51 protein-coding genes and 2 pseudogenes (1 of these 53 running past the window's edge) are annotated in these 57,671 nt (G+C 57.6%); 34 read left to right on the top strand and 19 right to left on the bottom strand.

The features are described 5' to 3' along the window. Positions 1 to 147: 147 nt before the first annotated feature. Genes VD17_RS18665 through VD17_RS18675 form a run of 3 tightly spaced genes read right to left on the bottom strand, consistent with a single transcriptional unit; the run spans position 148 to position 3,455 of the window. The gene (locus VD17_RS18665) at positions 148 to 1,113 is read right to left on the bottom strand and encodes an HlyD family efflux transporter periplasmic adaptor subunit (RefSeq protein ID WP_046055082.1); all 966 of its coding nucleotides are present in this window, start codon (positions 1,111 to 1,113) and stop codon (positions 148 to 150) included. A gap of 4 nt (positions 1,114 to 1,117) precedes the next feature. Then, entirely contained in the window at positions 1,118 to 1,318 is a 201-nt protein-coding gene (locus VD17_RS18670) for a DUF1656 domain-containing protein (protein WP_046048365.1), read from the bottom strand. Beyond that, the gene (locus VD17_RS18675; protein ID WP_046055083.1) at positions 1,308 to 3,455 is read right to left on the bottom strand and encodes an FUSC family protein; all 2,148 of its coding nucleotides are present in this window, start codon (positions 3,453 to 3,455) and stop codon (positions 1,308 to 1,310) included. The genes VD17_RS18670 and VD17_RS18675 overlap by 11 nt, the downstream gene beginning before the upstream one ends. Positions 3,456 to 3,659: 204 nt before the next feature. On the opposite strand from VD17_RS18675, the gene VD17_RS18680 reads away from it, so the two are divergent. From VD17_RS18680 to VD17_RS18695, 4 genes are all read left to right on the top strand, one after another. Continuing rightward, entirely contained in the window at positions 3,660 to 4,715 is a 1,056-nt protein-coding gene (locus VD17_RS18680) for a tetratricopeptide repeat protein (protein ID WP_046055084.1), read from the top strand. Between the two features lie 115 nt (positions 4,716 to 4,830). Next, the gene (locus tag VD17_RS18685) at positions 4,831 to 6,333 is read left to right on the top strand and encodes an ATPase domain-containing protein (RefSeq protein WP_046055085.1); all 1,503 of its coding nucleotides are present in this window, start codon (positions 4,831 to 4,833) and stop codon (positions 6,331 to 6,333) included. A 14-nt stretch (positions 6,334 to 6,347) separates the two neighbouring features. Then, positions 6,348 to 8,000: an ATP-binding protein gene (locus tag VD17_RS18690; protein ID WP_046055129.1), complete on the top strand. Its 1,653-nt coding sequence runs from the start codon at positions 6,348 to 6,350 to the stop codon at positions 7,998 to 8,000. Positions 8,001 to 8,207: 207 nt separating this feature from the next. Beyond that, complete coding sequence (locus VD17_RS18695) at positions 8,208 to 9,140, top strand: hypothetical protein (RefSeq protein ID WP_052962717.1); 933 nt, start codon at positions 8,208 to 8,210, stop codon at positions 9,138 to 9,140. Positions 9,141 to 9,179: 39 nt separating this feature from the next. On the opposite strand, the gene VD17_RS18700 is transcribed toward VD17_RS18695, so the two are convergent. From VD17_RS18700 to VD17_RS18720, 5 genes are all read right to left on the bottom strand, one after another. Further along, positions 9,180 to 9,557, bottom strand: coding sequence for a response regulator (locus VD17_RS18700; RefSeq protein WP_008146959.1), 378 nt, complete (start codon positions 9,555 to 9,557; stop codon positions 9,180 to 9,182). A gap of 77 nt (positions 9,558 to 9,634) precedes the next feature. Further along, a complete protein-coding gene (locus tag VD17_RS18705; RefSeq protein WP_046055086.1) occupies positions 9,635 to 10,816 on the bottom strand; it encodes a hybrid sensor histidine kinase/response regulator in 1,182 nt (393 codons plus the stop codon). Next, positions 10,810 to 11,403: a chemotaxis protein CheB gene (locus tag VD17_RS18710; protein ID WP_046055087.1), complete on the bottom strand. Its 594-nt coding sequence runs from the start codon at positions 11,401 to 11,403 to the stop codon at positions 10,810 to 10,812. The genes VD17_RS18705 and VD17_RS18710 overlap by 7 nt, the downstream gene beginning before the upstream one ends. Then, a complete protein-coding gene (locus VD17_RS18715; RefSeq protein ID WP_046055088.1) occupies positions 11,400 to 12,233 on the bottom strand; it encodes a CheR family methyltransferase in 834 nt (277 codons plus the stop codon). Before VD17_RS18715 ends, VD17_RS18710 begins: the two co-directional genes overlap by 4 nt. After that, positions 12,233 to 15,724, bottom strand: a complete 3,492-nt coding sequence (locus VD17_RS18720) for a response regulator (RefSeq protein WP_046055089.1) — start codon at positions 15,722 to 15,724, stop codon at positions 12,233 to 12,235. The genes VD17_RS18715 and VD17_RS18720 overlap by 1 nt, the downstream gene beginning before the upstream one ends. A 261-nt stretch (positions 15,725 to 15,985) precedes the next feature. Between VD17_RS18720 and VD17_RS18725 the strand changes: the two genes are divergently transcribed. From VD17_RS18725 to VD17_RS18780, 12 genes and pseudogenes are all read left to right on the top strand, one after another. Further along, on the top strand, positions 15,986 to 16,345 hold the full coding sequence (locus VD17_RS18725) for a response regulator (RefSeq protein WP_046055090.1): 360 nt from the start codon (positions 15,986 to 15,988) through the stop codon (positions 16,343 to 16,345). Between the two features lie 208 nt (positions 16,346 to 16,553). Next, positions 16,554 to 17,849, top strand: coding sequence for a glycosyltransferase (locus VD17_RS18730; protein ID WP_046055091.1), 1,296 nt, complete (start codon positions 16,554 to 16,556; stop codon positions 17,847 to 17,849). Positions 17,850 to 17,987: 138 nt separating this feature from the next. Continuing rightward, positions 17,988 to 18,845: pseudogene (locus tag VD17_RS18735) on the top strand (phospholipase). A gap of 191 nt (positions 18,846 to 19,036) precedes the next feature. Continuing rightward, a complete protein-coding gene (locus VD17_RS18740; RefSeq protein WP_046055092.1) occupies positions 19,037 to 19,912 on the top strand; it encodes a phospholipase in 876 nt (291 codons plus the stop codon). Between the two features lie 79 nt (positions 19,913 to 19,991). Next, positions 19,992 to 20,897 (top strand): AraC family transcriptional regulator, encoded by a 906-nt coding sequence (locus VD17_RS18745; RefSeq protein ID WP_046055093.1) that lies wholly within the window; start codon positions 19,992 to 19,994, stop codon positions 20,895 to 20,897. Positions 20,898 to 21,215: 318 nt separating this feature from the next. Further along, on the top strand, positions 21,216 to 22,526 hold the full coding sequence (locus tag VD17_RS18750) for an ABC transporter substrate-binding protein (RefSeq protein ID WP_046055094.1): 1,311 nt from the start codon (positions 21,216 to 21,218) through the stop codon (positions 22,524 to 22,526). A 142-nt stretch (positions 22,527 to 22,668) separates the two neighbouring features. Beyond that, positions 22,669 to 23,595, top strand: coding sequence for a carbohydrate ABC transporter permease (locus VD17_RS18755; RefSeq protein WP_046055095.1), 927 nt, complete (start codon positions 22,669 to 22,671; stop codon positions 23,593 to 23,595). 10 nt (positions 23,596 to 23,605) lie between these two features. Continuing rightward, the gene (locus tag VD17_RS18760) at positions 23,606 to 24,436 is read left to right on the top strand and encodes a carbohydrate ABC transporter permease (protein ID WP_033055010.1); all 831 of its coding nucleotides are present in this window, start codon (positions 23,606 to 23,608) and stop codon (positions 24,434 to 24,436) included. A gap of 146 nt (positions 24,437 to 24,582) precedes the next feature. Then, positions 24,583 to 25,686 carry an ABC transporter ATP-binding protein gene (locus tag VD17_RS18765; protein ID WP_046055096.1) on the top strand — a complete coding sequence of 368 codons (1,104 nt, stop codon included), beginning with the start codon at positions 24,583 to 24,585 and terminating at the stop codon, positions 25,684 to 25,686. A 15-nt stretch (positions 25,687 to 25,701) separates the two neighbouring features. Beyond that, positions 25,702 to 27,174, top strand: a complete 1,473-nt coding sequence (locus VD17_RS18770) for a mannitol dehydrogenase family protein (protein ID WP_046055097.1) — start codon at positions 25,702 to 25,704, stop codon at positions 27,172 to 27,174. Positions 27,175 to 27,398: 224 nt separating this feature from the next. Continuing rightward, complete coding sequence (gene xylB, locus VD17_RS18775; protein WP_046055098.1) at positions 27,399 to 28,895, top strand: xylulokinase; 1,497 nt, start codon at positions 27,399 to 27,401, stop codon at positions 28,893 to 28,895. A 13-nt stretch (positions 28,896 to 28,908) separates the two neighbouring features. Then, positions 28,909 to 29,847, top strand: coding sequence for a carbohydrate kinase family protein (locus VD17_RS18780; RefSeq protein WP_046055099.1), 939 nt, complete (start codon positions 28,909 to 28,911; stop codon positions 29,845 to 29,847). 128 nt (positions 29,848 to 29,975) lie between these two features. Here VD17_RS18780 and VD17_RS18785 read toward each other — a convergent pair whose 3' ends face one another. Further along, complete coding sequence (locus VD17_RS18785; RefSeq protein ID WP_046055100.1) at positions 29,976 to 31,277, bottom strand: OprD family porin; 1,302 nt, start codon at positions 31,275 to 31,277, stop codon at positions 29,976 to 29,978. A 242-nt stretch (positions 31,278 to 31,519) separates the two neighbouring features. On the opposite strand from VD17_RS18785, the gene VD17_RS18790 reads away from it, so the two are divergent. The 6 genes from VD17_RS18790 to VD17_RS18800 are packed head-to-tail and all read left to right on the top strand — an operon-like array spanning position 31,520 to position 38,969. After that, the gene (locus tag VD17_RS18790; protein WP_046055101.1) at positions 31,520 to 33,592 is read left to right on the top strand and encodes a type VI secretion system Vgr family protein; all 2,073 of its coding nucleotides are present in this window, start codon (positions 31,520 to 31,522) and stop codon (positions 33,590 to 33,592) included. Next, positions 33,589 to 34,440, top strand: a complete 852-nt coding sequence (locus tag VD17_RS18795) for a DUF4123 domain-containing protein (protein WP_046055102.1) — start codon at positions 33,589 to 33,591, stop codon at positions 34,438 to 34,440. The genes VD17_RS18790 and VD17_RS18795 overlap by 4 nt, the downstream gene beginning before the upstream one ends. Then, positions 34,433 to 35,245 (top strand): hypothetical protein, encoded by an 813-nt coding sequence (locus tag VD17_RS31690; protein ID WP_259674576.1) that lies wholly within the window; start codon positions 34,433 to 34,435, stop codon positions 35,243 to 35,245. The genes VD17_RS18795 and VD17_RS31690 overlap by 8 nt, the downstream gene beginning before the upstream one ends. Then, positions 35,145 to 36,041, top strand: coding sequence for a hypothetical protein (locus tag VD17_RS31695; RefSeq protein ID WP_259674577.1), 897 nt, complete (start codon positions 35,145 to 35,147; stop codon positions 36,039 to 36,041). The genes VD17_RS31690 and VD17_RS31695 overlap by 101 nt, the downstream gene beginning before the upstream one ends. Before the next feature lie 10 nt (positions 36,042 to 36,051). Next, positions 36,052 to 36,828, top strand: a complete 777-nt coding sequence (locus VD17_RS31700; RefSeq protein ID WP_080932035.1) for a hypothetical protein — start codon at positions 36,052 to 36,054, stop codon at positions 36,826 to 36,828. 11 nt (positions 36,829 to 36,839) lie between these two features. Then, on the top strand, positions 36,840 to 38,969 hold the full coding sequence (locus VD17_RS18800) for a lipase family protein (RefSeq protein ID WP_046055103.1): 2,130 nt from the start codon (positions 36,840 to 36,842) through the stop codon (positions 38,967 to 38,969). 82 nt (positions 38,970 to 39,051) lie between these two features. Here VD17_RS18800 and VD17_RS18805 read toward each other — a convergent pair whose 3' ends face one another. Beyond that, positions 39,052 to 39,348: a hypothetical protein gene (locus tag VD17_RS18805; RefSeq protein ID WP_046055104.1), complete on the bottom strand. Its 297-nt coding sequence runs from the start codon at positions 39,346 to 39,348 to the stop codon at positions 39,052 to 39,054. 504 nt (positions 39,349 to 39,852) lie between these two features. Here VD17_RS18805 and VD17_RS18810 point away from each other — a divergent pair. After that, positions 39,853 to 40,122 carry a DUF2790 domain-containing protein gene (locus VD17_RS18810; RefSeq protein ID WP_046055105.1) on the top strand — a complete coding sequence of 90 codons (270 nt, stop codon included), beginning with the start codon at positions 39,853 to 39,855 and terminating at the stop codon, positions 40,120 to 40,122. Between the two features lie 93 nt (positions 40,123 to 40,215). Continuing rightward, the gene (locus VD17_RS18815; RefSeq protein ID WP_046055106.1) at positions 40,216 to 40,611 is read left to right on the top strand and encodes a hypothetical protein; all 396 of its coding nucleotides are present in this window, start codon (positions 40,216 to 40,218) and stop codon (positions 40,609 to 40,611) included. Here VD17_RS18815 and VD17_RS18820 read toward each other — a convergent pair. Beyond that, positions 40,608 to 40,877 (bottom strand): DUF1652 domain-containing protein, encoded by a 270-nt coding sequence (locus VD17_RS18820; RefSeq protein ID WP_046055107.1) that lies wholly within the window; start codon positions 40,875 to 40,877, stop codon positions 40,608 to 40,610. The genes VD17_RS18815 and VD17_RS18820 overlap by 4 nt on opposite strands. A 305-nt stretch (positions 40,878 to 41,182) precedes the next feature. Here VD17_RS18820 and eco point away from each other — a divergent pair, with 305 nt between their 5' ends. Next, positions 41,183 to 41,665, top strand: coding sequence for a serine protease inhibitor ecotin (gene eco / locus VD17_RS18825; protein WP_046055108.1), 483 nt, complete (start codon positions 41,183 to 41,185; stop codon positions 41,663 to 41,665). A 29-nt stretch (positions 41,666 to 41,694) separates the two neighbouring features. Further along, the gene (locus VD17_RS18830; RefSeq protein ID WP_033055038.1) at positions 41,695 to 42,000 is read left to right on the top strand and encodes an NIPSNAP family protein; all 306 of its coding nucleotides are present in this window, start codon (positions 41,695 to 41,697) and stop codon (positions 41,998 to 42,000) included. A gap of 24 nt (positions 42,001 to 42,024) precedes the next feature. On the opposite strand, the pseudogene ilvA reads toward VD17_RS18830, so the two are convergent. Further along, positions 42,025 to 43,020, bottom strand: a pseudogene (gene ilvA, locus VD17_RS18835) (threonine ammonia-lyase, biosynthetic); the annotation flags it as partial. 357 nt (positions 43,021 to 43,377) lie between these two features. Here ilvA and VD17_RS18840 point away from each other — a divergent pair. Continuing rightward, entirely contained in the window at positions 43,378 to 43,713 is a 336-nt protein-coding gene (locus tag VD17_RS18840) for a DUF2834 domain-containing protein (RefSeq protein WP_046055109.1), read from the top strand. A 142-nt stretch (positions 43,714 to 43,855) separates the two neighbouring features. On the opposite strand, the gene VD17_RS18845 is transcribed toward VD17_RS18840, so the two are convergent. After that, positions 43,856 to 45,007: a PQQ-dependent sugar dehydrogenase gene (locus tag VD17_RS18845; RefSeq protein WP_046055110.1), complete on the bottom strand. Its 1,152-nt coding sequence runs from the start codon at positions 45,005 to 45,007 to the stop codon at positions 43,856 to 43,858. Between the two features lie 51 nt (positions 45,008 to 45,058). Beyond that, positions 45,059 to 45,415 carry a hypothetical protein gene (locus VD17_RS18850; RefSeq protein ID WP_046055111.1) on the bottom strand — a complete coding sequence of 119 codons (357 nt, stop codon included), beginning with the start codon at positions 45,413 to 45,415 and terminating at the stop codon, positions 45,059 to 45,061. 203 nt (positions 45,416 to 45,618) lie between these two features. On the opposite strand from VD17_RS18850, the gene ku reads away from it, so the two are divergent. Further along, a complete protein-coding gene (gene ku / locus VD17_RS18855) occupies positions 45,619 to 46,467 on the top strand; it encodes a non-homologous end joining protein Ku (protein WP_046055112.1) in 849 nt (282 codons plus the stop codon). Positions 46,468 to 46,587: 120 nt separating this feature from the next. On the opposite strand, the gene lpxO is transcribed toward ku, so the two are convergent. Continuing rightward, the gene (gene lpxO / locus VD17_RS18860) at positions 46,588 to 47,487 is read right to left on the bottom strand and encodes a lipid A hydroxylase LpxO (RefSeq protein WP_046055113.1); all 900 of its coding nucleotides are present in this window, start codon (positions 47,485 to 47,487) and stop codon (positions 46,588 to 46,590) included. A 497-nt stretch (positions 47,488 to 47,984) separates the two neighbouring features. Between lpxO and VD17_RS18870 the strand changes: the two genes are divergently transcribed. Then, positions 47,985 to 49,574 carry an ABC-F family ATPase gene (locus VD17_RS18870; protein ID WP_080932037.1) on the top strand — a complete coding sequence of 530 codons (1,590 nt, stop codon included), beginning with the start codon at positions 47,985 to 47,987 and terminating at the stop codon, positions 49,572 to 49,574. Positions 49,575 to 49,802: 228 nt separating this feature from the next. After that, the gene (locus VD17_RS18875; protein WP_046055115.1) at positions 49,803 to 50,990 is read left to right on the top strand and encodes an MFS transporter; all 1,188 of its coding nucleotides are present in this window, start codon (positions 49,803 to 49,805) and stop codon (positions 50,988 to 50,990) included. A gap of 132 nt (positions 50,991 to 51,122) precedes the next feature. Here VD17_RS18875 and VD17_RS18880 read toward each other — a convergent pair whose 3' ends face one another. Next, entirely contained in the window at positions 51,123 to 52,160 is a 1,038-nt protein-coding gene (locus VD17_RS18880; protein WP_046055116.1) for an alpha/beta hydrolase family protein, read from the bottom strand. 178 nt (positions 52,161 to 52,338) lie between these two features. Beyond that, a complete protein-coding gene (locus VD17_RS18885; protein ID WP_046055117.1) occupies positions 52,339 to 52,950 on the bottom strand; it encodes an FMN-dependent NADH-azoreductase in 612 nt (203 codons plus the stop codon). Positions 52,951 to 53,079: 129 nt separating this feature from the next. Between VD17_RS18885 and VD17_RS18890 the strand changes: the two genes are divergently transcribed. Both VD17_RS18890 and VD17_RS18895 read left to right on the top strand, forming a co-directional pair. Continuing rightward, positions 53,080 to 53,988 (top strand): LysR substrate-binding domain-containing protein, encoded by a 909-nt coding sequence (locus VD17_RS18890; RefSeq protein WP_046055118.1) that lies wholly within the window; start codon positions 53,080 to 53,082, stop codon positions 53,986 to 53,988. Further along, positions 53,985 to 54,344, top strand: coding sequence for an MmcQ/YjbR family DNA-binding protein (locus VD17_RS18895; RefSeq protein ID WP_008149946.1), 360 nt, complete (start codon positions 53,985 to 53,987; stop codon positions 54,342 to 54,344). Before VD17_RS18890 ends, VD17_RS18895 begins: the two co-directional genes overlap by 4 nt. Here VD17_RS18895 and VD17_RS18900 read toward each other — a convergent pair. Both VD17_RS18900 and VD17_RS18905 read right to left on the bottom strand, forming a co-directional pair. Then, entirely contained in the window at positions 54,341 to 54,769 is a 429-nt protein-coding gene (locus VD17_RS18900; RefSeq protein WP_046055119.1) for a DUF1294 domain-containing protein, read from the bottom strand. The two genes, VD17_RS18895 and VD17_RS18900, sit on opposite strands and share 4 nt — an antisense overlap. Beyond that, on the bottom strand, positions 54,766 to 55,596 hold the full coding sequence (locus VD17_RS18905) for an undecaprenyl-diphosphate phosphatase (RefSeq protein ID WP_046055120.1): 831 nt from the start codon (positions 55,594 to 55,596) through the stop codon (positions 54,766 to 54,768). Before VD17_RS18905 ends, VD17_RS18900 begins: the two co-directional genes overlap by 4 nt. A gap of 294 nt (positions 55,597 to 55,890) precedes the next feature. Between VD17_RS18905 and VD17_RS18910 the strand changes: the two genes are divergently transcribed. Both VD17_RS18910 and pnuC read left to right on the top strand, forming a co-directional pair. Beyond that, positions 55,891 to 57,525 (top strand): methyl-accepting chemotaxis protein, encoded by a 1,635-nt coding sequence (locus VD17_RS18910; protein ID WP_046055121.1) that lies wholly within the window; start codon positions 55,891 to 55,893, stop codon positions 57,523 to 57,525. 138 nt (positions 57,526 to 57,663) lie between these two features. Continuing rightward, positions 57,664 to 57,671, top strand: the 5' end (the start) of a protein-coding gene (pnuC, locus tag VD17_RS18915) for a nicotinamide riboside transporter PnuC (RefSeq protein WP_046055122.1). The gene runs 556 nt beyond the window's last position; the window shows 8 of its 564 coding nt (coding positions 1–8); it begins with the start codon at positions 57,664 to 57,666; its stop codon lies off the right edge, out of view.

The following is a 57,671-nucleotide window of genomic DNA, read 5'->3' on the forward strand; positions in this document are numbered from 1 at the left end:
TCCGTGAAGAACCTTTTTTTTTGCCTGTTCCCCAATTCAACACAAATCCCCTTGTGGGAGCGAGCTTGCTCGCGATAGCGATCTGTCAGCCGACATCAATGTTGAATGTTAAGCCGCCATCGCGAGCAAGCTCGCTCCCACAGGGGGTTAGCGGTGTTCTTGAGTCTCGTGGCTTTCCAGGACTGTGACGGTGGCCGTGGTCCCGGCACGCAGTCGGTTTTTGGCCGCGTAATCGGGGTCGATCTGTATCCGCACCGGTACCCGTTGCGCCAGTTTGACCCAGGTGTAACTGGGGTTGATGTTGGCCAGCAGGCGACCGCCGGGCAGGTTCTCCCGGTCGGAAATGGCGAAGGCAATGCTTTGCACGGTACCGCCGAAGGTTTCGCCACTCATCAATTCGATCCTGACCCGGTCGCCCTCCTCGATTCGCGGCAGCTTGGTTTCTTCAAAGTAGCCACTGACATAGAACGAGTCGCTGTCCACCAGTGCCAATAGCGCGCCACCGGCCGCGGCATAGTCACCCTGACGGGTCAGCAGATTCGTGACGTAACCCGTCACGGGCGCTTCGACCCGCGTGCGCTGCAAGTCCAGTTCGGCCTGGGTCAATGCGGCGATGGCCAATTGCACGTTGGCCTGGGCCAAACCGAGGTTGGCCTGGTTGCGTAGCAACTCGGCCTGCGCCACCGCCACTTCCGTGCTGGATTTCTCCCATTCTTCGCCAGAAATCGCAAACCGCTGCTTGAGCGTGCGCCGTCGGCGCTCTTCACTCTGACGCTGGCGGAGCAGCGCTTCACTGGCGACAATCGTTGCCTCGGACTGGCCAAGGGTGGCTTTCGCCACTTCCACCGAGCGCTTGGCATGCTCCACCGCCAAGACATAGCGTGCCGGGTCGATCTCCAGCAACAACTGGCCTTTCTCCACATGCTGGTTGTCCTGCACGCCCAGGCCGACGATGCGCCCCGAGACATCGGCGGACAAGGTCACCACATCGGCACGCACCCGTGCATCGCGGGTCCAGGGGGCGCGGGTGTAATGTTCCCAGGCAAACCAGCCGAGAACAAAGGCCAGCAACACCACCGCCACCGTCGCAAGTCGGGCAAGGATCTTCTTCAAAGCATCAAGCTCCCATTACCAGAATCAGCGTTGCGCAAACGCAGGCGTACAACGCGCCTTCGAACAAGGCTTCATGCCAGACGAACCGCAGCACGCCAATGCGGCGCAAGATCCAGTCCAGCACCAGGTAAATCGGTAGCGCCAGCAATAACGCCTGGGCAATCGGCGGCAAGTAGACGCCACCCAATTCAAAATCAATGGGCAAGGGCCGGCACTCCTTCCGTTTCTGCGGGTTGAAAATATTTGCGATGTCGCTCCAGAAACGACACCACGATCAACAACGCCACGCGCATCCGGAATACCGACCACAGGTGTTGATGAACGTCTAAATGGAGGTCGTCCATTTCATCGCCCAAGACACGCAGGTTTCCGAGCAGTTGCTCAAGGTCAATCCCGGGCCGCCCGGCGATCAATCGTCCTGTCTCACGGACGGCAACCAGCAAACGATTTTGTTGCTCAGTACTGAGCAACGTGTTGCTTTGCCCCTGTTGCCTGAGCTGGTTCAGCGCCACACCTAGCGCCATGCATCCGAGGCTGACTTCGAACAGCTCGCTGGATGGCTTGTCGTTGGTGGCCGGCAGCAGCCCCAACATCATGGTCAGGCGATCGACCATGCGACTTTCAAACGCAAATTGCTGCTCATCGGTGGCCGGCGTCTTCAGCAAAGCGTAGACCTGCTCACAGTTCTCATTGAACAGTCGGCGCATCCGTAAAACGGGCCTGAACGGGAAGATCAAGGCATAGACACTGAGCGCCAGCGAGGCTGCGCAGATATAGGAACCGGCAAACTCGAACCACTGAATGGCACTGTTTTGGCCGATTTCCGTGTTTTGCGGGCCCAACAACAGCATTGTCGTTAGTCCAAGACCAATGCCTGTGCCCGTGGTTGGCGGACTGGACAACCCCACCGCGACGGCATACAGCAATGGGGTCAACAACAAGGCGAGTAACTCGAAGTCACTGATCATCGGTATCAGCAGGAACAGATACAGCGCCGATACCACCAAGGCCAGCCCCAGCCCCCTGGCAAAGCTTTGGCTGGCCAGCAACGGCCGCGGAAAAGTCGCCATCAGCGAACAGAGAATTCCCGCCACGATCATCCCGCCACGCGCCCCGTCCCAAGCGGTTTCGATCCAGATCAGACCGGCCACCACCAATGCGGTAAATGCGCGGATCGCGTTCATTGCCGCCAGAGTGAAGTCCAGATGCAAGGGGTTGTCCTGGCCGCGAAACATGCTACTGGCCGCACGCCCGTCCTGGATTGCGTCGCTCAGTTCGAGAATCTGGCCGAGCTGCTCCAGCATCCGCGCCTGCTCCCAGCGCAGTGCCCAGGCCAGTGAACGCAGGGTGGCTGGCATCGTCTCGGTGAGTTGTTCGGCCTTGTAGGCCTGGTCATCGAAACGCTGTTGCAGCGCCGAGAAACGCTGCCGGGCTTTGGTCGACAATGATCGCCCTTGCAGGGCCAATTCATCGAGAAAGACCAATTCTTCGGCGCGTAGTCGCTGTATCTCCTCCGGCAAGGCACCTTTCCAGCGCTCGGCAAGCAGCTCCCGTTGGTGACGCAAAGCCGTCAGCCGCGACGTCAACAACACCAGCTGATTGCCCAGCAACTGCACCAACTCATTGGAGCTGCGCAACCGTGGCGCATCGAAATACAAATGCCGACGTACCCCCTCCAGGGCACTGATCGCGCCGAGCAGCTGCATTTGCCGTCGATGGAAGTCGGCCTCGCTTTCTTCGGTTCGGATGACAGCTGCAGCGTGGGTCGCAAGCAGCTTGATGACCTGATCGATCTTGGCGAAGTAATCCCGGGCCACAGCTTCCGGTCGCGCGGTAAGCAGGCTGACCACGCACACGCAAGCCACCGCCAATAGCGTCTCGGTCACGCGGGTGACGGCGAGAAGGAACGTACCGTCCTGATCGGGCACCGCCAGCAATGCCACTACCACCGCCGTGTATCCGCTCAACACAAACGCCTGGGAACTGGTGTAGCGCAACAAGGTGCCGCCGGCGGTACACAGCGCCAGCCACAAGGCCAGGGTGAGGATGAAAGGCAGGGGCGCCTGGGGAAAGATCGCCATGATCAACACCGCTACGACCGCCCCGAGCGTGGTGCCAATGACCTGGCCGAAGCTTCGGGCCAGGGCCATGCCGCCCAATGGCTGGCTGACGATGACCACCGCCATGATCGACCACTTGGGTTGTTCAAGGTCGAACAGGAACGCCAGATACAACGTCAGCAGCCCGGCCACGATGGTCCGCAGGGCGAACAACGCCACTCCGGGGCCGGGGTTGAGTATCGCTTTGAAGTACTGAAGCAGCGGTTGCATGGGAACGCTCATCGAGTCATCTCCAGCAAGCGTAGTCACTGCCAAGGCGCCTCGACGGATTGCAATGTCGACGCAACCTGTAGGCAAAATCCTTGAAAAGCCAGACTGCCTTGAATCGACTGACTCACGTAATGAACTAAGTCTTGGTTTGACTCACAGCCTTGCCTGACCGAAGCTGGCAACTTTGCAACAGCTTGCCAGCTCCCGGATTCCTGCATGCCCCAGTCCCGTCGCTATCTGATCATCAGCCTCTGCGTCCTGTTTGCCATGGGCCTTGCCTGGTTTTTCCTGCGCAGCACAACCCCTGCCGTGCCGGAGGCGATCAAACGTGGCTACAGCGAGGCGCTGAACCAGGCGCGGGCGGGCCAACCGGGTGCAGCGCGGGTCCTCTACCAGCAATTGGGCCGCCCTGATATATCGCCAAAACGCCGCGTCTGGTTGCATGCCGAGCTGCCCAACTACCCCAGCTCCGTGGCCCTGAAACTGGCGGATGCGGACTTGCAGCACGAATCGCCGGACGTGCGTATCGCGGCGATCAAAAGCATCAGCGGTCTGGTGCCCAGCGGTCAGCGCAGCCTGCTGCTGGGCCCGTTACTCGATGACGGCGAGCAGCGCGTCCGCTATGCCGCCGTGAACGCCTTGCTGGGGCTGTCGCCGGACGATCTCGGTTTGTACTTCGGGCCGCTGGAGCAAGCCATCGATGCCTGGGAACAGGACCTGAAGAGTCAACCGGAAAGCGCCGACAACCAATATCAACTGGCTCGGCTGCATCTGCACAATGCCGAATTGAAAGAGGCGCAGCAGGCACTGGAGAACACCTTGCGTCTTGCGCCCGGCAACCTGCCCGCGCTGGTGATGCAAATCGACGTGCTGGATCGCCTGGGCCAAAACGATGCTGCCCGGCAACTGTTGGCCAAGCAGCTGAAGGCTCAGCCCGACTCGGCCTACCTGCAACATGCCTTGGGACTCTGGCTGCTGCATCACGGGCAAAGTGAGTTCGCCCTGCTCGGCCTTTCCAAAGCCGTGGAGCTGGAGCCGGACAACAAGGATTACCGCTACGACCTGGCAACCACGCTTCACGATGAACAGGAGCTGGAAGCGGCCCAGAAACAGTTGCAGGAGATCGTCCAGCGCCACCCGTCCGACCGTAGAGCCCGGGTATTGTTGATCAATTACTGGAAAGAAAGCGGCCAGCTGCAGAACGTACAGATTCTGCTGGCGCAACTTGAACAACTCAATCCCGACGACCCTGCCTTGCAGCAAGGGCTTTAACAACAGCAAAATTTCGTTGAACTCGTCGGCTCGGCCAAGGGTCAAGAGAACAGGCAGTCCATTCAGGCACTCACGGCCTGCTGCCTCGCTTCCCCTAGTCATGAGAGGGCATTTTTTGTCTACATCAAACGAGTTCATCAGTGCAAAAGCCGCCACCGGCATCGAAGGTCTGGATGACATCCTGGCTGGTGGTTTGTCCCGCGGGCATGTGTTTTTACTGGAGGGTGAACCCGGAACCGGCAAAACCACCGTCGCTTTGCATTTCCTGTTGGCCGGCGCTCGTGCCGGCGAGCGCTCGTTGTACATCACCCTGTCCGAAACCGAACGCGAATTGCGCCAAGGGGCCTTGTCCCACGGTTGGGAGCTGGATGAGAACATCCACATCTTTGAGCTGACGCCCCCGGAAAGCCTGCTCAATGCCGAGCATCAGCAGAGCTTGTTGTATTCCTCGGACCTTGAGCTGGGCGAAGCCACCAAGCAGATTTTCGAAGTGGTCGAACGGATCAAGCCGACCCGTGTAGTGCTCGACAGTCTTTCCGAGATCCGTCTGCTGGCCCAAAGCTCATTGCGCTACCGTCGCCAGATCCTCGCGATCAAACATTACTTCGTGCGCTATGACGCCACGGTGGTGTTGCTGGACGACCTGACCACCGAATCCCTCGATAAAACCGTGCACAGTGTCGCCCACGGCGTCATTCGCCTTGAGGAACTGACCCCCAACTATGGCGCCGAGCGGCGGCGGATCCGGGTGGTGAAATACCGTGGTCAGAAGTACCGTGGCGGGTTTCACGACTTCACCATCATGGGCGATGGCGTGCATGTTTTTCCGCGTCTGGTGGCCGCCGAGCATCGCGGTCGCTATGTCCGCCAGCAGCTGTCCAGCGGCATCAAGGCCATGGACGCCCTGCTCGGCGGCGGTATCGAGACCGGGTCCAGTACGCTGATCCTTGGCCCGGCCGGTACCGGCAAATCGCTGATCTCGATGATCTTCGCCGCCGCCGCCGTGGCCCGTGGCGAAAAAGCCGCACTGTTCATTTTCGATGAAGAGCTCGGGTTGCTGTTCGAGCGCATGAAGAACATCGGCATCGACCTCAAGGCGCTGCAAGACACTGGCAACCTGCTGATCGAGCAAGTGGACGCGGCTGAGTTGTCCCCCGGCGAGTTTTCCTACCGGGTTCGTCGCTGCGTCGACGAGGGCAATATCAAGACCGTGGTGATCGACAGCATCAATGGCTATCAGGCGGCGATGCCCGAAGAAAACGCCCTTGTACTGCACATGCACGAGTTGCTGCTGTACCTCAATCGCCAAGGTGCCGCGACCTTCATGACGGTCGCCCAGCATGGACTGGTCGGTGACATGCAAGCCCCTGTCGACATTACCTATCTGGCCGATACGGTCATCCTGCTGCGTTACTTCGAGGCATTGGGCAAGGTTCGCCGGGCGATCTCGATCATCAAGAAACGCACCGGCAGCCATGAATCGACCATTCGGGAATACCGCATCAGCGCTCGGGGCATGACCATTGGTGAACCGCTGGATGCCTTTCAGGGGGTATTGCGGGGTGTCCCGACCTATCTGGGTGCCAGCAATCCTTTGCTTGAGGAACAAAACCCGTGATTGCGCAGGAAGCGATGTCCGAGCGCGCGATCATTCTCGCGCCGCTGGGTCGCGACAGCCAGATTGCGCTGATGATGCTCAACGAAGCGGGTTATGACGGGGTGATTACTCGGGACCTGGTGGCGTTATGCAGCGAACTGAAGCAAGGGGCAGGCTTGCTGTTGATTTCCTCTGAGGCTTTGTTGGGCAGTGATCTTGAACCGCTGTTCGGGCTGATCGAGCAACAGCCTGCCTGGTCGGACCTGCCGATTGTATTGATGACCTACCATGGCGGCCCGGAACAAAACCCGGCGTCGCGCTACGGCCCACAACTGGGGAACGTGACCTTTCTTGAGCGTCCCTTTCACCCGGTCACATTGATCAGCCTGGTGACCACCGCATTGCGCGGACGTCGACGACAGTACGAAGCCAGGGACCGGCTGATGGATCTGAGTCAAAGCGAACTGCGGTTGCAAAACACCCTCGAAACCCTCGAACAGCAGGTCGAGGAACGCACCGCCCAGCTGCGCCACAATGAAGAAGCCCTGCGCCAATCGCAGAAGATGGAAGCGGTCGGCCAGCTCACTGGCGGTATTGCCCACGACTTCAACAACATGCTGACCGGCATCATCGGCAGCCTGGAGCTGCTGCGTCGACGTCTGGCCCGTGGGCGCACCGACGATCTGGACAGTCTTATCGACCTGGGCGTGACCTCAGCCAACCGCGCGGCAGGCCTGACCCACCGTCTGCTGGCGTTCTCCCGGCGTCAGTCACTGGACTCCAAACCCGTGCAAATGAACACCCTGGTGGTGTCCATGGGCGAGTTGCTTGAGCGCAGCATCAACGAAACCATTGAGTTGGACATGCAACTGAATGAGCAACTCTGGGTGGCCGAAGCCGATCCCAACCAATTGGAAAGCGCCCTGCTCAATCTGGTGATCAATGCTCGGGATGCGATGCCCGATGGTGGCAAACTGGTGGTGAAAACCAGCAATCAGCATCTGGACATTGGCTTCACCCAGGCCCAGAGCAACCTTCAACCGGGTGATTACGTGGTGCTGAGCGTCTCGGACACTGGGTGCGGCATGCCGCAAAGCACCATCAGCCGAGCCTTTGACCCGTTCTTTACCACCAAGCCAATCGGTCAGGGCACAGGCCTTGGATTGTCGATGATCTATGGCTTCAGCAAGCAATCGCGCGGCCACGTCGCCATTCACAGTGAAGTGGGCGAAGGCACCACGGTGAGCCTGTTTCTGCCGCGATTCGGCGGCGACGTGCCTCAGGACAGCCCGGCGGACGTCCAGCACGCTCCATTCGCACAGAATGGCGAAACGGTGCTGATCGTCGAGGACGATCCGGCGGTGCGGGTGTTGGTCAGTACGGTGTTGAGCGATCTGGGCTATGCCTTTGTCGAGGCTGGCAATGCCGACAGCGCGGTGCCGATTCTGGATTCCGGGCAGCGTATCGATCTGTTGATCAGTGACGTTGGATTGCCCGGCATGAATGGCCGGCAACTGGCGGAAATCGGCCGGCAATACCGGCCTGATCTGAAGGTGTTGTTCATTACCGGCTACGCCGAACATGCGGCGGTGCGCGGTGGCTTCCTTGATCCCGGCATGCAGATGATCACCAAGCCGTTCACCTTCGACCTGCTGACGGCGAAGGTGCGGGAGATGATCCGGCAGTAATCAGCACAACCCCCTGTTTCATTGAGCGTCATCACACGACAGCCAAGACTAGACCTCGTTTTGAAGCCTGTCACCTGTCAACTCTGACAGCTATTCGCGGTATGTTTTTCTGGGTTCAATCCCCCCTGAAGTACGCAGCGCGCCTGCTCGAAGGCGACTCTGCGCTCGCCTGCCACGGGCAGGTCATTACTCAAGGGATGAACCCTCATGAAGAAGATAATCGCACTTGTACTGACGGTTGCCCTCGCGGGCTGCCAGGTCCACGAACAACAAGAACCAGCACCGCCAGTCGAACCGCCCCCCATAGGAACCCTGGAATCGGGTTCAAGTGCAGAAACGTATTCATCCGCTGCAACGGCCAGTGGTGCAGCGGTCGCAGCCAACCTGACCAGTCGTTACAACGACACTCGCCAAAGTTGTGGCAAGGCTTCGATGCCCGCGTTTCTGTGCGCAGGCATAATGCTGCGCGCAACAGTGCCCTCGACCCAGTTTTCGAGCTGGAACCCTAGCCCACGCTCACAAACCAGCGGAGGTGTTTCTTTTTCATATTTGAGGAAGGACGCCAAGTTCGCCAGCATGGTGTACCTGTACAAAAATGGCTTCGTATTGGCCCCGGTACTGGCAAGACCCACCGGTACGCGGCAGATCGAAGTGTTATGTTCGTTTCCTATAGACGGTGCAACGGACCAACGAGAGGATCCAGGCTGCGGTCTTTACAAACCCAGGCCCGCTCGCAGCAATCGCTGCCAATCACAAGGCATAACTACCGGCGACCAATGGCTGGCCAACTTTAGAACAAACAATGCGCTGTGCAGTTTTGATGTGCGCGACTCGATGAACAATCTGGGGGCCGACTCGTTTTATCAAACCATTCGAGCCCATAACCTGGGTAATTTCATGGCAGGCCGGCATGAGTACATCGAATTGATCCTTGCCACCTGGCCGCAAAATATCCCACGCGAACTTCCCATCGAAGCGTTTTTCTACATCTCGGGTGGGCTGCCTGGCGCACAGCATGATCAGACAGACTACTTCGCCAAAACCGGTGGAGCGGTGGTTCCGATCATAAAACTTACGATGCCCACCGCAACGACGGATGCTGTATTTACCTACATTGCAGCGGATCAGGTAAAACGTTGAGCCACTGAAAGGGCACCGGTCGACGAACGGTGTCCTGCATCAGGAAAGCATTTCCTGCATAAGCTCTTGCAGTACATCCAGATCGAATGGCTTGGCCAGGATCGGCGCCTTACGGGTGATCGGGCTGTCCGTCTCGCGGATCTCCTGCGGATAACCGCTGATAAAGATCACCTTGAGTTCCGGTCGCAGCTTCACGGCAGGTTCGGCAATCTGGACGCCAGAGATTCCGCCCGGCAGGCGGAAATCGGTGATCATCATGTCCAGGTGCGGTTTGCTCGACAGAATTTCGAAGGCCTGCTCGCCGTTTTCGGCCTGCAATACCCGGTAGCCCTCACCCGACAGATAGGCCGACAGCACCATCAAAATCGAGGGGTCATCTTCGACGATCAATACGACGTCTTGTGCATCTTCACTCATGGGAAGCCTTTGTTCGATCAATAGCTGCTGATACGACCGTGGGGTCGATCAGAGGTTGCGTTTATCCGGCTATTTTCCTACAGCGGCAGACAAACGCGAAACAAGGCGCCTTCGCCAATCCGGCTTTCGACGGTAATGGAACCGCCATGGGCGGCCACAATCTGCTCAGAAATAAATAAGCCCAGGCCCAACCCCGCGACAGCGTGTTTGGCCGTGACGCGTTCGAACTGCTGGAAAATACGCTTCTGGTTCTCTTCGCCGATGCCGATCCCGAGATCGCGCACTTCCACCCGAGCCTGACCGCTCTCACTGTACACCTTAACGGTGATCGGACTCTTGGCGCCATAGCGCAAAGCATTGGTCAGCAGGTTGGAAATCACCTGTTCAATGCGGAATTCGTCCCAGCTGCCCACCACCGGTTGCCCGGCCTCCAGGGTGATCGAGGACTCGGCAGCATCGACCTGCGGGGCAAAGTTCTGCAATAAGCTGCGAACCAGCGCCGACAGATCGAAGCGCGTCGGTCGGATCGACAACTTGCCAGTACGAATGCGCGATACATCGAGCATGTCTTCGATCAGTCGGATCAGGCTTTTGATCTGCCGCTCGTCGCGATCGACCATCGCGTGCATCTTGTCCAGGGTGAACGCCGCGGCGTTATCCCGGGCCAGGTGCATCTTGCGCAACTGGGTTTCGAGGATCAGGCCATTGAGCGGCGTGCGGACTTCGTGGGCAACGATGGACATGAAGTCATCACGCATGCGCACCGCTTGCTCCAGTTCCAGCTGGGTACTCTGTAATTGTTTGAGCAGCGCTTCCTGCTCGCGGCGGCTTTGCTCCAGCTCTTCGACCTGCTGTTTCATCGCCTTGCTTTGGCGATACAGTTCGACGAACACGTTGACCTTGCTCTTGACCGCATGAATATCCAGCGGCTTGTAGAGGAAATCCACGGCGCCGCTCTCATAGCCCTTGAACGCGTAGTTCAGCTCACGACCGGCCGCACTGACGAACACGATCGGGATGTTCTTGGTCTTTTCCGTGCCGCGCATCAGCTCGGCCAGCTCGAAGCCGTTCATGCCGGGCATCTGCACGTCGAGAATGGCCATGGCAAATTCGTGTTGCAGCAACAGAGACAAGGCTTCGTCGGCGGACAACGCTTTATAGACGATACGGTCTTCGCGCCTGATCAGCGCTTCAAGCGCCAACAAGTTCTCCGGCAGATCATCGACGATCAGCAATTTGGCCTGGGTAGTACTTAGCATGCGATTCGTTCCAGCTCGACAAGCAGACGGCCGATGCCGCGTATAGGGAGGATGTGGTCTGGCTGGTGTAAATCAAGTGCAGCCTGGGGCATGGTTGCGACCTGGGCTTCATCCGGGTCCTGGACGATGGTCATGCCGCCACGGCGCTTGACCTGGGTCAGGCCGTGGGCGCCATCACGGTTGGCGCCAGTCAACAACACGGCGGCCAAGGCTGAACCGTAGGCATCGGCGGCCGACTCGAACAGGTAATCAATGGCCGGTCGCGAATAATGCACGCGGGCTTCCAGGCTCAAGGAAAAACTGCGGTCCTGCTCCACCGACAAGTGATAACCCGGTGTCGCGAAATACAGCGTTCCGGCTTCGACCAGCGTCTTGTCGCGGGCTTCCAGCACAGGCATGGATACTCGCCGTGCGAACACCTCGGCCAGATGGCTGCGACGTTCGTCCGGCAGGTGCAACACCACGATGATCGGCAGCTTGAAGCCTTCTCGCAATGGGCTGAGGATACTCAGCAACGCTTCCACGCCACCGGCCGAGGCGCCGATCACGATAGCCTCTATAGAAGGCAAATCCGCTGCACTGTTCATGATTTGCGGTAAATCCGTTCTTGTTTGACCAACGGTTCGAACTGGTTGCCGTAGGCCGAAAAATCCGGAGTTTCTTTGCTGCCCAGCACCAAAAATCCTCGATGGCAAAGGGACTCATGAAACAAACCGAACGCACGATCTTGAAGCTTTTTGTTGAAATAAATCAAAACATTACGGCACGAAATTAATTGAGTTTCTGAAAAGACACTGTCGGTTGCCAGGCTGTGATCGGCGAAGGTCACGTTCTCACACAGCGTCTTGTCGAAAATGGCGTAACCGTAAGCCGCCGTGTAGTAGTCGGCGAACGAACGCTGGCCACCTGCCTGCTGGTAGTTATGAGTGTAGGCGCGGACATTCTCCATGGAGAAAATCCCCTGCTTGGCTTTATCCAGTGAGCGCGGATTGATGTCGGTGGCGTAGATGATCGTGCGATCGAGCAAACCTTCTTCGCGCAGCAGAATGGCCATCGAATAGACCTCTTCACCCGTGCTGCAACCGGCGATCCAGATCTTGATCGAGGGGTAGGTCTTGAGCAGCGGCACCACTTCCTGACGGATCGCGAGGAAATGCGAAGGGTCGCGGAACATCTCGCTGACCGGGATCGTCAGCAGTTGCAGCAACTGCATGAACGCCGTCGGGTCGTGCAGCACCTTTTCCTGCAACGCTGAAATGGTCGTGCACTCGAACTGGATCAACGCGTGACTGACCCGGCGCTTGATCGAAGCACCAGAGTAGTCGCGAAAGTCATAGCTGTATTTGAGGTAGATCGCCTCGATCAACAAGCGAATTTCGATTTCGCTATTTGGCTCCACTGAAAAATTGCGTTCCACTAAATGCGTTCCATTTTTGGTAACCACACGCGAATCAGCGAGAACAGGCGATCCAGGTCGATGGGCTTGGCCAGGTAATCGTTGGAGCCCGCTTGCAAGCAGCGCTCCTGATCGTCCTTCATGGCCTTGGCCGTCACCGCAATGATCGGCAGCTTGCGCCAGCGCGGGTCCTTGCGGATCTCGATGGTGGCTTCGTAACCGTCCATCTCCGGCATCATCACGTCCATCAACACCAGATCGATGTCCTCGACCTCATTCAGTCTTTCAATCGCCTCACGGCCGTTTCGGCCGATGACCACGACTGCACCCTTTTGCTCCAGGGCACTGGTGAGGGCGAAGATATTGCGTACATCGTCGTCCACCAGCAGCACCTTGCGACCCTCGAAGACTTTGTCGCGACTGCGCGCGGTCTTGAGCATCCTCTGGCGTTCATGGGACAACCTGGATTCGACTTTGTGCAGAAAGAGTGTGACCTCATCCAGCAAACGCTCTGGCGAGCGGGCCCCTTTGATGATGATCGAGCGCGAATACTTGCGCAGCTCGGCCTCTTCGTCCCGGGTCAGGTTGCGCCCGGTGTAGACGATCACGGGCGGAAACGAGCAGATATCTTCGGTGGACATGCGCTTTAGCAGGTCGTTGCCGAGCATGTCCGGCAGCTTCAGGTCGATGATCATGCAATCGAAAATCGTCGTGCGCAGCAGGTTCAGCGCGTCCTGCGCCAGGCCAACGGCAGTGATCTCGATGTCATCGTCTCCGATCAGCCGGGCAATGCTGTCGCGCTGCAGATCATCGTCTTCGACCAGCAGGACGCGTTTGACCTTCTGGGTCAGCTTGGCCTCAAGGCGGGCAAACACGTCCTTGAGTTCTTCGCGGGTAGTCGGTTTGACCGCATAACCGATGGCGCCCATGTGCATCGCGGCTTCGGCCCGGTCTTCCGCCGAAATCACATGCACCGGAATGTGCCGGGTTTCAGCGTGCTCCTTCAGGCGTTGCAACACACTCAACCCGGAATGATCCGGCAGACGTATGTCCAGCAGAATGGCGTCCGGGATGAATTCCCTGGCCAGGTCGTACCCCTCGTCCCCGCCGTGCGCCACCAGGCACTGATAACCCAGCTCATGCGCCAGGTCGTAAAGGATATTGGCGAAGTTCGGCTCGTCCTCCACCACCAGAATGCAACGAGTGGCGAATGGCGCCTTGGTGCGATCGTCGTCGAAACGCGGGATATCGACTTCGGCGATCAGCGGTGCCGGCGCGGCGGGCGTCCCTCTCGGCGTAATGGCAACCGGCGTGGCTCTCATCGGCTCGACAGGCTCCTCGCCCGGTTCAACGTATTGCTGCGGCAAAACCAGCGTGAACACACTGCCCTGCCCCGGCTCGCTGGTGACACTGATGGATCCGCCGAGCAAGGCGGCCAGGTCACGGGAAATCGACAAGCCCAGGCCTGTGCCGCCGTAACGGCGATTGGTGGTGCCATCGGCCTGGCGGAAGGCTTCGAAAATGCTGTCCTGCTGATCCGCGGCAATGCCAATCCCCGAATCGCGAATGATAAAGGCGATACCATCGCCTGGCTGGCTGGCGACCGTCAGGCTGACCGTGCCTTTTTCGGTGAATTTCACCGCGTTGGACAGCAGGTTCTTGATGACCTGCTCCAGACGTTGGCGGTCGGTGAAGATCATCATCGGCGCACCGGCCTGCACCTCGACCTGGAAATCCAGTTTCTTGTCGGTCGCCAAGGGCTCAAACATCCCGCGCAAGCCATCCACCAGACGCGCGACGCTGGTGTTCTCCGGTCGCATCTCAAGCTTGCCGGCCTCGACCTTGGAAATGTCGAGAATGTCGTTGATCAAGTTGAGCAAATCATTGCCGGCGGAGTAAATCGACTCGGCAAACTTGACCTGCTCGGCGCTGAGATTTTCCTGGGGGTTTTCCGCCAGCAACTTGGCCAGGATCAACGAGCTGTTCAGTGGCGTGCGCAACTCGTGGGACATGTTGGCGAGGAATTCAGACTTGTACTTGCTCGAACGCTGCAACTCTTCGGCGCGTTCTTGGAGCTGAGTCTGGGCCTGATTGAGCTCGGTGTTCTTCAGATCCACTTCGTCGCGCTGGTCGGCGAGGATCTGCGCTTGTTCGGCGAGTTGCTCATTGGTTTGTTCAAGCTCGACCTGCTGGGTTTCCAGGTGTGCCTGAGATTCCTTGAGAATCCGCGACTGCTCTTCCAGCTCTTCGTTGGCGGTCTTGAGCTCTTCTTGCTGAACCTGCAGCTCTTCGTTGAGCTGTTGGGTTTCGGCCAGCACTTCCTGCAAGCGCTGGCGATAGCGAGCGGCCTCGATGGACGTGCCGATGTTGCCGGCAATCAGTTCAAGCAATTCGATATCGCGGTCCGCCAGCGGGCGCAGGAAGCCCAGCTCGATCACACCGTTGACCCGATCGTCGTCACTGGTCGGCACGACCAGCACGCTATGGGGCAGACCTTCGCCCAGGCCAGAGCTGACCTTGAAGTAATCGCTCGGTACGTCATCAAGACGAATCAAGCGAGCCTGGTTCGCTACCTGGCCGACAATGCCTTCATCGCTGTAAATCTGCTGCTCGCGCTCTGCCTGCTCGCGGGAGAAACCGTAAGAGGCAATGCGCTTGAGTCCACCGTGCTCTTCACGAACATAAATAGCCGCCACGGCCGTGCCCAGATACTGCGCGCAGAACTGCAGAATGTTGCGGCCCAGCAGATTAAGCGACAGTTGCCCCAGCACTTGTTCGGCCAGTTCGGTCTGGCCATTGCGCAGCCAGGCTTGCTGCTCCAGGCGATGAGCGCTGGTCTGTTGCGCGGCGAGGGTGGCGCTGTAGCGTTGCGAAAGATTGAGTAGATCCCGACGGCCAATGTAGGCCAGCAATGCGCTGATGCCGGCGATGAACAACAGATAAAGGCTGATGCTCCAGATCGTGGTGCGGCGCACGTCCTCGTTGCGCGTGGCGCGCAACTGCTGCTCCATGTCGATCACGTCTTCGAATTGTTTGCGGATCTCATCGGTCAGCCGCTTGCCGCGCCCGGCCTTGACCACGCTGCGGTAATCGCCGCTGGCGCGCTGCAATTCAATGAGTGTCTGCGCGTAAGTGCCCCACTCATTCTGCAAGGCCTGGAGACGGTGCAGACGGTCGGTTTGCACCGGGTTGTCCGCGGTCAGTTCGAGCAAGGTATTGAGGGCGACAGCGATTCGTGGCTTGGCCGTTTCGTAGGGTTCGAGGAAGTGCTCGTCGCCAGTGAGCAGGAAGCCGCGCATACCGGTTTCCAGATCGACGGTCAGCTTGATCGATTCATTGGCGTTATTGATCACCCGGTCGGTGTGTTCGACCCATTGGATCATCGACAACAGATAAGTAATCAGCGAAACAAAGAACACTGCGCTGAGCACACCGACACCCAACGGCAGGCTGACGTTGCGGCTCAGGAGTTTACGGAATCGTTGCTCATCAACCGAAGACGCGGATGTCATGGGGGGAAACCTTGTCGAACTGTTGAAAACCAAGGAGTTTGCCCCAAAAGCGTCGTATTGATCCAATTTTCTGACACCTTTCGCGCAAAATCCCACATTCCACTGCTCCAGCGCAAAGGAGCGGTTATCCTTGCCAGCACTTGTGCGGCTAATCTTTTTTCTACCGCGGGGGAACTTGTCGGGTTCCGTCACTTACTCAAGCAAGAGCCCGGCGATTTCGATCGACCGACAACTGCGAATTCAACCTCTGAGAACCCCACTATGTCCGCCACCGCGTCCATCATCCTTGTAGTCGAAGACGACGCTATCGTGCGCATGCTGATTGTCGATGTGCTGGAGGAACTCGAGTTCAAGGTGCTCGAGGCCGATGGCAGTGAAAAGGCGCTGGAATTCCTCAATGATGAAGACCAGTACATCGACTTGATGATGACCGATGTCGGTTTACCGGTGATGGATGGGCGTGAACTGGCCACCCAGGCCCGGATGCTGCGCCCCGAACTGCCCATCCTGTTTGCCAGCGGCTATGCCGAAAGCATTGATGTGCCCGCAGGCATGTCAGTGATCGGCAAGCCGTTTTCGATTGACCAGCTGCGCGACAAGGTCAAAGGCATGCTGGCCTGAGACAGTTGACTGGGCATCTGCATAAACCAACGTAAGGCTGCATTTTTCGGCGTTTTTGGGCTCTGACCTGTCAAGTTTGACAGTAGAAAAGACCACCCGCCTGGCGTTTGATTGGACCGGTGATCCCACTCATAAGGAACCGAGTCCATGCCACGCTTGCTGTGGTTTAATTGCGCCCCTGCTCGATTACCCGTCTCAAGGAATACCGATGACCCAGCCCCACGCAACCAAAGTCCTGGTCATTGGTTACGTCTGGCCCGAGCCCCGCTCTTCGGCGGCCAGCGGGCACATGATGCAAATTCTCGAGACCTTCTTGCAGCAAGGCTGGGACATTACTTTCAGTAGCCCGGCCGGCACCGGTGAACACCGGGCAGACTTGACGGTCTTGGGCATTCGCGAAGTCGCGATCGAATTGAACAACAGCAGTTTCGACACGTTCATCAGCGAACTGGCCCCGGATATCGTTCTGTTCGATCAGTTCATGATGGAAGAACAATTCGGCTGGCGAGTTGAAAAACACTGCCCCGATGCCTTGCGCGTGCTTGAGACCTCCGACCTGCGAAGCCTGCGGGATGCCCGCCATCAACGCCTCAAAGAGCGATTGAAGGCCAGTGACGACGCCAATGACTTCAATGAACTGTTCGCGCCGGCGTTACGTGAAGAGTTTGAGCTCATGGCCGAGACCGATCTGGCCAAACGGGAAATCGCAGCGATTTATCGTTGCGACTTGAATCTGATGATTTCCGAAGTAGAGATCGAGTTGCTGGTCGAGCAATTCAAGGTGCCACGAAACTTGCTGCACTGGTGTCCGCTGATGGTCGATCTACCGAGCGTGCCACCGGTTTCTTTTGAAGACCGTGCGCACTTTCTCAGCATCGGCAACTTCCGTCATGCGCCCAACTGGGATGCGGTGCTCTGGATGAAAACCACTATCTGGCCGCTGATCCGCGAACAACTGCCAAAGGCTCAATTGCACATTTACGGTGCTTACACACCGCCCAAAGCGACTGCGTTGCACAACCCGGGCCAGGGTTTTCATGTAATGAACTGGGCGGAAGATGCGTTGGAAGTCATGTCTGGCGCACGGATTTGTCTGGCCCCCCTACGCTTCGGTGCCGGTATTAAAGGCAAAATTGTCGACGCCATGTTGTGTGGCACGCCCACCATCACTACGCCAATCGGCGCAGAAGCGATGCATGGCGAACATCTCTGGCCGGGGGCTGTGACCCGAACAGCACAGGCGTTCGCCGATTGCGCGGTTCAGTTGTACAAGGACCAGGCTCTGTGGACGGACGCCCAATCCCAAGGAAAGACATTGTTGGCCGATCGTTATCGACAATCGGAACATGGTCCGGCGCTGATCGAAAAGTTGTTGTATTGCCAACAACATCTGGTACAACTTAGAAGCGATAACTTCACGGGTAGCATGCTACGTCATCACCACCATAAAAGTACGCAATACATGGCCCAATGGATTGAAGCGAAAAATCGAAATCCATTATAAATCTCTCACCAACAGCAAACAATTTGCATTATCACTATTATTGACCAGGCCTGGCTTCGCCTTTATAAACACTCAGCTTAACTTATTTAAGTTCAGCACTATCAACCCTTCTTATAAATTAATGCAAGGATGCATTAAATGAGCAACTACGCCAATAATAACTGGATGGCCGCCACGCCGACCATTGACACTTTATCGCTCTGCGAACTGACTCTGCCTGGCACTCATAATGCTGGCTGCGACTGGAAAGCGCCCTGGCCGTTTATCGGCCCTCCCGCCCACTGGGTGGCCTGTCAGCATGAATCGTTCTACCACCAACTGTGTCATGGGTCCCGAGCACTTGATGCCCGTTTGATTTATGACGCCACGGCCCCAGGGTTATGAAAATTCATATTTTTACATGACCGCCACCGTTCTAACCGCACGTTGGGAAACCTGGTGACCGATCTAAATAGATTCCTGATGGAAAACCCTGACGAGTTTGTCATTCTGGATTTTCACCAACTCAAGGACGGCGAGCATCCATTTGACTTCAGATACTTCAACGACATGATGTTGAGGTTTATCGGCCATCGGATGATTCCTGCCCAAAACCAGGGCCTGAGCCTTAATAGCCTCAAGCACATCAGCTCACTGCAAAGGGTACTGGTCGCGGCCCCATGGCACAGTGCACTTGATCGAAATGTATTTCACGAGCAGATCGGGCACAAATGGTCTGGCAGCGGTATCACCAATGCCGCGGATTTGGAAAAGCACATTATTAATGTGCTGAAAAACCCGCCTGGTCCATGGGCACCGTGGTCACTTTCCGCCACCAGTTACAGCGCTCTCGGTGGCCCCGTAGATATTCATGACAAGCTTAATTCCTGGTTCGATCCGAAGAAAAGCGACTGGGCGTCAAAGTGCAACATCATCAATGTCGATTTTATTGAAGAATCCAACATTGTCTCTTATTGCCGAACTGTAAACTTGACGAAAGCGAGCAAGCGAAATTAACCATTTTCGCGCTATCAAATAGCTATTCTTGTGTAAGTGTTTCCGACGCTGGCAATACTGCCACGCACTTCTATGCTGGGTCATGAAAGCCTTTTGTCTCAGGCGAACGATACGGATGTGGCACCCAGCCACATCCGACATATGAACTTCTTCTCCCCACGGATGGGGGGAATCAATGACAAGGAACTGTCATGACCCGCAATACAGCAACCACACTCGACAAACAGAAATGGATGAGCAACGTACTGGATATCGGCCAGTTGAAGCTGACTGAAATTGTCTGGCCCTGCACGCACAACGCTGGCATGGACAAAAAAGCGCCCAACTACGAGGTGGTGGTAGGCAACTGGACGACGTGCCAGAACGACTCATTTGCCTGGCAACTGGCCAACGGCGCACGGGCGTTCGATATCCGGCTTGGCTGTACCGCCGGCCCGGTAGTACCGGTGTTCTACTTCCATCACAACGGCTATCAGTCCCACCGCATTGTTGATGAACTGATCGACGCGGTGACGACATTCCTCGACCGAAACCCGAACGAATTCATCGTCCTCGACTTCCACCAGTTAGAGGATGCGGCGAAGCCTTTCGGCTACCAACAACTCAATGATCTTCTGATGCGCGGCCTGGGCTCGCGCTTGATCCGTCCTTCGGACGCGCGCAGTACCGTGGAACAGCTCAAGCGCGCCAGTTCGCAGCGCCGAATTGTCATGGCCGCACAGGCGAAACCCGGACTCGACAGTGAGTATTTCTGGCCGAAAATACCTCACAAATGGAGCGGCAAGGTATTCACCGACACCCTCGATCTGCAATCGCATATCCAGACCACCCTTGTGGGGGCGCCTTACGATACATTTCTATGGTCGTTGCCTGCGACCTGCTATTCGTTGCTGGGTGGCCCGCAGCACATCAAAAACCAAATCAACGATTGGTTCCACACCTCCCGCGATTGGGTCACCCGTTGCAGCATCATCAGCACCGATTTTTTTGACGAGGCAGACATTGTCCGCTACTGCTGGAGCGCCACCAGCATGAAAGCGGTTTACGGGGACAGGTTGCATGCATAGGCGAAAGCCAAAGCAGGCTGGCACAGCAGGCGCCAAAAGAGGCATGATCCGATAGCGATAATAAGAAAAGCGTCCTGACATGACCCGAACAGCCCGCGTGACAGACCCCTCCTACGAACTGATGGACGACCACAACGGGTTGTCCATCATCTACCGCCAGCACGGATTCCCCTGCCCGTTGGTGCGCTGGCATTTCCACAAGGAATACGAACTGCACCTGATCGTCGCCAGCTCCGGCAAAGTGTTCATCGGTGACTACATCGGCAACTTCTATCCGGAATCGCTGTTTCTCACCGGCCCCAACCTGCCCCACAACTGGATCAGCCAGGTGGCCGAAGACGAAGTGGTGGCCAAGCGCGACATGCTGGTCAATTTCACGGACGAGTTGTTCGACAGCGGCCACGTGGTGTTTGCCGAGCTCAAGGCGCTGGCGCCGCTATTGGAGCGCGCCCAGTACGGCATCGAGTTTCGCTGCAAGCGCATCATCCGCCAGGCCATGACGTTGATGCAGCGCATCGCCGACACCAAAGGCGTGACGCGCCTCGGGCACTTTTTCATTCTGCTGGAGTTGCTGGCGACCTCTGACGACTATCAGCTGCTGTCCGGGGCCACGACACCGCAATTGGCCGACGAGCACAATATCGATCGCACCAACCGGGCGGTGGATTACATCTTCGCGCATTACGCCCGTGAACTGCCGCTGGAGGAAGTCGCCGAGCACTTGGGCATGAAGCCGACTTATTTCAGTCGAGTGTTCAAGCAAGCCACTGGCCGCTGCTTCATCGAATTCGTCAATCGACTGCGCATCAGCAAGTCCTGTGAGCTGTTGGCCGACGGTGACAAACCGGTAACCGATGTGTGTTTCGAATCGGGCTTCAACAATATTTCCAATTTCAATCGGCGCTTTCAGCAACTCAAGGGCATGACGCCGTCGCATTACCGGCGGTTGGCGGTGCAGCGGTTGACTGAGCAAAATCTCGGGTAAAGAAAGATCAAAAGATCGCAGGCTTCGCCAGCTCCTACAGGGGATCGCATTCCAGCGTAGGCGCTGGCGAAGCCTGCGATCTTTGATCTTGGGGCCCAAAACCTGTACAGAATCCATAGGGTTTAACCGCTAAAAAGCCGCTCCCTGCACCTCTCCCTCAAAACCCCAGTGCAAAATAGTATCGATTCAAGTGCGATGGATGATTTGTCTCGCCATCAATAGAAGGCTGTAATCAGCGCACATTCTTCCCTCCGCAGGAAGACACAAAAACAATAACTGTCCTTCTGCAACCCGCCGGGTGCAGAAAAGGAGTGCACGATGCAACCTTCTGTAAAAGCTCTGCTTGCCCTCACCTGCATGACCCTCAGCAGCGTCAGCCTCGGCGCCCAGACCCTGACCATCGCCACCGTCAACAACAGCGACATGATCCGCATGCAAAAACTCTCGAAAGCCTTCGAGGCCGAGCATCCGGACATCAAGCTCAATTGGGTGGTGCTGGAAGAAAACGTCCTGCGCCAACGCCTGACCACCGACATCGCCACTCAGGGCGGACAGTTCGATGTACTGACCATTGGCATGTACGAAGCCGCACTCTGGGGCGCCAAAGGTTGGCTGGAGCCGATGAAGGACTTGCCGGCCAGTTACGCCCTCGACGACGTGTTCCCATCGGTGCGTGAAGGCCTGTCGGTCAAGGGTTCGCTGTATGCCTTGCCCTTTTACGCCGAAAGCTCCATCACCTATTACCGTACCGATCTGTTCAAGGAAGCCGGGCTGACCATGCCCGAGCACCCGACCTGGACCCAGATCAGCGAATTCGCCGGCAAGCTCACCAATAAGGATAAAGAACAGTACGGCATTTGCCTGCGCGGCAAGGCCGGTTGGGGCGAGAACATGGCGCTGATCACCACCGTCGCCAATGCCTATGGTGCGCGCTGGTTCGATGAGCAGTGGAAGCCGGAATTCACCGGCCCCGAGTGGAAAAACGCGCTGAATTTCTACGTCGACACCATGAAGAAATCCGGCCCGCCGGGTGCATCGAGCAACGGTTTCAACGAAAACCTGGCGCTGTTCAACAGCGGCAAATGCGCGATCTGGGTCGATGCCAGCGTCGCCGGTTCCTTCGTCACCGACAAGACCCAAAGCAAGGTCAGCGACCACGTCGGCTTCACCTACGCGCCGCACGAGACCACCGACAAGGGCTCGGCCTGGCTGTATTCCTGGGCGCTGGCCATTCCGACCAGCTCCAAGGCCAAGGACGCCGCGAAAACCTTCAGCGCCTGGGCCACTTCCAAGGAGTATGGCGCTTTGGTTGCCGAGAAAGACGGCATTGCCAATGTACCGCCAGGTACCCGCGCTTCCACGTACAGCGATGAGTACATGAAGGCGGCGCCGTTCGCCAAGGTGACCCTTGAATCGCTGAAAGCCGCGGACCCGAGCAAGCCGACCCTCAAGCCCGTGCCGTATATCGGCATCCAGTTGGTGACCATTCCTGAATTCCAGGCCGTGGGCACCCAGGTCGGCAAGCTGTTCTCGGCGGCACTGATCGGCCAGACCACGGTTGACCAGGCCCTGACCGCTGCCCAGTCAACCACCGAACGTGAAATGAAGCGCGCCGGTTACCCCAAGTAACCCGCGTACCCCTGTGGGAGCGAGCTTGCTCGCGATGAGGCTATGACATTCACCATCTATATCGGCTGAAAGATCGCCATCGCGAGCAAGCTCGCTCCCACAGTTGATCTTCATATGTCTGTTCCTTATCGGTTCTATCGCCATGAATATTTCAACTGCCAAAGCTCACATGGACATTCCCCAACCGGTGCGTAAAAGCCGGTTGGCCAACCCCGGCTGGTTCCTGGTCAGCCCCTCGGTGGCGCTGTTGCTGCTGTGGATGATCGTGCCGCTGGGCATGACTGTTTACTTCTCGCTGATCCGCTACAACCTGCTCTATCCCGGCGAGAACGAGTTCGTCGGGCTGGAGAACTTCAGCTACTTCCTCAGCGACTCGGGTTTCCTGCCCGGCGCCACCAACACCTTGTTGCTGGTCGGCAGCGTGCTGCTGATCAGCGTGGTGTTCGGCGTGTTGATCAGTGCGCTGTTGGAGGCCAGTGAGTTTCTCGGTCGCGGCATCGTGCGGGTGATGCTGATCTCGCCGTTTTTCATCATGCCAACCGTCGGTGCGCTGATCTGGAAGAACCTGATTTTCCACCCGGTCTCGGGGATCCTCGCCTACGTCTGGAAGTTGTTCGGCGCGCAGCCGGTGGACTGGCTGGCGCACTACCCGCTGCTGTCGATCATCATCATTGTGTCCTGGCAATGGCTGCCGTTCGCGATCCTGATCCTGATGACCGCCATGCAGTCCCTCGACCAGGAGCAGAAGGAAGCCGCGCGCCTCGACGGTGCCGGGCCGATCGCGATTTTCTGGCATCTGACCTTGCCGCACCTGGCACGGCCGATTGCCGTCGTGGTGATGATCGAAACCATCTTCCTGCTCTCGGTGTTCGCCGAAATATTCACCACCACCAACGGCGGCCCCGGCTACGCCTCGACCAACCTCGCCTACCTGATCTACAACCAGGCGCTGGTGCAGTTCGACGTCGGCATGGCGTCCGCGGGTGGCTTGATCGCGGTGGTGATCGCCAACATCGCGGCCATCGTGCTGGTGCGCATGATCGGCAAAAACCTGACAGACAAAGCCTGAGGCCTGCGCCATGACCCTTCAACAATCCCGCCGCCTGCAAAGCCTGCTGCTCGGCACCCTGGCCTGGGCCATCGCGATCCTGATCTTCTTCCCGATCTTCTGGATGGTGATGACCAGTTTCAAAACCGAAATCGATGCGTTCGCCACGCCGCCGCAGTTCATCTTCACGCCCACGCTGGAGAACTACCTGCACATCAACGAGCGCAGCGATTACTTCAGCTTCGCCTGGAACTCGGTGGTGATTTCCTTCAGCGCTACGGCTCTGTGCCTGCTGATCGCGGTGCCGGCGGCCTACTCGATGGCGTTCTACGAAACCAAACGCACCAAAGGCACGCTGCTGTGGATGCTCTCCACCAAGATGCTGCCACCGGTGGGCGTGCTGATGCCGATCTACCTGTTGGCCAAGAGTTTCGGCCTGCTGGATACGCGCATCGCCCTGATTGTGATCTACACACTGATCAACCTGCCGATCGTGGTCTGGATGATTTACACCTACTTCAAAGACATCCCCAAGGACATCCTCGAAGCCGCTCGCCTCGACGGTGCCACGCTGTGGCAGGAAATGGTCCGGGTGCTGCTGCCGATTGCCAAGGGTGGCCTGGCGTCCACGGTGTTGCTGTCGCTGATCCTGTGCTGGAACGAGGCGTTCTGGTCCTTGAACCTGACCTCGTCGAAAGCCGCACCGCTGACCGCGTTGATCGCCTCGTACTCAAGCCCCGAAGGTCTGTTCTGGGCCAAGTTGTCGGCGGTGTCGACGCTGGCCTGCGCGCCGATCCTGATCTTCGGCTGGATCAGCCAGAAACAATTGGTCCGCGGCCTGTCGTTCGGCGCCGTGAAATGAATATCCCTGTAGGAGTGAGCCTGCTCGCGATAGCGATGTGTCAGGCACCGATGATGTCGACTGACACGGCCCCATCGCGAGCAGGCTCACTCCTACAAAAAGCCTGTTCGGCTTAATCGAATAACAACATGCGGAGGCCCATCACCATGGCCAACCTGAAAATCAAGAATCTGCAAAAAGGCTTCGAAGGCTTTTCCATCATCAAAGGCATCGACCTGGAAGTGAACGACCGCGAGTTCGTGGTGTTCGTCGGCCCGTCGGGCTGCGGCAAATCCACCCTGCTGCGCCTGATCGCCGGCCTGGAAGAAGTCAGCGGCGGCACCATCGAACTCGATGGCCGCGACATCACCGAAGTCAGCCCGGCCAAGCGCGACCTGGCGATGGTGTTCCAGACCTACGCCCTGTACCCGCACATGAGCGTGCGCAAAAACATGTCGTTTGCCCTCGACCTGGCCGGCGTACCGAAAGCCGAAGTCGAGAAGAAGGTCGGCGAAGCGGCGCGCATCCTTGAGCTCGGGCCGATGCTCGAACGTAAACCGAAACAGTTGTCCGGCGGCCAGCGTCAACGCGTCGCCATCGGCCGGGCCATCGTGCGCAATCCGAAAATTTTCCTGTTCGACGAACCGCTGTCCAACCTCGACGCCGCGCTGCGGGTGCAGATGCGCCTGGAACTGTTGCGCCTGCACAAAGAACTCAAAGCCACGATGATCTACGTGACCCACGACCAGGTCGAAGCCATGACCATGGCCGACAAGGTTGTCGTACTCAATGGCGGTAAGGTTGAACAAGTCGGCTCGCCGCTGGATCTGTATCACCAGCCGGCCAACCTGTTTGTCGCCGGGTTCCTGGGCACGCCGAAAATGGGTTTCCTCAAGGGCAAAGTCACCCGCATTGAGCGCCAAAGCTGCGAAGTGCTGCTGGATGCCGGTACCCGCATCACGCTGCCTCTGAGCGGCGCCAACCTGAGTGTCGGTGGCGCGGTCACCCTGGGCATTCGCCCGGAGCATCTGAATCTCGCGCAAAGCGGCGACTGCACCTTGCAGGTCACCGCCGACGTCAGCGAACGCCTGGGTAGCGACACCTTCTGCCACGTGGTGACCTCGTCCGGTGAAGCCTTGACCATGCGCGTTCGCGGCGACCTGGCCAGCCGCTATGGCGAGTCGCTGAGCCTGCATCTGGACGCCGAGCACTGCCATTTATTCGATGCCGACGGTGTCGCGCTGACCCGCCCACTACGCGCTGCGGCCTGATTTCGAGACCTTGTGATGAAACTCAATAAACAGAACCTCAACCGCCTCGCCCCCGAAGTGGTCCTGCCCGCCTACGCCCTGAGCGACACCCGCCAAGGCATCGCGCACATCGGCGTCGGTGGTTTTCACCGGGCGCATCAGGCGTATTACACCGATGCGTTGATGAATACCGGCGAAGGCCTGGACTGGGCGATTTGCGGTGTCGGCCTGCGCGCCGAGGACCGCCGCGCCCGGGACGATCTCAAAGAGCAGGATTACCTCTTCACCCTGTTCGAGCTGGGCGATACCGACGACACCGAAGTCCGGGTGATCGGCGCGATTCGCGACATGCTGCTGGCCGAAGACGGCGCTGCAGCGCTGATCGACAAACTCGCCAGCCCCGAGATCCGTATCGTTTCGCTGACCATTACCGAAGGCGGCTACTGCATCGACGACAGCAACGGCGAGTTCATGGCCCAACTGCCGCAGATCCAGCACGACCTGGCACACCCGAACGCACCGAAAACCGTGTTCGGTTTTCTCTGCGCCGCACTGGCTAAACGCCGTGCAGCCAGCACGCCCGCGTTCACCTTGATGTCCTGCGATAACCTGCCGCACAACGGCGCGGTCACTCGCAAAGCGTTACTGGCTTTCGCCACCCTGCGCGATGTCGAGTTGCGGGACTGGATCGCCACCCACGTGAGTTTCCCCAACGCGATGGTCGACCGCATCACACCGATGACCAGCACCGAACACAAGCTGCAACTGCACGATAAACACGCTATCGACGACGCTTGGCCGGTGGTCTGCGAACCGTTTGTGCAGTGGGTGCTGGAAGACAAGTTCGTCAATGGCCGACCGGCCTGGGAAAAGGTCGGCGTGCAGTTCACCGACGACGTCACGCCCTATGAAGAGATGAAAATCAAACTGCTCAACGGCAGTCACCTGGCGCTCACTTATCTAGGGTTTTTGAAGGGTTACCGCTTCGTTCACGAAACCATGAACGACCCGCTGTTCGTGCGCTACATGCGTGCCTACATGGACCTGGACGTGACCCCGCAACTGTCACCCGTGCCGGGGATTGACCTGACCGAGTACAAGAACACCCTGGAGGCGCGCTTCTCCAACCAGGCGATTGCCGATCAGCTGGAGCGCGTGTGTTCGGACGGCTCGTCGAAGTTTCCGAAGTTCACTGTGCCGACGATCACTCGATTGATTGCTGATGGGCAGGAGACCAAACGAGCGGCATTAGTCGTGGCGGCTTGGGCGCTGTATTTGAAGGGCGTGGATGAGAATGGCGATACCTACAGCATTCCTGATCCGCGGGCGGCGTTCTGTCAGGCGTTGGTGGCGGATGATGCGTTGATCACGCAGCGGTTGCTGGCGGTCGAGGAGATTTTTGGTACGGCGATTGCGCATTCGCCGGAGTTTGTGGCGGCGTTTGAGTGGTGCTGTAACAGCTTGCGTGACGTCGGAGTGACGCGGACGCTGGAACGGGTGTTGGCCTAGATTAGTTGGGTGTCAGGTGGAACCGCCCCTCACCCTAGCCCTCTCCCCAAGGGGTAGAGGGGACTGACCGAGTTGCTCTTGGAGCTACATCGACCTGAATAATCGAGTCGAACTCAGGTTTGAAAAGCACAAAGATCGGGCCCCTTTCCCCCTCTCCCCTCTGGGGAGAGGGCTGGGGTGAGGGGTGGTTTTCAGATGAACGTTACAAACCAGCAGGATCGCCCATGGCAAACCAACAACTATTCCTCGGCATCGACTGTGGCACCCAAGGCACCAAAGCCATCATTCTCGACGCCGTCAGCGGTCAGGTGCTGGGCCAGGGTGCTGCCGCGCACAGACTGATCAGTGGCGCCAATGGCCGCCACGAGCAAGACACCTCGCAATGGCTCGAGGCCTTCGCGCTTGCCACCCGCCGCGCATTGCTCGCGGCGAAGGTCGACGGCCAGGACATCCTCGGCATCGGCGTTTCCGGCCAGCAACACGGGCTGGTGCTGCTCGACGATCAGGGCCAGGTGCTGCGTCCGGCCAAACTCTGGTGTGACACCGAATCCACCCCGGAAAACGACCGTCTGCTTGCCCATCTGGGTGGCGAAAAAGGCTCCCTGGAACGCCTCGGCGTTGTGATCGCGCCGGGCTACACCGTCTCCAAACTGCTCTGGACCCAAGAACAACACCCGCAGATTTTCGCGCGCATCGCGCGCATCCTGCTGCCCCATGACTACCTCAACTATTGGCTCACCGGCCGCAGTTGCAGCGAGTATGGCGACGCCTCGGGCACCGGCTATTTCAATGTGCGAACTCGTCAGTGGGATTTGCAGCTGCTGCGTGACATCGATCCCACCGGGCGACTACAAGCCGCGCTGCCGGAGCTGATCGACGCTCATCAAGCCGTCGGCACGATCCTGCCGAGCATCGCCGAACACCTGGGCATCAACCCACAGGCGCTGGTCTCCAGCGGCGGTGGCGACAACATGATGGGCGCCATCGGCACCGGTAATATCAAGCCCGGCGCTATCACCATGAGCCTCGGTTCTTCGGGGACGGTCTACGCCTATGCGGATCAACCGAAGGTCAGCCCGGACGCTTCAGTCGCAACGTTCTGCTCCTCCAGTGGTGGCTGGCTGCCGCTGATTTGCACCATGAACCTGACCAACGCGACCGGGGTAATTCGCGAGCTGTTCGAGCTGGATATCGAACAGTTCAACGAACTCGTCGCACAAGCCCCCATCGGTGCCGAAGGCGTGTGCATGCTGCCGTTCCTCAACGGCGAGCGCGTCCCCGCCCTGCCCCATGCCACCGGCAGCTTGCTGGGGTTGACGATGACTAACCTGACGCAGGCCAACCTGTGCCGAGCGGTGGTCGAAGGCACGACCTTCGGTTTGCGTTATGGGCTGGACCTGCTGCGCCAGAATGGCTTACAAAGCCGCAGCATCTGCCTGATTGGCGGCGGCTCGAAAAGCCCGGTGTGGCGGCAGATCGTCGCTGACATCATGAACACCCCGGTGATCTGCACCGAACAAAGCGAAGCCGCGGCCCTTGGCGCCGCGATTCAGGCGGCGTGGTGCAAGTCCAGGGAAAACGGGCATGAAGACAGCCTGGAGGATCTATGCGAGCGTTGTGTGAAGCTCGATCCGGCCAGCGAAACCTTGCCGATCGCAGACAATGTGACGGCCTGTCAGCAGGCCTACGAACGCTATCAACAGCATGTCGCAACCCTTTAAAGAGTGAACAACTATGTACCTGGTGTGTGGCGAAGCGCTGTTCGATTTCTTCAGTGAAGACGATGCCAGCGGCCTGGCTTCAAAAGTGAATTTCAAGGCGATTGCCGGCGGTTCGCCGTTCAACGTCGCGGTGGGTTTGCGTCGTTTGGGGGTGGATGCGGCGCTGTTTGCCGGCCTGTCCACCGACTACCTCGGTCGGCGCTTGCAGCAGGTCCTGCAGGATGAAGGCGTGCGCCCGGATTATCTGGTGGATTTCGCTGCGCCTACCACCCTGGCGATGGTGGCCGTCGGTGCCAATGGTTCGCCGCATTACAGCTTCCGGGGCGAAGGCTGCGCGGATCGTCAGCTGAAAGCCGAGCATCTGCCGGAACTGGGCCCTGAGGTACGCGGCCTGCACATCGGCTCTTTTTCGCTTGTAGTGCAACCGATTGCCGACACGCTGCTGGCATTGGTGCAGCGGGAAAGCGGCAAACGCTTGATCAGCCTTGATCCCAACGTGCGGCTCAATCCTGAGCCGAATATCGATTTGTGGCGTTCGCGGATTGCGACCTTGGTTGAGCTGGCCGACCTGATCAAAGTCAGCGATGAGGATTTGAGCCTGTTGTACCCCGAGCAGGATCCGCAACGGGTGATTGAAGGCTGGCTGCAGCATCGCTGTCAGTTGGTGTTTCTGACCCGTGGTGGCGAGGGGGCGACAGTGTTCAGCCGTCTGCATGGCGCCTGGTCGGTGCCGGCGAGTTCAGTGAAAATCGCCGACACCGTGGGCGCGGGCGATACATTCCAGGCGGCGGTGATTACCTGGCTGACGGAGCAGCAGCTGGATTCGGTTGAGGGCGTGCAATCGCTCGGCCGCGAGCAGATCGACGGGATGTTGAAGTTTGCGGTGCAAGCCGCGGCACTGACGTGCAGCAAGACCGGGCCGGACTTGCCGTATCGCCAGCAACTCACCTGACACACCTGGCACACCCGATACACCTCCTGTAGGAGCTGCCGCAGGCTGCGATCTTTTAATTTTGGCCATTAAAAGCAAGATCAACAGATCGTCCGAACGCGGCCCGAGCCTTCGGCAGCTCCTACCGGTCAGAGCACCGAAAAGTTGTAACTCACAATCAACCGGGTCTCATCGACATCCCGGGCAAACTTCTCGTAGTTGGTCCGGTACGTCGCATTACGCAATCGCAGGCTGACATCTTTGAACGTCCCGCTCTGCACCACGTACTTGAGCTCGCTGTCGCGCTCCCACTCCTTCCCTTCCTGATCACTGCCCAGCACCTTAATGTGATCACCGTTCACGTAGCGGGTCAGGAAGCTAAGGCCATTGATGCCAATCGCCTTGAAGTCATAGTCATACCGCAACTGCCACGAGCGCTCCTGCGCAGCGGCGAAGTCGTTGACCTGTACATAGTTGACCAGGTACGGATTGGTCCCATCCAGATACGGCATCGAATTGTCGCCGTTCATGCGCTGCCAACCGGCGCTGAAAGTGTGACCGCTGATAGTGTAAGCAAGCATGCCGCTCAGGGCACGGTTGTCGATGGAGCCTGCACGCGCAGCGCCGCTGTCGGCACTCTTGAGCAATCGAAGGTCAGCCTTGAGCACGCCGTCGCCCAACGGCTGGTTGGCCAGCAAACCGATGAAGTGCTGACGGTAAATGTCCTCCAGTTCGGCGTAGTGATATTGGCCGGTCAGGCGCTCGTTGACCTTGTAGTCAAAGCCGTACATGTCGAAATGATCGGCGGTGACGTTGCAGGCATAACGCTTGTTCTTGCAGTGCACGCGGATGTCCTGGGAATCGGTGGAATCCCGGGCGGTGTACTTGTCCAGCCGCGCCGCCATAAAGGTCAGGTCCTTGACCTCTTTGGAGGTGAGCATTGCGCCGTTGAACATCGTCGGCAGCAACCGACCATCGTTGTACTTGAGCAGCGGCACGTCGGGCAGCAGTGCGCCGTACTTCAATACACTTTGCGAGAATCGCACTTTGGCGGTCAGACCGAGTTTCGCGTATTCGTCTTTCGACCCGCGCGGATCCTGCCCCGTGGACGGCAGCAAACCACTGTTGCTGCTGTCGGCGCTGGAATCGAGCTTGAGCCCCAGCATGCCCAAGGCATCGATGCCGAAACCGACGGTGCCTTCGGTGTAACCCGATTGCAGATTGAGAATAAAACCTTGAGCCGACTCTTCACGCTTCGAAGCGCCCTGCTCGTTGGGCGTGTGCCCATCCCGGAAGTCGCGATTGAAATACACCGTGCGCGACTCGATTTTCGCCGTGGTGTCGTCGATAAAACCGCTCGCGAAAGCCGACCCGGTAAAACCGGCGCACAGGACTAAAGCGCCGAAGCCGAGTGACTGGCGCGCGGTGATGAGAGTAAAGGGGGGACGCATGAAAAAAAGCTCCAACAGTGCAGCGTTTGCGCAAGGCGCAATAAGCCAAAGAAATAGCCTTCGCCCCGGACAAGTAACTTGCCAGGATGAAGTGGATACACAGAAGTGAGCGGCGATGATGGCAGAAGGCTGTTACGGGCTACAGACGACTTTAGTCGGTAAATGACGGTTCGCTTCCTTGAACGAGGCGCTTTAATCCTGCACCATCCGCCCCAGCTTATTCAAAGGACGGAATTAAAGGCATGCTGGACGCGAACGCAACCCATATTTCCCTGACGCTGGAAGGCGTTTCCGTTGACCTTCAGGTACTTAGCTTCGTCGGTCGCGAAACCCTCAATCAGCCGTTCTGTTTCGACATCGAACTGGTCAGCGCACGCCCCGACCTGAAACTCGAAGAGTTGCTGCACAAGCCCGGCTGCCTGACCTTCGGCGCCACCGGCAAAGGCATCATCCACGGTCTGGTGTACCGCATCGAGCAAGGCGACTCCGGCAAAAGCCTGACCCGTTACAGCATCAGCCTGGTGCCGCAACTCGCCTACCTGCGCCACAACCATGACCAGCAGATTTTCCAGCATTTAAGCGTGCCGAAGATCATCGCTCAGGTCCTCGAAGCCCGCGGCATCCTGGCCGACGCCTACAGCTTCCAACTCGGCGCGATCTACCCGGAACGCGATTACTGCGTGCAGTACGACGAATCCGACCTGCATTTCATCCAGCGCCTGTGCGAAGAAGAAGGCATTCACTTCCACTTCCAGCACTCGTCCAGCGGTCACAAACTGGTGTTCGGCGATGACCAGACGGTGTTCCGCAAACTCGCGCCCGTGGCCTATCAGCAAGATTCCGGCATGGCCGCCGAGAAACCGGTGATCAAACGCTTCAACCTGCGCCTGGAAACCCGCACCACCCGCGTCAGCCGCCGCGACTACGACTTCGAGAAACCGCGCATCCTGCCCGAGGGCTCCGCCAAAAGCGCGTTCGCCCCGGACCTGGAAGACTACGACTACCCCGGCCGATTCACCGACCGCGAACGCGGCAAGCAACTGGCCACCCGCGCCCTGGAACGTCACCGTAGCGACTACAAGCTTGCCGAAGGCAAAAGCGACGAGCCAACCCTGGTCAGCGGCCACTTCCTGGCCCTGAGCGAACACCCGCGCGCCGAGTGGAACGACCTCTGGCTGCTGCTGGAAGTGGTGCACGAAGGCAAACAGCCGCAAGTGCTCGGCGCAAACGTCACCAGCGACGTCACCCAGAACAAAGACGATTTCCACCAGGGCTACCGCAACCGCTTCCTCGCCACCCCGTGGGACGCGCACTTCCGCCCTGCCCTCGAACACCCGAAACCCAAAGTCCTCGGCAGCCAGACCGCCATCGTCACCGGCCCCAAGGGCGAAGAAATCCACTGCGATGAATACGGCCGCGTCAAAGTCCAGTTCCACTGGGACCGCGAAGGCCAGGCCGACGACAACACCAGCTGCTGGCTGCGCGTCGCCACCGGCTGGGCCGGCAATGCCTACGGCGGCATCGCCATCCCGCGCATCGGCATGGAAGTGCTGGTGTCATTTATGGAAGGCGACCCCGACCAACCGCTGATCACCGGCTGCCTGTACCACAAGGAAAACGTCGTCCCGTACGACCTGCCGGCGAACAAGACCCGCAGCACCTTCAAGACCCTGAGCTCACCGGGCGGCAACGGTTACAACGAGTTTCGGATTGAAGACAAGAAAGGCGCAGAACAGATTTATCTGCACGCCCAGCGCGATTGGGATGAAAACATTGAGCACGACCAGAAGATTCGCATCGGCAACGAGCGGCACGACACGGTCGAGGCCAATGTTTTCAGCGAATTCAAGGTTGAAGAACATCGGATTACCCACCTCGATCGCAAGACTGAGACCCGGGCTAATGACCACTTGACGGTTGCCGTGACTCAGCATGTAAAGGTGGGGACGGCGCAGTTTGTCGAGGCGGGTCAGGAGATTCACTACAACGCCGGGGAAAAGGTTGTGGTTGAGGGTGGCATGGAGCTGACGGCCAAGGCTGGCGGGAGCTTTGTGAAGATAGATGCCGGGGGCGTGACGATCAGTGGTGCGCAGGTAAAAGTTAACTCCGGCGGTGGTCCCGGCGCGGGGACAGGGATTCAGATTCTCCCTCCTGTTATTCCATGGGCCGCCGCCCAGGACAAAGCAGGTGCCCTGCTCGTCCCGGCGGCCGTGCAAATGGCCATGGCCAAAGCCGCCCGTGCGGCTGGCGACATCCGCTGCCCGATCTGCGAAGCCTGCCGTGAAGGCAAGTGCGACCTGGGGACTGCGGCATGAGCGACGCACTGAACAACTGGCTCGGCGAACAAACCCGGCTCAATCGAGTCCTGATCCTCGCCCTCGACAGCCTCGCCGAACCCAACCCGGTCACCTCGCTGTACAGCGCCGGCCTGATGCAGCGCTCGGTGCAACTCTATCGAGGCACCCAGTACGCCGAGTTCGCCCCCATCAGCCCATGGCTGACCGAACTGACCAACCCAAGCGCCGACGCCTTCCGCAAACTGCTGGACGACCCACAGCGAAACTGGGGCTGGATCGGCAGCATGGACAAGGCCGACCTCGACAGCCTGACCCAACACTGGCGAGCACGGATGGTCATTGACGAAGACGGCGAGCGCTCGTTGTTCCGATTCCAGGACAACCGCGTGATTGCTCGTTGCCTCGCCAACCTGAGCGAGACCGAACGACCCGTGTTATTGGGCCCGATCAGCAGCGTGCTGTATTGGGACGAGGAACAATGGAAAAGCGCAGATAACGCCCGCCCCGGCATGTACCCCGTGCCAAACCCGGCGCCATGGCTGCGCATCCCCAACTCGCCGGACCGCAGCCGCAGCATCCTGCGCGAAAACATCAAGCGCTGGCTCTTGGTGCACCACGTCGAAGCCGCCGCCAAACTCTCCGAAACCCGCAACGTTCGCGAGTGGCTGGAAGAACAGATGGACTTGCTCGAAACCTGGCAATGGAACAAGCCGGAACAACGCGAGTTCATGCTCAGCCTCAGACTTGATCCCAAATGTGCAGACGACGTGGCTTGGCAGCCATTGCCGGGTGAGACGCCAGAGCAACATTTTGCAAGGTGTCAGCGGGTGTTTGATGCGAGCTTGGGTAAGTCAGAGCGTGAGTGAGGCAAAGGCGTTTCGCGCGCCTAGACATGTGCTTTGTTTTTTTGCTGTGGCGGGTGTGATGGCGGCTTCTGGTTGTTCGGTCATCAAGCCTACTGACAGTTTTACGTTACTGACGGAACTGCCACCGGGGTTCAGCATTAAAGGCGAAGCGTCTTATGTGCCTCGTATGGGGGAGACGTGTTCGGTGCCTGCGAAGAAAGGCAGGAACTATCCGGGTTTAAAATTCTTTGAGCAAAAGCTAAATAACGCAGCTCAGACAGCACATTTCGAAGTGCCACTGACCAGTAATGAAGGTGGCTGCCCGCTGGTAATTGATACCTTCTCATATGAGGTTGACGCCAAATATGGTGCTGACTTTCGAAATGTAGGTAGGGCCCACACAGGGGTTTCGTTTCGGGATGGAAGTGCAGAAAGTCCGAGACCTCCTCCAGTCCTAGTCTTGCAGAAACAGTGCGAATGGTTCTTTCGCACCGCAGGACCAAAACGCTACATCGTAAAACTTCTGAAATGTAGATCTGTAGAAACTCCGGATCAGGCAACCGACCCAGATGTTAAAGGTCCCATGCAACGTGCTCTGTTCGCAGGAAAGACAATAAAAGTAGTTTTCGCCATTTCAAGCGAGGAAAGTCCAGCCGTAGGCGATAACTGGGTAAAGTTCCCCGCTGGGTGGAAACGCTGCATGGGTAAGAGCCTGGAGGACCCTTATGCGTTTTGTAATGGGAACACCACCAGTTTCAAACCCTTCAAAATGCCGGATGGACGCGATTGCACCGTCTACCCAACTTGCACCGAACAAGGAAAATAAAATGCTTTCACCAGATTTTTTTACTGGACTTGTTCGAGTAGCGGCCATCGGATTAGGGACGCTTGGGGCTACAGGATGTTCTATCGCACAACAGGATAGCTTCACGCTGATCACTGAACTACCCCCCGGATTCAAATTTAAAGGAGAAGCCTCCTACGTACCTCGCACGGGGGAAAGCTGCACAGTCCCGATTCGCGAAGGAAGAAACTACCCAGGCAAAAAGTTTTTTAAACAAGAGCTTAGTAACGAAGCGCAAACAGCATACTTTGAAGTCCCGCTGACCAGTTACGAAGGTGGCTGCCCCTTGGTACTTGATAACTTCGGATATCAGGTTGACGCGAAGTACGGTGCTGCCCGGCTCGATTTAGGTAGGGCCTTCACGGGTGTTTCGTTCCGGGATGGAACCGCAGACGGTCCAATTCCTCCGCCAGTCTTGGTATTGCAAAAGCAATGTGAATGGTTGTTTCGAACTGATGGACCTGATCGTTACATCGTAAAGATTCTAAAATGTAAATCTGTGGCCACGCCCGAATTGGCAAGCGATCCAGTAGCAAAAGGTCCAATGCCTCGTGCTCAGTTTGCGGAAAAGACGATAAAAGTAGTATTCGACATTTCAAGCGAGGAAAGACCTGCAGTAGGTGATAACTGGGTGAAGTTCCCGGCTGGCTGGAAGCGTTGTATGGGAAAGAGCCTCACAGACCCTTATGCGTTTTGTCGCGGTAACACTACCGATTTCAAACCTTTCAAAATGCCGGATGGACGTGATTGCACCGTCTACCCCAACTGCACCGAATAAGGACAATAGAATGTTTTCTCGAGACTTTTTCACTAGACTTGTTCAAGCAGCAGCCGTCGGCCTAGGGACGCTTGGAGCTACAGGCTGCTCCGTCGCACAACAGGATAGCTTCACGCTAATCACTGAACTGCCACCAGGATTCAGCATTAAAGGCGAAGCATCATATGTGCCTCGTATGGGAGAGACTTGCACTGTCCCGCCTCGCGAAGGAAAAAACCACCCAGGCAAAAAGTTTTTCAAACAAGATCTTAACAACGAAGCGCAAACAGCGCACTTTGAAGTCCCACTTATTAGCGACGAAGGAGGCTGCCCTTTAGTGCTTAAAAGTTTTGGTTATGAAGTAGACGCAAAGTATGGCGCAGCCCGACTAAATATAGGGAGAGACTACACTGGGATTTCCTTTGAAGACAAAATAAGTAACGCCTCTCCAACAACGTTTCCAAAAACACTTCAAAAAGAATGCCAATGGCTGTTTCGAACCGTCGGCCCAAAAAACAATATAAGCAAGATACTTAGTTGCAAGGCAGTCGCCACCCCTACTACCCCCGAAGTATTACAACGTGATGAGCTTTCGGGAAAGTCTTTAACCGTCGTATTTTCACTGACACAAGAAGAGCTTCCTTACATGGGAGACACATGGATCAAATTCCCCGAAGGTTGGAAACGATGCCTGGGAAAAAGCATCGAGGATCCGTACGGATTCTGTAACGGAAATACGACTAATTTCAAACCATTTAAGATGCCGGATGGACGTGACTGCACTGTTTATCCGAACTGTACTGAATAAGGATATTTACTATGGAGCCGAAGGCATCATGCAAGCCTTTACTGGGTGAAAAATCACAAACCTGCCCACTTAGAGGCGATTGGATCAGTTTCCAAGTAGTAGACGAGACAGGCAGCGGCAAGCCCTATGCTGGTCTTGCCTATGTATTGCTGGACAGTGCGCGTCAAGAGTACCCAGGTGTATTGGATGGTAATGGATCGGCCAAGGTCTTCAATCATTATCAAGGGCCAGTGGTTCTGACTCTGAATACGCCCTATTCAGGAACAGACGAATATTACAAAGCTCTTTCACAACGAAAAAAATATCCATTACCCATCACTCAGTTCCAAGTCAACGCAGAACAAACCCGTTTTGTTCGAAAAGATGGTTTACGTGTTGAAAACAACCCTGCAAAGGTCGGCGCTGATCAGTTTTTTCACGTTGAAGTTCAGGACCTAGTAAAAAAATCTGCTCATCTTCCTCCCGGATCCAAAAGAAAGTATCCACCAAACTTCAACTTGCTAAAAACCTTGGGAGACATCGGTTTCGGCCCAGAGGAGTCTGGGCTATTTGGCGTTGCGTTATTACCTAATAAACACACAGTACTTGAGGTCCGCCCACTGCGTGCTTTCCGCCCAATGCTTTCGAAAGACAAAGAATTTAGTGCTTTGAACTTGTATCAACTTTCTTTGTTTGCCAGCTTGAGCTACGCTAATTTTGGTCAGGAGCCACCTGAACAGCCAACTGACACTATCAAGTTCCCTCTCGACCCTAGCGTTGGAAATCTTTTTGGAAGTGAACTAGCTAGTTTTCGAGAGGCTTGGAAAGTGAACGCCGCCCAAACCACCCCTTACTACCCGCTTTATGAGGATGTACCTTACTCAAAACGTTTCGAGATTCTGCCGTTCGATCCAACACTCTATGATCAAAACAAACCTGGATTGGGTTTGGCGCAGGAGCACCCCGCAAAATGGCATTTCTTCGATGATAGTGAAATAGAAGGTGGTACTAATACACAGGCGTTCATAACTCACCATGACGAAGTCATCCTAATCTCAGTCCGTGGAACTCTAGAACTCGTGGACTTTGTGCGAGACACCGATGCAGAGCAAGTTCCATTTGAAGAAGGTGTAGGTAAAACTCACCAAGGCTTCTACGAAGCCTATAAGGCAATGAGCAACTTTGTTCAAGTCTATCTCGAGCAGTTTTATACTGGACAAAAAGTCATTATTTGCGGACATAGCCTGGGCGGAGCAATCGCAACATTGCTCGCAGAGGCGTTACGACGCAATTCAAATGCGTACGACATATTGCTTTACACCTACGGCTCCCCACGAGCCGGCGACGCAGACTTCGTCAACGGCGCTGCAGGGCTGGCCCATCACCGCATGGCCAATAACAACGACCCGATCCCAAGTGTTCCCGCCCCCTGGATGAACACTCGCAAAAGTATCTGGGTGCCCGGCGTAATCATCAGTTTTATCACCGCCCCGTTAGGCGCACTGATTTTTGCTATAGGCCTGTCGCGAACTGGCGGCGCGCCATACGAGCACCACGGTAATTTGCACCATTTCATGCCCGTCCACTTCAAAGGGCGTGAGCAATCCGCTGTACTCTGGGATCCGGGTTGCGACTCCATCGAAGAAGCGGCTTGCACCAAAGCTATAAAAAAGTTCGGAGACATGCCTGACCGCGACGCTTTTGTGCTGCAACTGTTCCAGATGGGCGATCACTTCATGGTGCCCTCCTACATTCCTTACGCTTGGGCAACATTGCGCCGTTGTCAGCAAACCCAGGAAAGCGGAACGACGGTGGTGACCAAAACAGAGTACGACCAGATTTACTACCAACTGCAAGAGATGCAGGACCGTCTTAAGTCGAAAGAATCCGAACTGAGGTTCGCTTCCCAATCTGACCGTCGGCAATCCCAGCAAGAGGCGAATTTGTTGAGAGCGGAAATAGGACGACTGGATACGTCCCGACAACGGATTCATACCATGAGCTTCCTTAAACTGACGCCCGAGGACGTTTACGGCTCAGCCACTCAGGCACCGGAACATAAAATCAACGTAGATCGCTGGATGGCGAAAAAAGAAAACAAAGTCGAGGTCCAGCTCGCGATGATTCCTGATGTACGCAGCAGTGACCTGAGAACAGCGTAGTTCTCAGGAAACATTTACTCGGTGCGCCCCGCAAAACAAGCCAGTTCCACAGGAGACTGGCTTGTTTAGTACTGCGGTACCGTCAGACCGGAGCCTTCCACCCCATCATCTGCTGCTGCGCAACCAGCAGCAAATCGCTCCCATCCTGCGTCAGCAGATAAAGCGCGTGAGTAATGTGCGGAATATCTTGAACATCACCGTTCTTGAAACACTGGCAATGGAGCGTTTCAAGTAACTGGCTGGCGGCTCGGACACGCTGTAAAGCGGCTTCGAGGATGTCTTGGGGATTGGCCTGTGTATCGATGACCATTGGGTTTGAGTCGGTAACGCTGCTTTTGATTGAGCGATAGCGATCGGGAAATGGATTTAGCGTTGGCATAGTAATTACTCGAGCATTAATTAGTAATCGCCAGCACCGTGACCAAACGATGGAGGCGGCTGTGTACAGGCTTGGTCAACCGCTAACACTCAAAACGGCTCGCCCGAAAGCGTCCTGCACACAGCCACCATTGCAACGCACTACGAGACGTAGAAGTCCGCAGCGCGAATGATGGCACATATGTGCAGTGTTAATCAGGTGACCAAACCTGTTCGCTGATTTTGCAGCGACGCCAAACAGTAAGCGTTAGTGACCGGCAGGCGAAAGACGACAAAGAGTCCGAGCGTGTAGGAACTCGCCGAAGCTCCCTCAGTTTTTTTACCTACATGAAACCTCTGACAGAAACCTCCTTACGACAGGCGGCATTCAGTCGGGTTAACCATCGCTTAACCCCGCGGTCCAAAACTTTACTGGACCGCACGCCCTCAGAGTTCTCTGACGCCCAGTGCGGCAGGTTCGACGCCTAAATGTCGAGCTGACTTTAGCCTGCATCGGAGATCGTTCATGAACATGCGCACCTTGCTGATCACCACCGCCCTCGCCTGCACCGCGTTTGCCGGACTGGCTCAGGCCAATGACACTTCCAGCTCCCAGGCGGTGCCGTACCACTACGGTATGCCGCTTCACGTGGGCAAGGTCATTACCTTGACCGAACCGCAGACGCTGGACTGCAAAGTGGTCACAGCCGACATGAAGTACATCGATAGCACCTCGGGCAAGCCTGCGGAAATCTCCTACCGTAAACTTTCCGACGCCTGCAGTTATCAGAACTGACTGAAAGGTCTGATTCAACACGTTGCGGTATTCCTGTGAGGGGTTCTGGCGCTATGCTCTAGCGCCTCCCCTCCACTGCCGCAAGGATTCGCCATGCAGTTATCGTTTCGTGCCTTGTCGACTTTTACCGCCGCGCTGTGTTTTCTGTTGGCCCTGGTCTGGGGTTTGATGCCCGACTGGTTGCTGTCGATCTGGAGCATCGAATATTCGTTGGCGGTGGGCGTTGTTGCGCGGCGCAGTGCAATGCTGTTCGCGGCATTGGGCGTGATGTTTTATCTGGTTCGAAACGAGGCACCTTCGATCACCCGCCATGCGCTGACCAATGGTTTCATGGTCGGCTGCTGGGGGCTGGCAGCACTGGGCTTCGGCGAATGGCTCAATGGCCATGCCGGCCCGGGCATATTGCTTGCAGTGGTGGTCGAACTGGCGCTCGGCCTGGCGTTTCTCCAGACCAAGCGCGTGTCGATGGAACTCGAAACCGTGGGTTAAAGCGCTTTTCTGTCTGGATGCAGGGTCTGGGCAATGGTTTGGTGCTGCATGTCAGAACGCAGCCCAGCGATCAGGTCATTGATTTCCCGGCAACCATTTAGCTGTTTGGCATTTATTCCTGTCTTCACCAGATCGAGATGATCGGTTTCACGATCGGAATACACCTTAACGGTCATCGACAGGTCCGGCGACAGCGTGCATTGACAACGTTTCGGCAAAAAACTGCTTTCAATGATATTGCGAAGTTCCAAGGCAGAAAGAAACATGTCGACCCTCTCCTTTATGTGAGACTTCCAAGCAACGATCGATACTGACGCAATGAAATCCCCGGTCAGCTTAAGACCAGCTACAGCATAAAACATGCCTAGGATTTCGCACTGCAGCTCATCGGCAAATCAACGATTTAGCGAAACTGCGCGTAAATAGCCCATGCAATACGCAAGAAAGGCGTTGTGGTGCCCCTGCAATTTGCATACATCCAGCGTCAAGTTTGCATTGGCCGACGACGCCAGTAAGAATGCGGCCAATCAAATCAGTATCCGCTGACCCCACTCGCACGCAAGGAGGCACCATGGGTTCTTTGACCTGTATCACTACCGTCGGGCTGATTTTTGCCGGGCTGTCGACCATCGCTCACGCCTCGAAACTCGAAGAAGTTGCGCCGTTTCCGAAGCCCGAGAGCGGTTTCACCCGCCAGGTCATTCACGTTGCCCAACAGACTCAGGAAGACAGCTTCCAGGTCGAAGTGCTCGCTGGCAAAACCCTGACCGTCGACTGCAATCGCCAACGCCTGGGAGGCATTCTCGAGGAGAAAAACCTCGAAGGCTGGGGCTACCCGTTCTACCGACTGGAAAAAGTCATCGGCCCGATGAGTACGCAAATGGCCTGCCCGGACGGTAAAAGTAAAAAGGACTTTGTGCCGGTGGTTGGTGACGGTTTCATGCTGCGCTACAACAGCAAACTGCCTATCGTGCTCTACGTGCCCAAAGACATCGAAGTCCGCTACCGGATCTGGTCAGCGTCGAGCAAGGTCGAGAAAGCCGTTCAGGAATAACCGTTCTATCCCGTTACAGGAGCGCCATTTTGATTACCTGCCACGTCAAATATGTGATCGATCCGTATCAACTCAGCGAATTCGAAGCCTACGCCAAGGCGTGGCTCGGCATCGTCGAGCGTTTGGGCGGTACGCACCACGGGTACTTCCTGCCTTCCGAGGGCGCGAGCAATATCGCCTACTGCCTGTTCAGCTTTCCTTCGCTGGCGGACTACGAAAGCTACCGGCATATCGCGATGACTGACGCCGAAAGCACCGCGCTTGTAGCTTCGCTGGTCGAGAAGAAGTTTATCGTCAGTTACGAGCGGACCTTCTTGCGCCCGCTGCTGGCCTGACACCGCTCACGCCGGGGCGCCGCTCAATGCGGCGCGCTCGGCCACATGGCGCAAACTGTCGAAATTGATATTGGCGCCCGAGTCGATGGCTACCAGTGTCTGGCCACGGGCACCGGTCTGCGCCACGTACTTCTTGATTCCGGCCACCGCCAAGGCACCGGAAGGTTCGGTGATCGAGCGGGTATCGTCGTAGATATTCTTGATGGCGGCGCAGAGTTCGTCGTTGCTGACGGTCAACACCTCATCGACGCAAAACCGGCAGACGTCGAAACCATAAGCACCGATCTGTGCGACGGCCACACCGTCGGCGAAAGTGCCTACAGTCGGCAGGACAACTCGCTCGCCGGCCTGTAATGCCGCATATAAACAGGCGGAATGCTCCGACTCGACGCCAATGATGCGGACTTCAGGTCGCAAGTATTTGACGTACGCCGCGATGCCGGCGATCAGGCCGCCACCCCCCACCGGGACGAAGATCGCGTCCAGTGGACCTTGATGCTGACGCAGGATTTCCATGGCCACCGTGCCCTGCCCCGCGATCACGTCCGGGTCGTCGAAGGGCGAAACAAAAGTGCGACCGGTTTGCCGCGCCAGGTTCAAGGCATAGTCCAGCGCAAACGGAAAACTCTCACCGTGCAGCACTGCATCGGCGCCCCGGCTGCGCACACCCAGCACCTTCAGTTCCGGCGTCGTACACGGCATGACGATGGTCGCCGCAACGCCCAGTTCACGGGCCGCTAATGCCACGCCTTGAGCATGATTACCGGCGGAAGCGGTGATGACCCCGCGAGCCTTTTGCTCATCGCTCAACTGCACCAGTTTGTTGTAAGCGCCGCGGATCTTGAAGGAAAAGGTCGGTTGCAGGTCTTCGCGTTTGAGCAGGATTTGATTACCGAGCGCCTCGGACAACGCGGGTGCCGGTTGCAGCGGCGTACGCACGGCGAGTTCGTACACGGGCGCGGCGAGGATCTTTTTCACGTAGTGCTCTAGCAAGGTCTGCTGGGCGGTGGTGCTGCTCATGGTTGTCTCCTGTCATGCACCGACTGTGTGTAGGAGCTGCCGAAGGCTGCGATCTTTTGATCTTGGCGTCCGCAAGAAAGATCAAAAGATCGCAGACTTCGGCAGCTCCTACGCCGGTCGGCGTTGGTTCAAGACCCAGGAGGTAGAAAGTAAAAACCCGCCTCTAGGGCGGGTTGGGTGCTGCAGTCGTGAGCTAGCCCGCCAAATAAGGAATGGCGGTAATAATGCTTGGCTGGCAGCGCAATACAGTGGAAGTCATGCCCGAAAATTAACCGGACGCTGATGGCAAGTCAATGGCCAATTTTCCTCGGCCTCTGTAGGCTGACGACTCTGCTCATTGTCCCAAGGAAGGAAACCATGAAGTCTGTCGCCCTGCCCCTCATTGCCCTGCTCGCGTTCGCCGGCTACACCGTTTCGGTGATGCTTCAGGCCGAACAGTCATTGATCGACTTCGGCCTCAGCCTGATGTCGCGCCCCGACACGGCGCAGGTGGTGATTGATTTGTACCTGCTGGCGACGCTAGCAGGCATCTGGATGTATACGGACGCGCGCAAGCGGGGGCAGTCGGGATGGTCGGTGGCTCCCTACCTTTTGATCACCGCTATTTTCGTCTCCATCGGGCCGCTGTTGTACCTCGTGGTCCGTGGCCTGCAGGATCGGAGAAAGTCTGGTCAGGCACCTCAAGAGGTCTGATCCAGGAGTTGTTGTACCGTTGAGATTGCCTGCTCGCGAAGGCAATCCGACAGCCGCCAAAGCTACTTCGCCAACCGCCTGAGCCCGAGCACCATCACTCCAGCTCCCATTAGCAGGCTTCGCCAGTTGCTACAGGTGTCGGCTACTTCAGTCCGATCTTGTACAACGCCCCGTCATCCTCATCGGTCAGCACATATAAATACCCGTCCGGGCCTTGCCGCACATCGCGAATGCGCTTGTTGAGTTCGCCCAGCAATCGCTCTTCGTGAACGACCTTGTCGCCGTCGAACTGCAAGCGGATCAACTCCTGGCTCACTAACGCGCCGATAAACACGTTGTGCTGCCAGGCCTTGAAGCGGTCAGCATCGTAGAACGCCATGCCGCTGAGGCCGGGGGACTTTTCCCAGACATGGTGCGGGGCGACGGTGCCTTCGGCGGTCTTGCCCTTGGCTTCCGGAATCGGCTGGCCGGAATAGTTGATGCCATGGGTTGCCATCGGCCAGCCGTAGTTCTTGCCACGCTCGATGATGTTGATTTCATCGCCACCCTGAGGGCCGTGTTCGTTTTCCCATAGAGTGCCGGTCCAGGGATTGAGCGCCGCGCCTTGCGGATTGCGCTGGCCGTAGGACCAGATTTCCGGGCGTACGCCGGCCTGACCGACAAAGGGGTTGTCATCCGGCACCTTGCCGTCCGGGTAGATCCGCACGACCTTGCCTTGCAGCTTGTCGAGGTCTTGGGCGGTCGGCCGGTCATTGTTCTCGCCAAGGGTGATGAACAGATAGCCGTCGCGATCGAATACCAGGCGCGAGCCAAAGTGGTTACCGAGCGAAAGCTTGGGCTCCTGGCGAAAGATCACTTTGAAATCCTTGATGGCTGTCAGGTCGTCAGACAGACGTCCGCGACCAACCGCCGTCCCGGCCTTGTCGCCCTCACCGCCACCTTCGGCATAAGACAAGTAGACCGTGCGGTCCTGCTTGAAGTCGGGCGACAACGCTACATCCAGCAAGCCGCCCTGCCCCTTGGCCCAAACCTTTGGCACACCACTGAGCGGAGCGGAAAGTTTACCGTCGGCGCTGACGACCCGCAGGTTGCCGGGCCGTTCGGTCACCAGCATCCCTTGGCGATCGGGAAGAAACGCCAAGGCCCAGGGATGTTCGAGCCCCTGGGTCATTGTCGTCACCTCAAGGGTGCCCTGTTCGCTTTTAAAATTCTGGGTTGGCGCTGCGAAAACGGGCGCCGTGACGGTGATCAGTGCGCTGGCACACAGTGTGGCCTGAAGGGTTTTACGCAACATGGACGATTCCTTTTGTCGTTCGAATGGCTGGCAAGAACGCTGTCGTGCCGTTCAACGGTTGCTGGTGTCTGCGTCTCGATGAGGCGGATTGGGAATGAATTTCGGTGGAGTGACGGAAGGCGAGCGATCCTGGGGATAGCGGTTGCCGATGCCACCGTTATCAAGCGTCGGTGGCCGCGGCACGGGCACTGTGTTTGGGCCACGGATGGCCGGCGCGCTGGGTTGCGTGCCTTGCATGCTGTTGGGGTTGGCCCGGCGAATCGGGCTGTTGTAAGGATTGCTGGTGTGGCCCGTCGGGCTCTGGGCCAACAGCAATGAAGAAGGTAGCGACGCAGTATCAGCCTGGGCCAGATGGCTCAGCACGCCACTCAACGCCAACGCGGTGCAGCCGAGCACAAATCTGTTCATGGGGAGCCTCGCGACATCAGCGTGGATAGGAACTTCGATATCACGCTACGCCCGGGGTTCGGATTTGTTAACTAAAACCTCCTTCACAAGATGTAACACGAGTTGACGCGACCGCCGATACGCCCGCAGGACCGGGCCGCAGCCCGCTGAAACTTTTGCACAGCGTCACAGGTCACCTGAACATCACTCGCGAGAAGACGACCATGGCACGGGCAATCTGGAAAGGCGCGATCAGTTTCGGTCTGGTGCATATCCCTGTGGCGCTGGTCTCGGCGACGTCCTCGCAAGGAGTGGATTTCGACTGGCTCGACAGCCGCAGCATGGACCCGGTGGGCTACAAGCGCGTCAATAAGGTCACCGGCAAGGAAGTGACCAAGGAACACATCGTTAAAGGTGTGCAGTATGAAAAGGGTCGGTATGTGGTCCTCAGTGAAGAGGAAATCAAGTCGGCGCACCCGCTGTCCACTCAGACCATCGACATCTTTTCCTTTGTCGACAGCGACCAGATTCCCCTGCAAAACATCGATACGCCCTACTACCTCGCGCCGGATAAACGCGGTGGCAAGGTCTATGCGCTGTTACGCGAAACGCTAAGCAAGACCAATAAAGTCGCCCTCGCTCATGTTGTGCTGCACACGCGTCAGCACCTCGCCGCGCTGATGCCGCTGGAATCGGCAATGGTATTGGTGATGCTGCGCTGGCCCGCCGAAGTGCGAAGTCTGGATACGCTGGAGTTGGGCAGTGAAGTGACCAAACCGGAACTGGCCAAGGGCGAACTCGAGATGGCCAAGCGTCTGGTTCAGGACATGAGCGCCGACTGGAAACCAGACGACTATCGCGACAGTTTTGAAGACAAGATCATGGCGCTGGTCGAGAAGAAGGCTAATGAAGGCAAGATTGAGGATGTCGAGACGGCGACGGGTGAAGAGGAACGGAAAACCGCGGATGTTATTGATTTGACCGAACTGCTTAAACGCAGTCTTGGGGGCAAGAGTGCGGGTAAAACGAAACCCGCCGCAAACAAAAAAGCCACGAAGACTTCTCGTGGCTGATTGATAAATTTGCGGTGAATGTTATGGCCCCATCGCGAGCAAGCTCGCTCCCACAGGGGATCGCGGTTAACTGTGGGAGCGAGCTTGCTCGCGATGGCTTTATCTGCCGCGACACTACATTCAGATCAGCACGAGAATCGCCAGCAAACCACCAAAAATCGCCCACTTCTCCAGGTAATAGAGCTTGCGATTACGCTTCTTCAGCGCTTTGCCGCGAAGGCGGATCTTGTAGATTTTGGCGAACAAGCGGTTGATAGCACCGGTCTTGTCACTCGCATCGTTCGGTGCGCCCGCCGCCGACATCACGTTACGGCTGAACCAGCCATTGAACGCCGCCGCCCAGCGGTACTTCATCGGCCGCTCAACGTCGCAGAACAGAATGATGCGGTTCTGTTGGGTGGTGTTTTCGGCGTAATGAATGAAGGTCTCGTCGAACATGACCGCTTCACCGTCGCGCCAATGGTAGTTCTCACCATCGACGTTGATGTAGCAACCAGCATCGTTCGGCGTTTCCAGGCCCAGGTGATAGCGGTAGGAACCGGCATACGGATCGCGGTGACGGACCAGTTTGGAACCCGCTGGCAACTCGGCGAACATCGCAGCCTTGATCGAGCCGATGCTTTGCACCAGTTCGGTGGTGCGCGGGCAGAGTTTCATGGCCGAAGGATGGCTGTCGCCGTACCACTTCAGGTAAAAACGTTTCCAGCCAGTCTTGAAAAACGAGTTGAAGCCGACGTCGTCGTATTGATTCGAGCGCTTGATCTCCCCGGCCCTGAGCAGGTTCTGGCCCTCGGCGCGAATTTCTTCCCAGTGGTCTTGCAGCGGACTCAGATCAGGGAAATCGGCTGGATTGAGATAAGGCTTGTTGGGGATTTTCGAGAACAGATAAAGGAAGCAGTTAATCGGCGCCAGAAATGTCGAATGGTCGCTCAGTTGGCGGCCGAGCTTGTGACGCACACGTCCGCGCAAGTGAACATACGCAATGGAAACAACGTAAATAGCGGCAATGATCAATTTCACAAAAAATCGTCACACGTCAGAAGTGAACATACTGCGCCCCTTGCCGGCCAATCGGCCCAAGGGTCTTGTGCAGCGTCTGAATATGAAACAACGGTCCCGAAGGACGCGTCCTTGAGCCTATGCCGCCTGTCGGCATCAGGTGATAGATGGCATTTTAGCCGCAGTTTGTAACCAATAGTTAACCTTCAGATGTGAAAATCTGTCCACTGATGCTGCCAAAGTGGCCGTGCGGCCTTAACGCCCTATCGTTTAAAGAGCCAGACCAGTACAATCGCCGCCAAACATTACGCGCCCCCCTTGGTTGATGACGGGAATGAACCCCGTCTCAGCGCACTTCGACTCGGGCCAAGCGCTCCATATGCTGCTGTCCACTTATTGCCAGATGGACCTTCCGCTTCTGACCGGGATGCATTTCCTGTGGTTCGAAAACCGGAAACGGGTACTGAATCGGTACTGCCGCAACCCTAGCTACTCTGAATGCTTCGCAGGAAAAACCTTTGATCTCTACAGCTAACATCACGATGCAGTTCGGCGCCAAGCCGCTATTCGAAAACGTTTCGGTCAAATTCGCCGCGGGCAACCGCTACGGCCTGATCGGCGCCAACGGTTGCGGCAAGTCGACTTTCATGAAAATCCTCGGCGGCGACCTCGAGCCGTCCGGCGGCCAGGTCATGCTCGAGCCGAACGTGCGTCTGGGTAAATTGCGCCAGGACCAGTTCGCGTACGAAGAATTCACCGTGATCGATACCGTGATCATGGGTCACGAAGAGCTGTGGAAGGTCAAGGCCGAGCGCGACCGTATCTACTCGCTGCCGGAAATGACTGAAGAAGACGGCATGGCCGTGGCCGAGCTGGAAACCGAGTTCGCCGAAATGGACGGCTACACTGCCGAATCCCGCGCCGGCGAACTGCTGCTGGGCCTGGGTATCGGCATCGAGCAGCATTTCGGCCCGATGAGCGAAGTGTCCCCGGGCTGGAAACTGCGCGTATTGCTGGCTCAGGCGCTGTTCTCCGATCCTGAAGTGCTGTTGCTCGACGAACCGACCAACCACCTGGACATCAACACCATCCGCTGGCTGGAAAACATCCTGACCCAGCGCTCCAGCCTGATGATCATCATCTCTCACGACCGTCACTTCCTGAACAGCGTGTGCACCCACATGGCTGACCTGGATTACGGCGAGCTGCGCCTGTTCCCGGGCAACTACGACGAGTACATGACCGTGGCGACCCAGTCCCGCGAGCAACTGCTGTCGGACAACGCCAAGAAGAAAGCGCAGATTTCCGAGCTGCAATCGTTCGTCAGCCGCTTCTCGGCCAACGCCTCGAAAGCCAAGCAGGCCACTTCCCGCGCGAAGGCGATCGACAAGATCCAACTGGCTGAAGTCAAGCCTTCGAGCCGTGTGAGCCCGTTCATCCGTTTCGAACAAACCAAGAAGTTGCACCGTCAGGCGGTCATCGTCGAGCGCATGGCCAAAGGCTTCGACGGCAAGACATTGTTCAAAGACTTCAGCTTCCAGGTTGAAGCCGGGGAGCGCGTGGCAATCATCGGCCCGAACGGTATCGGTAAAACCACCCTGCTGCGCACCCTGGTCAACGAACTGACCCCGGATGCCGGTACCGTGAAGTGGACCGACGCCGCGGAACTGGGCTACTACGCCCAGGACCACGCGCACGACTTCGAAGACGACTGCAACCTGTTCGACTGGATGGGCCAATGGACCCAGGGCGGCGAGCAAATCGTTCGCGGCACCCTCGGCCGGATGTTGTTCTCCAACGATGAGATCCTCAAGTCGGTCAAGGTCATCTCCGGTGGTGAGCAAGGTCGCATGCTGTTCGGCAAACTGATCCTGCAAAAGCCGAACGTGCTGATCATGGACGAACCAACCAACCACTTGGACATGGAATCCATCGAGGCGCTGAACCTGGCGCTGGAGAACTATCCGGGCACGCTGATCTTCGTCAGCCACGACCGTGAGTTCGTATCGTCCCTGGCCACCCGCATCATCGAGTTGAGCCCAAGCGGCGTGATCGACTTCAGCGGCACGTATGACGACTACCTGCGTAGCCAGGGTGTTGTGTTCTAAGCGTTCGCTATAAATGAAAAGCCCTGTCCTGGTGACGGGGCTTTTTTTTTAAGATCACAAGATCGCAGCCTCGTTTCACTCGACAGCTCCTACAGAGAGCGCATTCCAATGTAGGAGCTGTCGAGTGAAACGAGGCTGCGATCTTGTGATTTTCGTTAGCCTGCTTCCTTTTATTTCATGACCGCGCCATGATGCAGTTCTCCTACCGCCGCCCGCGAACGAGTCCTCATGTCTGCGCAGCAACTGCCCCCACAAAGCTCCGTGGCGATCACTCTGCAGATCGTCTCCATCGTCTTTTATACCTTTATTGCCTTCCTCTGCATCGGCCTGCCCATTGCGGTGTTGCCGGGGTATGTCCACGAACAGCTGGGTTTCAGCGCGATCATCGCGGGGCTGACCATCGGCTCGCAATACCTGGCCACCTTGCTCAGCCGCCCGATGGCCGGGCGCATGTCGGACAACATCGGTACCAAACGAGCGATTGTTTACGGCTTATCGGGGATTGTGTTGAGCGGCGTGCTGACGCTGATCTCAACGCTGCTGCAAAGCTTTCCGTTGCTGAGCCTGGTGATCCTGATCGCTGGCCGCTTGTTGCTGGGCGTTGCCCAAGGCTTGATCGGGGTCGGCACCATCAGTTGGTGCATGGGTCAGGTGGGCGCTGAACATACCGCGCGCTCGATCTCCTGGAACGGCATCGCCTCCTACGGCGCCATCGCCATTGGTGCGCCGCTGGGCGTGGTGATGGTCGGCGAGCTGGGGTTCACCAGTCTTGGGATCGCGCTGTCGGTGCTGGCGCTGGCGGCGCTGTTGCTAATCCGAAACAAACCCTCGGTGCCGGTGATTCGCGGCGAGCGCCTGCCGTTCTGGGCGGTGTTCGGGCGTATTGCGCCGTTCGGCGCGAGCCTGAGCCTCGCCTCCATTGGCTACGGCACCTTGACCACCTTTATTACCCTGTATTACGTCAGCCGTGGCTGGACCGGCGCAGCTTATTGCCTGACGGTGTTCGGTGTGTGTTTCATTCTGGCTCGACTGTTGTTCATCTCCAGCATCAGCCGTTTCGGTGGATTCACTTCGGCCATTGCCTGTATGTGCATTGAAACGGTGGGCCTGGTGTTGCTGTGGCTCGCGCCTTCGACTGGTTATGCACTGATCGGCGCAGGCCTGACCGGATTCGGTCTGTCACTGGTGTATCCGGCGCTGGGGGTCGAAGCGATCAAGCAAGTGCCCAACTCCAGTCGCGGGGCGGGACTGAGTGCTTACGCGGTGTTTTTCGATCTGGCGCTGGCGATTGCCGGGCCGTTGATGGGCGCGGTGGCGTTGAACCTGGGGTACACGTGGATTTTCTTCAGCGCGGCGCTGTTGTCGGTGACCGGACTCGGTTTGACCCTGTTACTGAAGCGCCGCGCAATGGCCTGATCGGCCGCGATCCTTGTAGGAGCTGTCGAGTGAAACGAGGCTGCGATCTTTTGATCTTGTTTTTTAAAAAATCAAAGTCAAAAGATCGCAGCCTCGTTTCACTCGACAGCTCCTACAGGAATGGTGTGAATTTCACTGGTCGGCGGTCTGCATTCCGGCCCGGGTCGGTTTGCCAAGCGCATGAGAGAAGAAACGCCCGGCTTCGGACACCATGTTGCGATGGATGTCTTTGCGATCGACGCCATCGGCATCGGTGCACAGTGCCGGCATGGCGAGGATTTGCTCTTCATTGCACGGCGCCAGGAATACAAAGTGCCCTGCCCCGGCCAGCAACTTGAAGTCCGGTGCAATCGGCAGTTTGCGCGCCAGGGCGGCGGCATTCTTGTCGAACGCCACCAGTTTGTCGCCGTCGCCACTGTATAGCAGCACCGGCACATGCACGTCGGCCAGGGTATGGCGGCCAAACTTCAGGCTCAGCGGTGCCATGAGCAGCAAGGCGCGAACCCGGGGATCAGCCACCGGCTGCAAGTCATCACGGTCGACAATCAATTCACCTTGGGTGTTGCAAGCATCGCGGTCGTCCGGGCGCTCCTGACAATAACGGCGCAGACGGTCCAGGTCTGGCGTGGCGCCGGACAGAATCAGCGCTGTCTCCCCACCCGCCGAATAACCGATCACACCGACCTGATCGGCATTGACGAAGGGCGCGAGCATACGATCGCCCAGCGTCGCGGTAATGGCTTCGGAAATCTGGATGGGCCGACCGTAAAGGTTACTTAAAGTACCGAGGCGGCTGTGGTCTTTGGAGTTGTCACCGGGATGGATTACCGCCACCACCACAAACCCTTTGCGTGCCAGCGACGTGGCAAGGTCGTGCAAGGCCAGCGGGGTTCCGGTGTTGCCGTGGGACAACATCAGCATCGGGAAACGACCGATGGCGACTCGGGTGTCTTCGCCCGCTTCAACCGTGTAGCCCTCGAGGATGCTGGAGTGCTCCTTGTCACTGGAGGGGTAGAAGGCGATGGCGCGCATCGGCTGCAAGTCCAGAGGGTCGAGAAAGCTCATCTCATGGAAGCCGACGCTCCAGCGAGGCTGCGGCACAGGCGCGGCGTGCACTGAATTCAGGCTGCTGAGCAGGCAAATCAGTAAAGCTGCACAAAGACGCACCATGGGAGGCTCCACCTGGCTACTGACCGGGGACGTTAACCCTCGACTGCATAACTCGGGCCACTATTAATGAAAATCTGAAACAGCCAGAAACAAAAAACTCCGTATCTGACACTTGCGTGATCAGAATACAGAGTTTTTTGGATGTTGCTCGGGCTGTTTGATTTTCTTTACAGAAGCCTTACGCAGCGGCGAACAACTGCTCGCTGATTTGCGTGTGAGCGTCGCTCATGGCTTTGGTGCGGACTTCGTCACCGTAGGCAAGACCATGGGCGCGGACGAACTCGATGTCAGTGATGCCGATGAAGCCGAACAGCACCTTCAAGTACTCTTCGTGAGCAACACCAGTCGCCTGACCCGCATGCAGACCGCCGGAAGTCGATACGATCACGACTTTCTTGCCGCCGCACAGGCCTTCAGGGCCGGCTTCGGTGTAACGGAAGGTCTGACCGGCAACGGCGATGCGGTCGATCCAGGCCTTGAGTTGGGTCGGGATGGTGAAGTTGTACATCGGAGCTGCAATTACCACGGCATCGGCGGCGAGGAATTCGGCCAAGGTAGTGGCGCTCAGCTCGGCTTCGTGTTGCTGCGCAGCGTTGCGCAGTTCAGCAGTGGTACCGGCGGCAACCAGGGTGGTGGCGGAGAAATGGCTGATGGCATCGGCGGCCAGGTCGCGGTAGGTCACCACGGCAGTCGGCTCGGCGGTTTGCCAGGCTTTAACGACTTCGCTGCTCAGCTGACGGGAAGCCGAGTTGTCACCAAGAATGCTCGAATCGATATGCAGCAGTTTCATGTGGGATCTCCAGGTGAGGATCGCTACAAGGCGATCTGATGGAGAGAATCCTACAGGCGAAACCAATAGCTGATTAGACTGCAACAATGCGATAGTTCGTCCCACTGATAGAACAATCGAGCTCACACCATGCAAGACCTTAATGATCTCTACTATTTCGCCAAGGTGGTTGAAGCCGGTGGCTTCGCGGCGGCCGGGCGTTTGCTCGGGATTCCCAAGTCGCGGTTGTCGCGGCGCATCGCCGAGCTGGAAGAGCGTCTCGGCGCGCGCCTGCTGCAACGCACGACCCGACAATTGAAGTTGACCGCCGTGGGTGAACGCTACCTGCGGCACTGTCAGGCGATGCTGCTGGAAGCCGAGATGGCGGACGAAGCCGTCGCCAGCATGTCCAGTGAACCTCGCGGACGTTTGCGGGTGTCCTGCCCCGTCGGGCTGGCCCACGAAATTCTGCCGACAGTGATCAGCGATTTCCTTGAGAAGTATCCTCAGGTTCAACTGGAGGTCATGTTGCTCAACCGCCGCGTCGACCTGGTGACCGAGGGTGTCGATGTCGCGCTGCGGGTGCGTGAGTTGGGCGATGAGGATCCGCTGCTGGTCACCCGGCGTTTGCGCCAGGCGCAGATGGCAATGGTCGCCAGCCCCGCGTTTTTGCACGGACGTGAAATCAACCACCCCGAAGACCTGAAAAACCTGCCCGTGCTCGGCGCCCTGGAAGCTGACCGCCTGGTGCATATCCGCATGCTCGACCAACAGGGCAAAAGCTGCGATCTCACCCTCGAAGCGCGATTGGGCATCGACGATTTTATCGTGCGCAAGGCCTGCACCCTCGCCGGCCAGGGTTTTACCATGCTGCCGATGATGTATTGCGAGCAGGAACTGGAAAACGGCTCGTTGGTGCAGTTGCTGCCTGACTGGTCGTTGCCGGGCGGCTGGCTGCAAGCGGTCTACCCTCATCGGCGCGGGGTGATGCCGGCCGTACGCGCCTGGCTCGACCATTTGATTGAATCATTCAATGCCTGTGGGGACCGACTGATATGAAGGCAGGGCGTATGAGCGAAGAGGATGTCGCGCAATTCTGTCTCGCGCTGCCGGGTGCGCGGGAAGACTACAAATGGGGTGGCGTACGGGTGTTTTCGATTGCGGGGAACAAGATGTTCGCCTTGCAGAATCTGCGGGGCGAATCCCTGGCCTTCAAGGTCGACAAGGATTTGTTTCTCGGTCATTGCGACCGCCCGGGAATCCGCCCGGCGCCGTATCTGGCACGGGCTCAGTGGATCATCATGGAAACGCCCTACCCGTTGGGCCCTGAAGAGCTCCAAGGCTTGTTGCAGCGTTCCCATCAATTGGTGGTCAGCAAGTTGCCCAAGCGCACCCAGGTCGGACTGCTGCTTTAAAGCAGCGCGAACAGGTGGGCGCCGAGAAACAGCTGGTCGATCCAGAACACCTGATGCATCAGCACGATGATCCAGAACACCAACTGAAACGAGAGCTTTCGCGTCTTGTGCCGAAACACCTGTTGGGCCAGTAAGGCACCGGGCCAGCCGCCGGCGAGTTCCACCGCATGCAGCACGTTCTCGGGTGTGCGCCAATGGTCGGCGCGCGCCTTGCGCTTGTCGCTCCAGTACAGCAAGAACGCCAGCACGCTGACAATCCCGTACGCCCCAAGGGGGATCACCGAAACCCCGCGCAGCCACAACGACATCGAGCCGAACAGCGGCAGCACGCACAGGACCGCGAACACCAGCAGTTTCAGCCGTGGTTGCTGGATCTCTCCACCAGGCTTGCGTCCGGCCTTATTGCGCGCGCTGCCATCATTCATGGCTTGACCGCGGTCCAGTCGACCCAGCCGAACTGCCAGGTGGCCAGGATGACCAGGCCGAACGCGATGCGATACCAGGCAAACGCTGCGTAGCTGTGGCTGGCGATGAACTTGAGCAAGCCCTTGACGGCGATCATTGCAAAGATGAACGCAGTGACGAAGCCGATTGCGAACACCGGAAAATCCGACGGGACGAACAGGTGGCGGTATTTGTAGCCCGAGTAAACCGCCGCAGCGACCATGGTTGGCATCGCCAGAAAGAACGAAAACTCGGTAGCGGTCTTGCGCGACAGCCCGAACAACAAGCCACCAATGATCGTCGAGCCGGAGCGTGACGTCCCGGGAATCATCGCCAGACACTGGGCGAAGCCGACTTTCAGGGCGTCTTTCCACGTGATGTCATCAACGGTTTCGGCATGCACTTCATGCTGACGCTTTTCGGCCCACAACATGATGATCCCGCCCACAACCAACGCCGTCGCGACGGTGATCGGGTTGAACAGGTATTGGTGGATCAGGTCGGAAAAAATCACCCCCAGTACCACGGCCGGCATGAACGCAATCAGCAAGTTTGCAGTAAAACGGCGAGCGCCGGGCTGCGTTGGCAAACCGGTCACCACATCGATGATCTTGCGGCGGAACTCCCACACCACCGCCAGAATTGCCCCCAGCTGAATAATAATGTTGAAAGCGATGGCCCGCTCGCCACCGAAGTTGAGCAAGTCCGCGACAATGATCTGGTGCCCGGTACTGGAAATCGGCAAAAACTCCGTCAGCCCTTCTACAACCCCAAGAATCAATGCCGAAAAGGCAGTCCAAAGATCCATCAATCCCCCAAGAAGCCATGCGCCACGGCATGCCCCGTTAATAGTTTTTCAGAACGTTTACTGCGATCAGCCTAGCTGAAGTCCCGCGCGCACAGGATCCAGACGGAACCATAAAAATTCCGTGAAAAATCAACTTGGATTCAGGTTTTTCCGCGCGGGGCCGAAATCCTATCAGACAAGTCTCATTAACGCTGCCGCGTTATTGGACTTGGGTCGGATATGACCGATCGGCAAAGTGTGGTTGGATGCTGGCGATCATTTATTACAAGAAAAAGAAACCGGAGTGACAGCGTTATGAACAGCTTGCGCAGTATGTCGATCAGCCGGCGATTGTGGCTCATCTTGATCGTGGCAGTCCTGATGCTATTGACGTTGGGCGTCTTGATGCTCAAGCAGATTCACGATGACCTGTACCACGCCAAGGCTCAGAAAACCCAGCATGTGGTGCAAACCGCCAGTGGCATTCTGACCTATTACCACGACCTCGAAACTGCCGGCACCCTCACCCGCGAGGCTGCGCAGAAGCAGGCACTGAGCGCCGTTCGCGGTTTGCGCTATGACCAGAACGACTACTTCTGGATCAATGACCTGACGCCGGTGATGATCATGCACCCGGCCAACCCGAAACTCGATGGCCAGAACCTCTCGGCGATTCGCGACCCGGACGGTTTTGCCCTGTTTAACGAAATGGTCGCCGTCGCCAAGTCCAAGGGTGCCGGCACCGTCAACTATCGCTGGCCAAAACCGGGCGCCAGTGCACCGGTAGAAAAAACCTCCTACGTCAAACTGTTCGAACCCTGGGGCTGGGTGATCGGTTCGGGCGTGTACATCGATGACATGCAGGCCGAGTTCTATGGCCAGGTCTGGAAGGCCTCGTTCGTGGGGCTGGTGATCGCCCTGATCATGGCGCTGCTGGTCATCCTGATTGCCCGCAGCATCGTGCGTCCACTGCAGGAAACCGTGAACGCCATGGCCAACATCGCCAGCGGCGAGAGCGATCTGACCCGCAGCCTCGACACTCATGGCCAGGATGAAGTCACGCAACTGGCTCGCCACTTCAACGCCTTCACCGCCAAGCTGCGACTGGTGATCAGGGAACTGCAAGTCTCCGCCAGTGCCCTGGGACAGTCTTCCAGCGAACTGGGCAACGACGCCGCCCAGGCCCAGCAACGCAGTCAGCAACAGTCCCAGCAAATGGAACTGGTGGCCACGGCAATCAATGAAGTGACCTATGGCGTGCACGACGTTGCGAAAAACGCCGAGCACGCCGCCAGCGAAATGCGCGATGCCGAGTCTCAGGCGCAGCAAGGTCAGGTCAATATCGATGGCAGCCTGCAACAGATCGACAAGCTGTCGTCGACCATCGATCAGGCGGTGGAAGTGATTCGTACCCTGGCCGCCGAAAGCACGCAAATCGGCAGCGTCCTCGAAGTGATCCGCTCCATCGCCGAGCAAACCAACCTGCTGGCCCTCAACGCGGCCATCGAAGCCGCCCGGGCCGGCGAGCAAGGTCGGGGGTTTGCGGTGGTGGCCGATGAAGTGCGACTGCTGGCCCAGCGTACCCAGAAGTCCACGGCCGAGATCCAGTCGATGATCGAGCGCCTGCAAAGCCACTCCGAAGCGGCGGTCAAAGTGATCAGCGACAGCAGCCGTGCATCGCAGTTGACCATCGAGCAGGCCGGCCTGGCCGGTGCAAGCCTGAATGCCATTGCCCAGGCGCTGCGCAACCTCAACGGGTTGAACGCCTCCATCGCCAGCGCAACCTTGCAACAGGCGCATGTGGTCGAGGACATTAACCAGAACGTCACCCAGGCGGCCGGTTTGTCCCACAGCACGGCGCTGGCGGCCGAACAGTCGAGCGTGGCGAGCGTTCACCTGAAGGAATTGAGTGAGCAATTGAACGGGCTGCTCAAGCAGTTCCGGGTGTAACCCTTTTAAAAGACAAACAGAGGCCCCCTGTGGTGAGGGGATAAATCCCCTCGCCTCAGGGGGCCTCTATTCACAACAAGCCCTGCCTGCGCAATTAGGTACAATCGCCCCCTCTTCGACTTCCCCCAAGGAACCTCCATGTCCGG

This window comes from Pseudomonas fluorescens (genome assembly GCF_000968015.1).
GTDB classification, from domain to species: Bacteria; Pseudomonadota; Gammaproteobacteria; order Pseudomonadales; family Pseudomonadaceae; genus Aquipseudomonas; species Aquipseudomonas fluorescens_W.

Bases quoted from the DNA above. Each gene is read 5' to 3' on its own strand.
- VD17_RS18675 (WP_046055083.1), bottom strand. From the start codon at position 3,455: ATGAGCGTTCCCATGCAACCGCTGCTTCAGTACTTCAAAGCGATACTC.
- VD17_RS18680 (WP_046055084.1), top strand. From the start codon at position 3,660: ATGCCCCAGTCCCGTCGCTATCTGATCATCAGCCTCTGCGTCCTGTTT.
- VD17_RS18690 (WP_046055129.1), top strand. From the start codon at position 6,348: ATGTCCGAGCGCGCGATCATTCTCGCGCCGCTGGGTCGCGACAGCCAG.
- VD17_RS18695 (WP_052962717.1), top strand. From the start codon at position 8,208: ATGAAGAAGATAATCGCACTTGTACTGACGGTTGCCCTCGCGGGCTGC.
- VD17_RS18700 (WP_008146959.1), bottom strand. From the start codon at position 9,557: ATGAGTGAAGATGCACAAGACGTCGTATTGATCGTCGAAGATGACCCC.
- VD17_RS18705 (WP_046055086.1), bottom strand. From the start codon at position 10,816: ATGCTAAGTACTACCCAGGCCAAATTGCTGATCGTCGATGATCTGCCG.
- VD17_RS18710 (WP_046055087.1), bottom strand. From the start codon at position 11,403: ATGAACAGTGCAGCGGATTTGCCTTCTATAGAGGCTATCGTGATCGGC.
- VD17_RS18720 (WP_046055089.1), bottom strand. From the start codon at position 15,724: ATGACATCCGCGTCTTCGGTTGATGAGCAACGATTCCGTAAACTCCTG.
- VD17_RS18725 (WP_046055090.1), top strand. From the start codon at position 15,986: ATGTCCGCCACCGCGTCCATCATCCTTGTAGTCGAAGACGACGCTATC.
- VD17_RS18730 (WP_046055091.1), top strand. From the start codon at position 16,554: ATGACCCAGCCCCACGCAACCAAAGTCCTGGTCATTGGTTACGTCTGG.
- VD17_RS18740 (WP_046055092.1), top strand. From the start codon at position 19,037: ATGACCCGCAATACAGCAACCACACTCGACAAACAGAAATGGATGAGC.
- VD17_RS18745 (WP_046055093.1), top strand. From the start codon at position 19,992: ATGACCCGAACAGCCCGCGTGACAGACCCCTCCTACGAACTGATGGAC.
- VD17_RS18750 (WP_046055094.1), top strand. From the start codon at position 21,216: ATGCAACCTTCTGTAAAAGCTCTGCTTGCCCTCACCTGCATGACCCTC.
- VD17_RS18755 (WP_046055095.1), top strand. From the start codon at position 22,669: ATGAATATTTCAACTGCCAAAGCTCACATGGACATTCCCCAACCGGTG.
- VD17_RS18760 (WP_033055010.1), top strand. From the start codon at position 23,606: ATGACCCTTCAACAATCCCGCCGCCTGCAAAGCCTGCTGCTCGGCACC.
- VD17_RS18765 (WP_046055096.1), top strand. From the start codon at position 24,583: ATGGCCAACCTGAAAATCAAGAATCTGCAAAAAGGCTTCGAAGGCTTT.
- VD17_RS18770 (WP_046055097.1), top strand. From the start codon at position 25,702: ATGAAACTCAATAAACAGAACCTCAACCGCCTCGCCCCCGAAGTGGTC.
- xylB (WP_046055098.1), top strand. From the start codon at position 27,399: ATGGCAAACCAACAACTATTCCTCGGCATCGACTGTGGCACCCAAGGC.
- VD17_RS18780 (WP_046055099.1), top strand. From the start codon at position 28,909: ATGTACCTGGTGTGTGGCGAAGCGCTGTTCGATTTCTTCAGTGAAGAC.
- VD17_RS18785 (WP_046055100.1), bottom strand. From the start codon at position 31,277: ATGCGTCCCCCCTTTACTCTCATCACCGCGCGCCAGTCACTCGGCTTC.
- VD17_RS18790 (WP_046055101.1), top strand. From the start codon at position 31,520: ATGCTGGACGCGAACGCAACCCATATTTCCCTGACGCTGGAAGGCGTT.
- VD17_RS18795 (WP_046055102.1), top strand. From the start codon at position 33,589: ATGAGCGACGCACTGAACAACTGGCTCGGCGAACAAACCCGGCTCAAT.
- VD17_RS31695 (WP_259674577.1), top strand. From the start codon at position 35,145: ATGCGTTTTGTAATGGGAACACCACCAGTTTCAAACCCTTCAAAATGC.
- VD17_RS31700 (WP_080932035.1), top strand. From the start codon at position 36,052: ATGTTTTCTCGAGACTTTTTCACTAGACTTGTTCAAGCAGCAGCCGTC.
- VD17_RS18800 (WP_046055103.1), top strand. From the start codon at position 36,840: ATGGAGCCGAAGGCATCATGCAAGCCTTTACTGGGTGAAAAATCACAA.
- VD17_RS18805 (WP_046055104.1), bottom strand. From the start codon at position 39,348: ATGCCAACGCTAAATCCATTTCCCGATCGCTATCGCTCAATCAAAAGC.
- VD17_RS18810 (WP_046055105.1), top strand. From the start codon at position 39,853: ATGAACATGCGCACCTTGCTGATCACCACCGCCCTCGCCTGCACCGCG.
- VD17_RS18815 (WP_046055106.1), top strand. From the start codon at position 40,216: ATGCAGTTATCGTTTCGTGCCTTGTCGACTTTTACCGCCGCGCTGTGT.
- VD17_RS18820 (WP_046055107.1), bottom strand. From the start codon at position 40,877: ATGTTTCTTTCTGCCTTGGAACTTCGCAATATCATTGAAAGCAGTTTT.
- eco (WP_046055108.1), top strand. From the start codon at position 41,183: ATGGGTTCTTTGACCTGTATCACTACCGTCGGGCTGATTTTTGCCGGG.
- VD17_RS18840 (WP_046055109.1), top strand. From the start codon at position 43,378: ATGAAGTCTGTCGCCCTGCCCCTCATTGCCCTGCTCGCGTTCGCCGGC.
- VD17_RS18845 (WP_046055110.1), bottom strand. From the start codon at position 45,007: ATGTTGCGTAAAACCCTTCAGGCCACACTGTGTGCCAGCGCACTGATC.
- VD17_RS18850 (WP_046055111.1), bottom strand. From the start codon at position 45,415: ATGAACAGATTTGTGCTCGGCTGCACCGCGTTGGCGTTGAGTGGCGTG.
- ku (WP_046055112.1), top strand. From the start codon at position 45,619: ATGGCACGGGCAATCTGGAAAGGCGCGATCAGTTTCGGTCTGGTGCAT.
- VD17_RS18875 (WP_046055115.1), top strand. From the start codon at position 49,803: ATGTCTGCGCAGCAACTGCCCCCACAAAGCTCCGTGGCGATCACTCTG.
- VD17_RS18880 (WP_046055116.1), bottom strand. From the start codon at position 52,160: ATGGTGCGTCTTTGTGCAGCTTTACTGATTTGCCTGCTCAGCAGCCTG.
- VD17_RS18885 (WP_046055117.1), bottom strand. From the start codon at position 52,950: ATGAAACTGCTGCATATCGATTCGAGCATTCTTGGTGACAACTCGGCT.
- VD17_RS18890 (WP_046055118.1), top strand. From the start codon at position 53,080: ATGCAAGACCTTAATGATCTCTACTATTTCGCCAAGGTGGTTGAAGCC.
- VD17_RS18895 (WP_008149946.1), top strand. From the start codon at position 53,985: ATGAAGGCAGGGCGTATGAGCGAAGAGGATGTCGCGCAATTCTGTCTC.
- VD17_RS18900 (WP_046055119.1), bottom strand. From the start codon at position 54,769: ATGAATGATGGCAGCGCGCGCAATAAGGCCGGACGCAAGCCTGGTGGA.
- VD17_RS18905 (WP_046055120.1), bottom strand. From the start codon at position 55,596: ATGGATCTTTGGACTGCCTTTTCGGCATTGATTCTTGGGGTTGTAGAA.
- VD17_RS18910 (WP_046055121.1), top strand. From the start codon at position 55,891: ATGAACAGCTTGCGCAGTATGTCGATCAGCCGGCGATTGTGGCTCATC.